This is a genomic window from Micrococcus sp. Mcc28 (assembly GCF_024519775.1).
GTDB classification, from domain to species: Bacteria; Actinomycetota; Actinomycetes; order Actinomycetales; family Micrococcaceae; genus Micrococcus; species Micrococcus luteus.
Map to the genome: position 1 here is coordinate 111927 of NZ_JALJRH010000005.1, position 54676 is coordinate 166602.

Genomic DNA, 54676 nt, shown 5'->3' on the forward strand with positions numbered 1-54676 from the left:
GCGGGGTGAAGGAGTCGAAGAAGCGCAGCCGCTGGCCGGCGATCTCGAGCTCGCCGTGCAGGACCTTGCCCGCCCATTCGGCGCCGCGCGGGGAGGAGTCGTCGAAGAGGTCCCGGCGGACCTCGGTGACCGGCAGGTGCTCCACGAACGCGGTGAGGTAGGCGTCCATGGCCGCACCGGCGTCACCCTCGAACAGGAGGAACGGGGTGACGGAGGGGTCTGAGGGATGCGGCAGGGAGTCCTCGAGGGCCTCGGGGGCGGGGGACGTGCCCGTGGGGGCGGTGCCCACGTCCTCGGGCGGGGCGGCGTCGATGCTCATGGGCCGAACCTACCCCCGGGCCCCGCCTCCGCGACAGGGCCACCCCGGGCAACGCGGGTTGGGTTGTCGCGGGTGTTCGACGGCGGGACCCGTGACAACTCAACCCGCGTTGCGGACGGACAGACGGACACGAGTTCTCAGTTCCGGAACCGAATGCCCGATGGGCTCGAGTAGAACCCCGCGGCCAGCAGCGCCTCGGCCAGCGGCGTGCCGAGCACGGGCCCGCCGTTGACCTTCTCCAGGCTCAGCCGCTCGGTGCGGCCGGTGCGCAGCGCCCACACGAGCGCCTCCGCCGCGGCCCGCAGCTCGCCCGGCTCCTCCGTGAACGCGAGCAGCGTGCGCCCGCCGCGCTCCATGTAGAGGGCCAGCCGCCCCGCGATCAGCACGACGACGGCGCCCGCCTTCCGGCCCGGGCGGTGGCCCGTGGGCACGACGCCGTCCGGCCCGGCCGGCACGGACGGCCAGTCCAGCGCGGCGCCGTAGGGGTTCGCCGGATCCGTCGCGGCCAGGGCGAGGGCGAGCGGGGCGGCGTCGACGGCGGCGTCCTCCTCGTCCCGCTGGAACCCGCGCAGCCGATCCACCACCGCGCCGGTGGAGAACTGCGCGCCGCCCAGCCCGTCGACGAAGTGGCCGCGGCGCACCTGGCCCGCGTCCTCCATCCGGGTGAGCAGCCGGTACTGCCCCGCGAACCCGCCGGGGACCTCCTCGGCCACCACGGAGCCGCGCGTGATCACGCCGTACCGGTCCAGCAGCAGCTCGGCGGTCGCGTGGGCGCGGATCGTGGGGTCCTGCTCGGCGGCGGGCAGCAGGGACCAGCGGCCGGCCGAGCGGGCCTGCTCGGCGGCCGAGAGCCCGACGGTCCCCGCCGTGAGGCCGGCCGAGCCCCGGGCGCCGCCCTCGGGCGAGGTGAGCCCCGCGTACCGGCCACGCCCGCGCACCCCGGCCAACCGCCCGCCGAGCCCGCGCCCGGCCGCCGCCCCCGCGGCCCCGCCCGTCCGCGCGGTGCGGGCCCGCGGCGTCTGCCGGCCGGTGCGGTGCGCGGTCTTGCCGAGCGAGAGCAGGCCGCGGACGGGGGCGAACGTGTCGTTGCCGACCCGGCCGTCCCACACCAGGCCCCACAGCGCGGCCAGCACCGCGGGGCCGCGGGCCAGGTCGGCCGGGTCGCGGTGCGGGTCGGGCCCGCCCGCCCCGCCTGCGCCACCCGCGTCGCCGTCGCCGGCCGCCGCCTGCGCCGCCCGCACCCGCTCCACGAGCTGGGGGAAGAACCAGGCCCCGCCGCCGGCGAGCACCTCGAGCACGGCCGCGCGCAGGGCGGCGTCGGCCGGTGTCTCCTCCGCGGGCTCGGGCAGGCGCAGCGTGAGGTCCACGGCGTCGGCGGGGTGCAGGGCCACCCAGCCGTCGTTGCCGGTGGCCTCCCCGACGCCCGACCACACGTACTCGCCCGTGGCCAGCAGCTCGTCGAGCAGGGCGGGGGCGTAGTCCCGCACACGGGCGGGCAGCACGAGGGACTCCCACGCGCTCGCGGGCAGGGGCGTGCCGGCCAGCTGGTCCAGGACGGTGGCCACCCCGTCCACGCCCTCGAGCGTGGCCGGCGGCCGCCAGGCCCCGTCGCGCCCCGTCCGCGGCCGCAGGTGCTGCCAGTCGGCGAGGAACCGGGCGTAGGCGGCCTGGTCCACCGGCTCGACCTCGGCGCGCAGCGCGGCGAGGGAGCGCATGCGGATCCGCCGCAGCACCTCGGCGTCGCACCACTCGGCGTCCAGGCCGGCGGCCCCGGGGGTGCCCTCCGGCCGGAACGCGCCCGTGCTCACGCGGCGCTCGGTGGCCAGACGCTGCAGCACCGAGAGCACGACGGCGCCGCCCAGTCCCAGCGCGGCCCCCGCCTCGGCGGCGGTGAAGGGGCCGTGGGTGCGGGCGTAGCGGCCCACGAGGTCCCCGAGCGGGTCGTCGACCGGGTCGAGGAATGCGGTGGGCACTCCGTGCGGGATCGGCGTGCCGAGCGCGTCCCGCAGGCGGGCGGCGTCCTCGACGGCGGCGAACCGCTCGACCCCGTCCTGGCGCAGGCGGAACGCGCGGCCGGCGCGCTCGAGCTCCGCCAGCATCCCGGCGACGGCGGCCTCGTCCGCGGCCTCCTCCGTCTCCCCTCCGGCCCGTGTGCGCCGCGCGGCCTCGGCCACGGACAGCGGCCCCAGCAGGCGCAGCAGGTCCGCCACGCCCTCGGCCCCGCGGGCGCGCCGGTCGGGTGCGAGCCGCTGCAGCTGGGCCTCGACCTCCGCGATGACCCCGGCGTCGAGCAGCTCGCGCAGCTCCTCCGTGCCCAGCAGCTCGGACAGCAGCGCCGGGTCGAGGGAGAGCGCGGCGGCGCGGCGCTCGGCCAGCGGGGAGTCGCCCTCGTAGATGAACTGGGCGATGTAGCCGAACAGGATGGACTGGCTGAACGGCGAGGGCGCCGTCGTCGTGACCTCCACGAGCCGGACGGCCCGCGAGGACACCCGCCCCGCGAGCTCCTTGAGCGCAGGGAGGTCGTAGACGTCCTGGAGCACCTCGCGCACGGTCTCCAGGATCACGGGGAACCGCGGGTGCTTCCGCGCCACGTCCAGCAGCTGCGCGGACCGCTGCCGCTGCTGCCACAGGGGGGTCCGCCGCCCGGGGTCACGGCGCGGCAGCAGCAGGGACCGGGCCGCGTTCTCCCGGAACCGGGCGGCGAACAGCGCGGACCCGCCGACCTCCGCCGTGACGATCTCGTCCAGCTCCTCGGCCGTGAACTCGAACAGCTCCGCGCCCGGCGGCTCCGCGTCCATCAGGGGGATGCGCAGCACGATCCCGTCGTCGGCCGCCATCGCCGCGCCCGAGCCGGTCTCCAGCCCGTACCGCTGCGCCAGCCGCGCCCCCACCGCGAGCGCCCACGGGGCGTGCACCGCCATGCCGTAGGGGGAGTGCAGCACCACGCGCCAGTCGCCGAGCTCGTCCGTGAACCGCTCCACCACGAGCGTCTGCTCGGTGGGCAGCACCCCGGTGGCCTCGCGCTGGTCCTTCAGGTAGGCCAGCAGGTTGTCCTGCGCCCACGGGTCCAGGCCCGCGGCGGCCAGGCGGGTGCGGCCGGCCTCGGGGTCCGCGTCCAGCTCGCGGCGGAAGCGCCCGACGGCGTCGCCCAGCTCCGCCGGCCGGCCCGCGGCGTCGCCCCGCCAGAACGGGAGCTTGCCGGGCTGCCCGTACGCGGGCAGCACCAGGACGCGGTCCGCGGTGATGTCCACGATGCGCCAGCTCGTGGCGCCCAGCAGGATGACGTCCCCCACGCGGGACTCGTAGACCATCTCCTCGTCGAGCTCGCCGACCCGGCGTCCGCCGGAGCGGGCCGAGCCCGCGGACGCGGTGCCCGCCGACTCGGCCGTGTCCCCGGCCGCCGCGCCGCCGGGGGTGCCGTCCGCGCCGCCGTCGGAGGCCAGGAACACCCCGAACAGGCCGCGGTCCGGGATGGTGCCGCCCGAGGTGACCGCGAGGCGCTGGGCGCCGGGGCGGGCGGCGAGCGTGCCGTTCTCCCGGTCCCACAGGATGCGCGGGCGCAGCTCGGCGAACTCGTCCGAGGGGTAGCGGCCGGCCAGCAGGTCGAGCACGGACTCGTAGGCGGAGAACGGCAGCGTGGCGAACGGCGCGGACCGGCGCACGAGGTCGAACCACTCCTGTGCGTCCAGGTCCGCGACGGCGACGGCGGCCACGGTCTGCTGGGCGAGGATGTCCAGCGGGTTGGCGGGGATCCGCAGCGACTCGATGCGCCCGGCCGTCATGCGCTCGGCCACGACGGCGGTGTCCACGAGGTCGCCCCGGTGCTTGGGGAAGAACACGCCCCGGGAGACCTCGCCCACCTGGTGCCCGGCGCGGCCCACGCGCTGCAGGCCCGAGGCCACCGAGGGCGGCGACTCCACCTGGATCACCTGGTCCACCGCGCCCATGTCGATGCCCAGCTCGAGCGAGCTCGTGGCCACGACGCAGCGGATCTGGCCGGTCTTCAGCGCCTCCTCGACGATGGCGCGCTGCTCCTTGGACACGGAGCCGTGGTGGGCGCGGGCGAAGTCGGAGACGGTGCCCGATCCGGTGCCGGTCTGCCCGGCCACCTGGGCGGGGCCGTGGAAGCCGGTCGGGTCCGGTGTGCGGAAGCCGGGGACGGCGTCCGGGTGCTCGGCCGCGGCGGCCGCCTCGGCGCGGGCCTCCCAGATCTCGTTGAGCCGGCCGGTGAGGCGCTCGGCCAGGCGCCGGGAGTTGGCGAACACGAGCGTGGAACGCCGCTCGGCCACCAGGTCCACGATCCGCTCCTCGACGTGCGGCCAGATGGACCCGCCCGTCACCGCGCCTTCGTCGCCGAGCCCGCCCGTCGAGGAGCCGGGTCCCAGGTCGTGGGCTGCGGCGGGGGAGGAGAGGTCCGTCAGGTCCGGCACCGGCACCGTGACCGTCAGGTCCCAGCGCTTGGCCGAGGCGGGCCGCACCACCGTCACCGGCTGCGTGCCGCCGAGGAACCGGGCCACCTCGGCGGCCGGCTCGACCGTGGCGGACAGGCCGATCCGCTGCACCGGCGTGTCCAGCAGGGCGTCCAGGCGCTCGAGGGAGACGGCCAGGTGGGCGCCGCGCTTGGTCCCGGCCACGGCGTGCACCTCGTCCACGATCACCGTGCGGACCCCGGCCAGCGCCGCGCGGGCCTGCGAGGTGAGCATGAGGTACAGCGACTCGGGCGTGGTGATGAGGATGTCCGGCGGATCCTGCTGCAGGCGCCGTCGCTCGGCCGCCGGGGTGTCTCCGGAGCGCACACCCACCCGGACGCGCGGCACGGGCCTGCCCTGGTGTGCGGCGGTCTGTGTGATGCCCACCAGCGGGGCCCGCAGGTTCCGCTCCACGTCCACGCCGAGCGCCTTCAGCGGCGAGACGTAGAGGACGCGGGTGGCCGCCGTCCCCTCGGCGGCGGGCTCGCGCACGAACGAGTCGAGCGCCCAGAGGAAGGAGGAGAGGGTCTTGCCTGAGCCGGTCGGCGCGATCACCAGTGCGTGCCGCCCGGAGGAGATCGCGTCCCACGCGCCGAGCTGGGCCGGCGTCGGGGCCTCGAACGCGCCCGTGAACCAGGCGCGCGTGGGCTCGGTGAACCGGCCCAGGACGACGTCGGCCGCGGGCGTGGCCGTGCCCGCTGCGGTCTCCGCGGGCCCGCTCATGCGTGGTGGTACGGTCGGCCGGCGGAGATCTCCTGGGCTCGGTAGACCTGCTCCGCCAGGATCAGCCGCACGAGCTGGTGCGGAAAGACGAGCGGGGACAGGGACCAGACGCGGTCCGCGCGGGCGTGGACCCGGGCGTCCACCCCGTACGCGCCTCCGATCACCATCGTCACCGGGGCGCCGACGTCGAACCGGCTCTGCAGGTGCCGCGCCAGACCCGGCGAGTCGAACGCCGTCCCCCGCTCGTCCAGCAGGATCAGGTGCTCGTCCGCGCCGACCGCGCCCAGGATCCGGTCCGACTCCTCCGTGCGCGCCGCCTTCTCCTGCCGCGCGGAGTGCGGCAGCAGACGCCACGAGAGGTCGTAGGGCTTCTTGAGGCGCCGCTCGTAGCGGTCGATCCCGTCGACGACCCACGCCTCATGCTTCTTGCCGATGGCCAGCACCCGAACAGACATGGCCCCATGATCGCACCGGCCGCGGACACGGTACGGGGGTCGGCCCCCGCCGCTCGGTTACGCTCGCCGGGGCGGGGTGCCTGGCTCCGCACCGGAAGGGGGCCCATGACGTCGACCGCACGGTCCCCGCGGGTGTCCCGCCGCGCCGCGCTCGGCCTCGGGGTCGGCGCCCTCGCGGTGGGCGGGGTGGCCGTCGTCACCGACCTGGCCGGCGCGCCCGCCGGGCCGCTGGGCGCCAACGCGACGGCCCTGTACGGCATGCGCAGCTCCACCGGGCACACGTACGCGGCCCTGCCCGGGCGCGCCGGACGCATCGACGTGTACCGGCCGCCGGGCCAGGGCCCGTTCCCGGTCCTCGTGTGGAACGCGGGCTCCGGCTGGCGCAGCGATCGCGGCTACAGCGACGGTGTCGACGTCGCCCGCGGCCTGGTCCCGCACGGCTACGCCGTCGCCGCGTTCTCGGTGCGCAGCTCCAAGCAGGGCACGTTCCCCGCCCAGGTGGAGGACGCGACGGCGGCGGTCCGCTGGGTGCGGCGCAACGCCCCGGGCCTGCAGCTGGACGCGGGGCGGGTGGCCGTGGCCGGCTCGTCGTCGGGCGGTTGGAACGCCCTCATGGCCGGCCTCACGGGCGGACAGGACCTGGACCGCGAGCAGGTGCCGCTGCCCGGCCGGGAGGTGCCCGACGGCGGCCACGCGATCCCGGAGGAGGACCGCGTCCAGGCGATCGTGGACTTCTTCGGCCCCACGGACTTCCTGACGATGAACCGCCAGATGCTCCCGGGCGCGTGCGCGGACTACAACCGCGCGAACCGGCTGGAGCACTGCCACCTCGACGACCGCAGCACCAAGTCGGACATGCTGGGGGTGCCGGTCCTGGCCTCGGGCGGCCTGACCCGGCTGGCCTCCCCGATCGCGCACCTGCGCCCGGACTCGCCGCCCCTGCTGGTCGTCCACGGGCGCAAGGACGTCACGGTGCCGTGGGGGCAGAGCCTCGAGCTGTACCGGGCCGCCGAGGCCGCCGGACTGCGCACCGCGTTCTACTCGGTGGCCGAGGGTGGCCACGACCTGGGCATGATGACCGCGAAGACCCGCAGCGCGGAGGTGCTCCGCAGCGGTGTGCCGGCCAGCGCCGTGCACGCCACCATCTCGTGGTCCGCGGTGGCCTCGTTCCTGGACGCCGTCCTGCCGCGCTGAGGCGGCGGCCGGCCCTGCCCCGGCATGGCGAAAGCCCGGGAGCACGAGGCTCCCGGGCTTCACATCTGGCGGTGACGGTGGGATTTGAACCCACGGTACGGGGTTACCGTACACAGCATTTCGAGTGCTGCACCTTCGGCCGCTCGGACACGTCACCAGACCAGGACACCCTACCCGAGCCGTGGCGGCGCGCCCAAACCGGCCGCCCGCCGTCGTCGGGCACGGGCGCGTTCAGTCGCGCTGGGCGGCGAAGAACCCCCGCAGCAGCGCCGCGCTCTCCTCGGCGCGGACGCCGGCGCGGACCTGCACCTGGTGGTTGAAGCGGGGGTCGCGGACCACATCCAGCACCGAGCCGCACGCGCCCGCCTTCGGGTCCCACGCCCCGAACACGACGCGCGGGATGCGGGCCAGCAGCAGCGCACCGGCGCACATGGGGCAGGGCTCGAGGGTCACCACGAGGGTGCAGTCCGTCAGGCGCCAGCCGTCGCCCGCCCCGGCGGCGGCCCGCAGCTCCGCCCCGCGGCGCAGCGCGAGGACCTCGGCGTGGGCGGTGGGGTCGTGGTGCTGCTCGCGCTCGTTCCCGACGACGGCCAGGACGGCCCCGTCGCCGGCCACGAGGGCGGCTCCGATCGGCACGTCGCCGGCCGCTCCGGCCACGCGGGCGGCCCGGAGTGCCAGGCCCATCCACGCGTGCTCCTGCTCGGCCGTGGGCGCGGGGGAGGGGACGGGGGCGGACACGCGGCCAGCCTAGCGGCGGTGTCGGCGCCCCCGCGGGCGCGGGGACGGGCGCAGGGGCGCGCGTGGGCGGTACCGTGGGCGCCATGCGCGTCCACATCGTCGACCACCCGCTCGTGGCCCACAAGCTCAGCGTCCTGCGGGACAAGAAGACCCCGTCCATGATCTTCCGGCAGCTCACGGAGGAGCTCGTGATGCTGCTCGCCTACGAGGCGACGCGCGACGTGGCCATGGAGGAGGTGCGGATCGAGACCCCGGTGACCGAGACCACCGGCTTCCGGCTGGCCCGGCCGCGTCCGCTGGTCGTGCCGATCCTGCGCGCGGGGCTCGGGATGCTGGAGGGGATGACCAAGATGGCGCCGTCCGCCGAGGTCGGGTTCCTCGGCATGGCCCGCAATGAGGAGACGCTGGACATCGTCACCTACGCGGAGCGGCTGCCGGCCGACCTGTCCGGGCGTCACGTGTTCGTCCTGGACCCCATGCTGGCCACGGGAGGCACGCTGATCGAGGCCATCCGCTTCCTCTACCAGCGCGGCGCGGCGCGGGTCACGTGCCTCTGCCTGCTCGGAGCGCCCGAGGGCATCGAGCGGCTGGAGGCCTCGCTGGGCGACGTCGAGGTGGACCTGTACCTGGCCGCCGTCGACGAGCGCCTGGACGAGCGGTCCTACATCGTCCCCGGCCTCGGTGACGCCGGCGACCGGCTCTACGGCCTGGCGGAATGACCTGATCGGACCTCCGCGTCCGCCGCGAGACGACCACGGTTCCCGCCCCCACCGGGCGGGGACCGTGGTCGTCTCACGGGAGCGTCTCCGGCGGGGACGTCAAGCGGAGCCGCGAATGTGTCGTCCATTTAGTGGACGTCATGGCCCGCTGTGACCCGTCATTATGGCGTCATATGGAATGCCTGGAAGTCGCCTGCATAAATATTCCGCATACGCACTGGTCCTGCGGTGCACTCTCCCCTGTCGAACAATGAAAAGAGTCCCGCGGGTGAGCCGAGTGGCGGCGCGACGCTATTCCGGCCCGCGAATAGTGACGTTGAACACATTCAGGACTCTTCTTCTCAAATAGTGAGACAAAAGCGCGAACGTTACTTGCCAGTCCCCTCGGTGAAGTCACATTCTTGTCATGTGACGCCTCGTCCGCCGCATCGACCGAGCGGTGGAGGGGCCATGAGCCGAAAGAGGAGTGGTGGCCATGGGTCAGTCCGCCGGATACGTGCACATCTCCGTCCGCAACGCGCAGCGCCGGGCCGACGGCATGTCCCGCCGAGGCCAGGCCCGCGCAGGCCTGCGGCTGGCAGGTGGCACCGACGCCCCCGACTCCCAGACGGCACCGACGCCGGTCCTGGCGCCGAACGGCATCCCGGGTCCCCAGGCGGTGGCCCGGGAGAACGAGGCCCGCGGGTTCGTCATCTACGTGGGCATGGACGAGCTGGCCGCCTCGGCCGCCGGCACCTCCCTCACGCGGCTGGCCAACGAGCTGCGCCACTACGTGGAGTCCCTCGTCCCCGGGGCGGAGTCGCACGCCGCCGTCGCCCTGGCCCCCGCCGGGGCCGAGGGCCGCGACCTCGAGGTCGTGCGCCAGGTGCTCGGCGATCCGACCGTGCAGGGCGGTGCCAGTCCCGACCTGGCACAGGCGCCGGCCCCCGTGTCCACGCGCCAGCCCGGTGTGCTGATCGACCTGTCCCGGCGCGAGGTGCAGCTGGACGGCGAGTCGCTGAACCTCACCTTCAAGGAGTTCGAGCTCCTGAACTACCTCGTGGAGAACGGTGAGCGCACCGTCGGCCGCGAGGAGCTGCTCGACGCCCTGTGGCGCAACGCCGACGAGGTGCCCAACGAGCGCACCATCGACGTGCACATCCGCCGACTGCGCGCCAAGCTCGGCCGCCTCGCGAACACCGTGCGCACCGTGCGCGGCCAGGGCTACCGCTTCTACCGCCACCCCGAGGTGGTCGTGTGGGCGGCGCCGGAGTACTGCATCTGACCCGCGCCCGCCCGTGTCCGGCGACGGCCCCCGCTCACCCGAGCGGGGGCCGTCGCCGTAGCCTGGCCGCATGAGCACCGCCGACGCGAAGACCCTGATCGTCCTCCGGCACGCCAAGGCCGGCTGGCCCGACGCGGCCGACGACCATGCCCGCCCGCTCGCCGAGCGAGGCCACGCCCAGGCGCCCGCCGCCGGCGACTGGCTCCGCGAGCACGACCTCGTCCCGGACGCCGTCGTGTGCTCCGATGCGCTGCGCACCCGTCAGACGTGCGTGTGGGTGTGCGAGCGCCTGGGCGAGCTGGCACCCACGCCCTACCTGGACCCGCGGCTCTACGGCGCCGACGCGGCGCGGGCCCTGGCCGTCGTCAACGAGACGGAGGAGACCACGCGACGGCTGCTGGTGGTGGGCCACATGCCGTGGGTGCAGGAGCTGGGCATGCGGCTGATGAGCCTGGACTCGGACCAGGACGCGGCGCTGCGCATGAGCGAGCACTACCCGACGCTCGGGATGCAGGTGTTCCGGGTGGAGAAGCCGTGGGCCGAGCTCGACGGCCGCGACGCCGCCCTGACGCACTTCGTGGTTCCGGGGCGCTGACCTCCGCGGCGGCGCGCGTGGGGGTAGGGCAGAGGCGCGCGTCGACATGACGAAGGCCCCGCTCCAGCAGGAGCGGGGCCTTCCGATCGTGCGCCCAAAGGGATTCGAACCCCTGACCTTCTGTTCCGTAGACAGACGCTCTATCCAGCTGAGCTATGGGCGCATCATCCGATCCGCCGGAGCGGCTCGAACTCGTAGAACTCTACAGGGCCTCTCCGGCGAAGTGCAAATCGACGGTCTGCGGCGGTCTGTGGCGGGGGCGCGGCGGGGACGCGGCGGGGACGCGGCCATGATAGCCGAGCTCGGGTACCATGGCAGGACCGTGCGGCCACAACGATGTGGTGCGCGCTTCGGCGGTGCACGTATCGGAGTGGACGGGACGGAACGGCCCCGGACCCCAATGGGAGGACTCTCCACCATGGCTGACAACGCCACCACCTCGTTCGCGGATCGCGCCCTGGCGGACGCGCCCACGGACTACGCCCAGCTGCGCGAGTGGGTTGCTCAGATCGCAGAGCTGACGCAGCCGGACTCCGTGCAGTGGGTCGACGGCTCCGAGGAGGAGCGCGACCGCCTCGCGGACGAGCTTGTGGCGGCGGGCACCCTGACCCGCCTGGCCGAGGACAAGTTCCCCCACTCCTTCGCCGCGTTCTCCGATCCCGCCGACGTCGCCCGCGTGGAGGACCGCACCTTCATCTGCTCCGAGAAGGAGGAGGACGCCGGCTTCACCAACAACTGGATGGACCCGGCGAAGATGCACGGCATCCTTGACGACGCGTTCTCCGGCGCCATGCGCGGCCGCACCATGTACGTGATCCCGTTCGTGATGGGCCACCTCGACGCCGAGGACCCGAAGTACGGCGTGGAGATCACCGACTCCGCCTACGTGGTCCTGTCGATGCGCATCATGGCCCGCATCGGCCAGGACGTGCTGGACAAGATGTCCCGCGAGCAGGCCTTCTACGTGCCGGCCGTGCACTCCGTGGGCGCCCCGCTGGAGCCGGGCGAACAGGACGTGCCGTGGCCGTGCAACGAGACCAAGTGGATCGTGCACTTCCCCGAGGAGCGCTCCATCTGGTCCTTCGGCTCCGGCTACGGCGGCAACGCCCTGCTCGGCAAGAAGTGCTACGCGCTGCGCATCGCCTCCGTGATGGCCCGGGACGAGGCCTGGCTCGCCGAGCACATGCTGATCCTCAAGCTGACCAACCCCGAGGGCCGGTCCTACCACATCACCGGCGCCTTCCCGTCGGCCTGCGGCAAGACCAACCTCGCCCTCATCGACCCCACCATCGAGGGCTGGAAGGCCGAGACCCTGGGCGACGACATCACCTGGATCCGCGCCGGCAAGGACGGCGAGTTCCGCGTGATCAACCCGGAGACCGGCTACTTCGGCGTCGCCCCCGGCACCGGCTGGTCCACCAACCCGAACGCCATGCGCGCGATCTCCAAGGGCAACTCCATCTTCACCAACGTCGCCCTCACCGACGACGGCGGCGTGTGGTGGGAGGGCATGACGGACGAGGTCCCCGAGCACCTCACCGACTGGCGCGGCAACGACTGGACGCCCGAGTCCGGCCGCCCGGCCGCCCACCCCAACTCCCGGTTCTGCACGCCCATCGAGCAGACGGACATGCTGGCCGACGAGTACCGCGACCCGCGGGGCGTGAAGCTGGACGCCATCCTGTTCGGCGGCCGCCGCAAGACCACCGTGCCGCTGGTGACCGAGGCCTTCGACTGGGAGGACGGCATCCTCAAGGGCGCCACCCTCTCCTCGGAGACCACCGCGGCCGCCGCCGGCGCCGTGGGCGTCGTGCGCCGCGACCCGATGGCCATGCTGCCGTTCCTCGGCTACGACGCCGGCGACTACCTGGCCCACTGGGTCAGGGAGTCCGGCAAGGCCGACCCGGAGAAGCTGCCGCGCATCTACCTGGTCAACTGGTTCCGCCGCAACCGTGACGGCGGCTTCGCCTGGCCCGGCTTCGGCGAGAACTCCCGCGTCCTGAAGTGGGTCGTGGAGCGCCTCGAGGGCAAGGCCGACGCCGTGGAGACCCCGATCGGCTTCACCCCCACCCCCGAGTCCCTCGACCTGACCGGCCTGGACGTGTCCGACGCGGACCTCGAGGACGCCCTCAAGGTGGACCGTGAGGAGTGGGCCGAGGAGAACGAGCTCATCGAGCAGTGGCTCGGCCGGTTCGGCGAGTCGCTGCCCGCCGTCGTGCGCGAGCGTTTCGAGGCGCAGAAGCGGCGGTTCGCCCAGGCCTGAGCCTCGCCGCACGCGGAACGGCCCGCACCCCGTGAGGGGTGCGGGCCGTTCCGCGTTCCAGGGCCGGATCAGGCGGCGAGCCAGAGGTCCGGGCCGAAGATCTCGTAGCGGATGGACGTCGCGGGCACGCCGGCGTCGATCAGCTTCGAGCGGGTGGACTGCATGAACGCGAGCGGGCCGCAGAGGATGACCTCGGCGCCGGAGGGGAGCTCGATCTCGGAGGGGTCCATGCGGCCCTCGTGGACGGTGATGCCCTCGGGCGCCTGCTCCGGGGCCACGCCGAGCCACAGGTGGGCCTGGGCGTTCGGCAGCGCGGAGAGCGACTCCGTGAGCTGCCCGAGCAGGGCCACGGACTCCAGGGAGGCATCGGCGTGCAGGACGACGACCTCACGGTCGGACCCCTGTTCGGCCAGCGAGCTCAGGATGGAGGCGGCCGGCGTGATGCCGATGCCCGCGGTGGCGAGCATGAGGGGCGCCGAGTCGTCCTTCGGGGTGATCTCGCCGTAGGGGTTGGACAGCTCGACGACGTCCCCGACCTCCACCGCGTTGATGAGCGTGGGGGAGACCTCGCCGGCCTCGTCCAGCTTCACAGTGATCACGCGCTCGGTGGTGGAGGCGGCGTGGTCCGAGAGCGAGTACTGCCGGGCCTGGCGCAGGCCGTCGGCCACCTTGACGCGCACCGAGACGAAGCCGCCGGCCTCGCCGGGGGTCTGCGGGGTGTCGTCGGCCGGCTCGAAGCGGAAGGTCACGGCGGCGTTGCCGGTGGGCTCCTTGGAGACGACCTTCCAGTCGAGCCACATCTTGTCGTTGGCCTGCTTGGCGTAGAGGCCCTTCTCGAGCTTGATCAGGGCGTCGGCCATGAGCCAGTACACCTCGGTCCAGGCCTCGGCGACCTCGGGGGTGACGGCGTCGCCGAGGACGTCGGCGATGGCCCAGAAGAGGTTCTCGTAGACGATCTGGTACTGGTCCTCGGTGATGCCGAGGGCGGTGTGCTTGTGCGCGATCCGCGCGAGCACGGCCTCGGGCAGGGTGCCTGGGTTCTCGAGCAGGTGCACCGCGAAGCGCACGATCGAGCCGGCCAGGGCCTGGGCCTGCTCGCCGTTGCGCTGGTTGGCGCGGGAGAACAGCCCGTCCAGCAGCTCCGGATGGGCCTCGAACATGTGGGCGTAGAACTTCGGCGTGATCTCCGGCATGTGCTCGGCGACGGCGGCGGCGGTGGCCTCGATGACGGGGCGGGACTTCTCGGACAGCATGGGGGTCTCCTCGGGAGCCTTATATGTGCATTGCCGATGCAAGATTACACCGTGGCCGCGTGGGATCCCATCGCGGGCAGGCCCAGGGAGACCGGCCCCGTGGCGCCCGCTCGGCCCGGACGCACGAGGTCACGGACCGTCAGGAGGTCGAGCTCGGCCATGAACGCCTCCCGGGCGCGCGCGAGGGCCTCCCGCAGTCGGCAGTCCGCCGCGAACGGGCACGGGACGCCCGTCTCGTGGCCGGCGCAGTCGAGGACCTCTGCGCGGGGGCTCAGGTCGCGCACGAGCTCTCCGACGCGCTGGTCCAGCCCCGCCTCCGTGATCCGGGCGCCGCCCAGCCGGCCGCGGGCCACCTGGATGGTCCCGCGGCGGCGCAGCTCGGCCACGGCCTTGATGACGTGGTTGTACGGCACGTGGATCTCGTCCGCGATCTGCTGGCTGGTGAGCCGTTCGCCCTCGGCGGCCGCGAGCGTCATCAGCACCCGCAGGCAGACGTCGGTGTAGGCGCTCAGCTTCATCCCCCCATCATCCCACCGGTGCACGGCCCCGCCGCGCCTGCGGTGTCCGGGCCGGTTGGCATACTGACGCCATGGACGCCATGGACGCCACCTCGCACCCCGACGCCGGCCCCCGCCTCCCCGAGACCTCCGCGCCGGGGGGCGACGCCGCGCTGCACGAGGAGGCCCTGGCCGTCCTGCGTCGGCTCGTGGACCGGCCGGACGCGCGATTCAAGGACGGGCAGTTCGAGGCGATCGAGGCGCTCGTGGCCCACCGCCGCCGCGCCCTGGTGGTGCAGCGCACCGGCTGGGGCAAGTCCGCCGTGTACTTCGTGGCCTCCCTGCTGCTGCGCGCCCGCGGCGCAGGGCCCACCCTGATCGTCTCCCCGCTGCTCGCGCTCATGCGGGACCAGGTCGCGGCCGCGGCCCGGGCGGGCGTGCGCGCGGTGTCCGTGAGCTCGGCGAACGCCACGGAGTGGGACGAGGTCCGCGCTCGGCTCGCGGCGGACGAGGTGGACGTGCTGCTGATCTCGCCCGAGCGCCTCACGAACCCCCGGTTCCGGGACGAGCAGCTGCCGGACCTCGTGGCGCGCATGGGCCTGCTCGTGGTGGACGAGGCCCACTGCATCTCCGACTGGGGCCACGACTTCCGGCCGGACTACCGCCGCATCCGGGACCTGATCGGGCTGCTTCCCGCCGAGGGGCCGCGCGCGGTGCCCGTGCTGGCCACCACCGCCACGGCCAACGCCCGTGTGGTGGCGGACGTGGTGGAGCAGCTCGGCGTCGCCTCCGAGCAGGACGTGTTCGTGCTCCGCGGCCCCCTGGCCCGCGCCTCGCTGCGCCTGGGCGTGCTGCGCATGCCCAGCCCGGCCGCGCGCCTGGCCTGGCTCCTCGACCACCTCGAGGACCTGCCGGGCTCCGGGATCGTCTACGCCCTCACCGTCTCCGCCGCCGAGGACACGGCGCGCGCCCTGCGCGAGGCGGGGCACGAGGTGGTCGCCTACACGGGCCGCACAGACCCGGAGCGTCGCGCCGAGATCGAGGAGGACCTCAAGGCCAACCGGGTGAAGGCCGTCGTGGCCACCTCGGCGCTCGGCATGGGCTTCGACAAGCCGGATCTGACGTTCGTGGTGCACCTCGGTGCGCCGGGCTCGCCCGTGGCGTACTACCAGCAGGTCGGCCGCGCCGGCCGTGGGACGGACCACGCGGACGTGCTCCTGCTGCCCGGGCCCGAGGACCGTCGCATCTGGGAGTACTTCGCCACCGCCTCCATGCCGGACGAGGAGCAGGCGCGCGCCGTGCTGGGGGCGCTCGCGGACCACGGCGGGGCCCTCTCCGTGGCGGCGCTCGAGCCGGACGTGCGGATCAAGCGCACCTCCCTGGAGCTGCTGCTCAAGGTCCTCGCCGTGGACGGGGCGGTCGAGCGGGTGGGCGGCGGCTGGCGCGCCACCGGGCGGGAGTGGACGTACGACGCCGAGCGGTACGCCCGCGTGGCCGAGGCCCGCCGGGCCGAGGAGCGGCTCATGCTCGACTACCAGACCACGGACCGGTGCCGCATGGAGTTCCTGGCCCGCACCCTGGACGACCCCACCGCCGCGCCGTGCGGCCGCTGCGACGTCTGCGCCGGCCCCTGGTACCCCACGGGATCGGACGGGGCGGCGCGTGAGCGCGCGGAGGCCGCCCTGCGCCGCACCGGTGTGCCGATCGAGCCCCGTCGCATGTGGCCCTCGGGCATGGACCGGCTGGGCGTGCCCGTCAAGGGGCGCATCGCGCCCGAGTCGCAGGCCGAGGAGGGTCGCGCGCTCGCCCGCCTGACGGACCTCGGGTGGGGCACCGTCCTGCGGGACCTGCTGGACCGGGAGGACGCCCCGGTGCCGGAGGAGGTCCTGCGGGGCGCCGTCGACGTCCTGGCCGGCTGGGGGTGGCGGACGCGGCCGATCGCCGTCGTCGCGATGCCCTCACGCACGCGCCCGCAGCTGGTGGGGTCGTTCGCCGAGGGGATCGCCCGGATCGGCCGGCTGCCGTTCCTCGGCTCGCTCGAGCACGCGCGCGGCGGCCCCACGGCCGGGCCGGGCGGCAACAGCGCCTACCGGCTCGGGTCCGTGTACGGCCGGTTCGCCGTCCCCGAGGCGATGGCGCAGATGCTGCGCACCGCCCCGGACGCCGGCCGCCACGGCCCCGTGCTGCTGGTCGACGACCTCGTCGACTCGCGGTGGTCGCTCGCCGAGGCCGCGCGGGTGCTGCGCGAGGCCGGCGCCCAGGGGGTGCTGCCGCTCGTCCTCGCCCAGGCCGGATGAGCCGCCGAGGTCAGCGCTCCGCGCGGACGATCGCCAGCACGGCGTCGCGGAGCGCCTCCATGGTGGCGGCCGTGCGGGCCTCGCCGTTGTAGCGCAGGAACGGCTCCGTGTTGGACGGGCGGAGGTTGAACCACCACGTGCCGTCCTGGGCGGCGACCGTGGTGCCGTCCATGCGGGTCACCGTGGTGGCCACCCCGGCGAAGTCCTCGTGTACGGCCCGGCCCTCGCCGACGCCCTCGCCCACGGCGGGGGCGAACTGCGCCACCACCGCGGCCACGGCGGCGTCCTTGTCCGCGACCTGCGAGTTGATCTCTCCGGAGGCCACGTACGGCTCGTACTCCTCGGCCAGCTCGGACAGCGGCTGCTCCTGGCCGCCCAGGGCCGCCAGCACGTGCATGGCCGCGAGCATGCCGGTGTCCGCGTTGAAGAAGTCGCGGAAGTAGTAGTGCGCGGAGTGCTCACCCCCGAAGACGGCGGACTCGGCGGCCATGACCGCCTTGATGAAGGAGTGGCCCACGCGGGTCTCCACGGCCCGGCCCCCGTCGGCCGCCACGAGCTCGGGGACGGCGCGGGAGGTGATCAGGTTGTGGATGACCACGGGGGTCTGCTCGCCGTCGGCCTTCGCGCGGGCGATCTCGCGGCGGGCCACCAGGGCGGTGACCGCGGAGGGGGAGACCGGGGCGCCCTGCTCGTCGATCACGAAGCAGCGGTCGGCGTCGCCGTCGAAGGCCAGGCCGATGTCCGCGCCGTGCTCCACGACGGCGGCCTGCAGGTCCCGCAGGTTCTCCGGCTCCAGAGGATTGGCCGGGTGGTTCGGGAAGGTGCCGTCCAGTTCGAAGTAGAGCGGCTCGATCTCCAGCGGCAGGGCGGCCAGCTCGGCGTCGCCGAGGACGGCCGGGGTGGTCTTGCCCGCCATGCCGTTGCCCGCGTCCACCACGACCTTCAGGCGGCGCACCCCCGTCAGGTCCACGAGCGAGCGCAGGTACGCGGCGTAGCCGGGGAGGATGTCCTCCTCCGTCACGGTGCCGGTGGTCTCGGCCGCGGGGATCTCACCGGCGTCGAGGTACGCCTGGGCCGCGTCGCGGATCTCGAACAGCCCGGTGTCCGAGGAGACCGGCACGGCGCCGGCCTGGGCCATCTTCATGCCGTTGTACTCGGCCGGGTTGTGCGAGGCGGTGAACACCACGCCCGCGGCCTGCTTCACGCCCGCCGCGTAGTAGAGCATGTCCGTGGAGATCAGCCCCAGGGTGACGACGTCGGCGCCGCGGCGCGTGGCGCCCTCGGCGAAGGCCGTCATGAACGCGGGCGAGGAGGGGCGCATGTCCCCGCCGACCAGCACGGTCTGACCGGCCAGGCCCAGCACGTCCACGAAGGCCGCGCCCACCGCGCGGACGCTCTCCGCCGTGATGGACTCGCCCACGATGCCGCGGACGTCGTACGCCTTGAAGGAGTCGTGCAGGTCGAGGGAGGGGGTCGAGGTAGTCACCCGACCGATCGTAGTGGACAGCCTGGATACAGTGAGGGCGTGCCCCCGACCACTCCGCCCCCGAGCGCGGGGCCCCCGGCCGTCCCGCCGTCGGGACCCGCGCCGGCCGCTCCCGGGGAGCCCGCGTACCGCAGGCTGCTGATCGGGCTGTTCCTGGCGGGGGTGGCCACGTTCGCCCAGCTCTACTCCCCGCAGGGCCTGCTGCCGCTGGTCAGCGACGACCTGGGCGTCCCCGCGGACCGTGCCGCCCTGCTCGTCTCCGCCAGCACACTCGGCCTCGCCCTGTCGGTGGTGCCGTGGTCCGTGGCCGGGGACCGGTGGGGCCGCCGACGCGCCATGGTGGTCTCGATGGTCTCCGCCAGTGCGTGCGCGCTCACGGGCGTCCTCGCACCCACGTTCGAGGCCATGCTGGGCCTGCGCCTGCTCGAGGGCATGGCGCACGGGGGTGTCGCGGGACTCGCCGTGGCGCTGCTGGCGGAGGAGGTGGTCCCGCACGCGGTCGCGGCGGCCGCCGGCACCTACATCGCCGGCACCACCCTCGGCGGGCTCTCCGGCCGGCTCCTCGCCCTGCCCGTCGCGGAGGCGTCCTCGTGGCGCGGCGGGATGCTGGCCGTCACCGTGGTCGGGGTGCTGTGCACGGTCGGCTTCCTGGCGATCACGCCGCGTGCCCGACGTTTCACGCCGTCGCCCACCTCCCCGGCGACGCTCGTGCGCATCGTGCGCGGTCACCTGCGCTCGCCGGAGCTCGTCGCCGTCTACCTGCAGGGGGCGCTGCTGATGGGCGGGTTCGTGGCGCTGTACAACTTCGTGGGGTACCGCCTGCTCGACCCGCCGTTCTCCTGGACGCCGACGGCGGCCGGCCTCGTCTTCCTCGCCTATCTCGCGGGCACGTGGTCGTCGCCGCGCGCGGGTCGGCTGGCCGCGCGGGTGGGCCGGCTGCCCGTCCTGGCCGGCGCGACGGCGGCCATGGCGGCGGGCGTCGCCCTCACGTCGGTCCCGCATCCGGCGGTGCTGGTGCCCGCCCTCGTGCTCGTGACGGGCGCGTTCTTCGCCGCCCACGCCGTGGCCTCCGCGTGGTCTGGGACGGCCGCCCCCACGGGCCGCGCCCAGTCGACCTCCCTGTACAACTTCGCGTACTACGCCGGCTCGAGCCTCTTCGGCTGGCTGGGCGGCGTGTTCCACGAATCCCATGGGTGGCCGGGGACGGTGCTGATGGTCCTGGCCCTGGTGCTGACCGCCCTGGCGAGCGCCGTCGTCGTGCTGCGCGGGCGCGGGACGGCCCCGGCGCGCTGAGCCGGGGCCGTCGTGGGGGCGGGTGTCAGCGGGCCGACCCGCGGGTCACCAGCCGAGGGCCTCGGCATCCGTGCCGGTGGCGGACCGGGCCTGGTCGCGCCAGGCGGCGAGGACCTCCGGGTCCTGCAGCTCGAGCCACGCGATCATCTGCTGGTAGGTCACGCAGTAGGTGTCCTCCTCGACGCAGACCTCGCGCATGACCTTCTCCACAGCCGGGTTGAACGCGTTGAGACCCCAGTCGTTGAAGTGGTTGCCGAAGACCAGCGGGGCGCGGTTGCCCGCGAACGCCGAGTCGTACATGTAGCGGTAGGTGCGGTACTGGAAGTCGGTGAGTCGGGCGACGTCCTCCGGGATGTCCTTGCCGCCGTTGCCGGAGATCCAGAAGTTGTAGTCCATCGCCATCACGAACGGGCTGGCCGCGTCCTTCTCGGCGAGCACGGGGGACCAGGTCATCGGCATCTCGAACTCCCAGATCCCGTCCTCCTGGTAGGGCCAGGCGACGCCGGAGGCGGCCGCGGCACGCGACGTGTCGTACTCGAGTCCGTTGTCCTTCCACATCGGGACGAGCTGGTCCCACTCCCCGTCGAGGCAGGGCAGACGTCCGCCCTTGACGTCGTCGGGGGTGACCTCCAGCGCCGGCAGGGAGCTGCCCGGGTTGTAGGCGCCGGGGTCGGAGAGGATGTCCGTGAACGAGCCGTACTCCTGCTTCCATTCGGCCGTGGACCAGTGGTCTGCGCCGTACCTCGTGGGCGCGCACAGGTGACCCGCGTAGTGGGTGCCGATCTCGTGGCCGGCGGCGTGGGCCGTGTTGATGTTCTCGATGCGCTGCGCCACCTCGGCCTCGTCGCCGCCGAACTCCGTGCCCACGTAGCCGGGCTCGTTGCCGGGCGCCGTGTAGTTCTCCCGGTTGGCGGTCTCGATGAGGTTGATCGCGGACTGGAACACCGTGAACTTCGCGTCGGAGTCCGCCGCCGCGTCCAGGAAGGTCTTCCAGCGAGCATCCTGACGGCCGCCGTCGAAGGAGAAGAGGACGAACTGCGGCGGGCGCTCCTCCGCCGTGAAGGCCCGCATCGGCACGCCCTCGTGGGAGCGGGCGGCCAGGGCGAGCGCGGGGTCCGCGGGGTCTGCGGCGGCCGACGGCGAGCCCCCACCGGACGACGCCGCAGCCGGCGAGGAGGCCGCATCCGAGGACCGTCCCTGTGACGACGAGGCCTCGGATCCGTCCGCAGATGCGGGCGACGAGACGGCCGCGTCCGTGGCGCCGGAGGACCCGGCCGCCGTCCCCTCGTCCCCCTGCGGGGCGGCACAGCCGGCCAGCACGAGGGCCAGGGCCACCGACGTCCCCCACCAGCGGCGTCGCCGGGGCGAGGGGGTGTCGACGGTGCGGGCGGACCGGCGGGGGAAGGACATGCGGTCTCCTGGCTCGGTCGAGTGGCGGGCGGAGTGTCTCCTCCATGGCCGCCGTGACCAGACACGGAGGACTCCACGTTCCACCGTAGGGGAGGCCCTCGGTGACTCTGGAGCCCCGGCAGAACTGTGACCAGGTTGTGATGTGGCGCCGCGGCTGCCGACATGGCCCTCGCGGGCCACATCTAGACTGGAGGCATGGAATATCTCGTCCCTGTCCTCGCGGTGGTCGTCATCGGCGCCCTCGCGTTCGCCGCCGCCCGGTGGATGTCGGCCGGTCGAGCGCGTCAGGCGGCGGACCAGCGCACGCCGTCCGGTCGCGGGCTGGACATCGGACCGGAGCGGGCGCGTCTGGCAGCGGGGCTGCTGGACGAGGACGCCCATCGGCGCGTGTACGGGCACATCGCCCAGAGCCGCGTGATGGAGGCCGTGCGCGACTACCGCGCCCACACGGGACGCGGCCTGAAGGACGCCGTCATGGACGTGCAGTCCCTCGCCGTGCATCCGCAGGTCTACTCCGAGCCGGTGCAGGAACCGGACGCCACGTCCGCCGGAGTCGCGGGGCCCGTTCCCGGCGGCCATGGGGAGCCCCATCGGGACGACGCGGCCCCGGCCGACACCCCCGGGCCGAAGCGGCCCGGACAGGATTCGAGCGGGCGGGGGGAGCCGGACGCCCAGACGCCCGATCGCGAGACCTCTGACGCCGTGGCCGAGGACGACGCCCGGCAGGACAGCGACCACGCCTCGGCCGCGCCGCGTCCGACGGCGCCGTCCGCCGACGAGTTGACGACCCTGACCGTCCCGGCCGAGTGGACCGCCGCCCCCGCTGAGGAGGAGCTCCCCTTCGAGGTCGAGGTGATGCGGGGGACGGAGTCCGTCCGGCTCTCCTCGCGGGACCTGCCGCCGTGGCTGCGCGACCAGCTCGCCGCCATGGTGCGGGACGGCAACCTCGAGTCCGCCGCCGTCCAGCTGTCCAGCCACTCGGAGCTCTCCGTGCCGGAGGCGTACGAGCTGCTGCGCCGCATGCGCGAGCGTCGCGGGGAGGGCTAGTTGTTGCGGGTCATGAGGTTCTTGGCACGAGGGCCGGACTGAGATGAGACGAGTGGGCCTCTCCCGCAGGATGGAAGTTCCTACACCACCCACCTGCCAGAAGAGACCCACTCATGACTCACGCTAACGCACCCCTGACCCCCACCGGCCGTCTCAGGATGGTCCACCGCCACCTGCACGACGGCATCCCGCAAGCCCATGTCGCCGCCGAGTTCCGGGTGAGCCGGCCCACGGTGGCCACCTGGGTCGCCCGCTACCGCGCCCAGGGAGAAGCCGGCCTTCAGGACCTGCCCAGCCGGCCGCACCGTTCACCTGCCCAGCTCGATCCGGTCTTGGTCGCCCGGATCCACGCCCTGCGGCGGGAGCGCAAGTGGTCGGCACGGCGCATCCATCACCACCTCGTCTCCGAGGGCCACCGGGTGTGTCTTCGTACCGTGGGACGGTGGCTGCACCGACTCGGGATCTCCCGGTTACGGGACCTGACCCCGGCCGGAGAAGACCTGCGCCAACGACCCCAGAAGATCACCGCCCGCGGCCCGGGGCACATGGTGCACCTGGATGTGAAGAAGATCGGGAAGATCCCAGACGGGGGCGGCTGGCGTGCTCACGGACGTGACAGTGAAGCAGGCCGTGCTTCCAAGCGTGGTGCAGGCCGGCGGGTCGGCTACACCTACCTGCACTCGGCGATCGACGGGTACACCCGCCTGGCCTACACCGAGGCGTTGGAGGACGAGAAGGCGGTGACCACGATCGGGTTCTTCTGCCGGGCCCGCGCGTTCTTCGCCGCCCACGGCATCACCGTGGACCGGGTGGTCACGGACAACGGGAACAACTACCGGGCCGTGGACTTCACCGCCAAGGTGGTCTCGCTCGGGGGCCGGCACCACCGGATCCGCCCCTACACCCCGCGCCATAACGGGAAGGTCGAACGGTACAACCGGCTGATGGTCGATGAGGTCCTCTACGCCCGCCCGTATACCTCAGAGACAGCTCGGCGTGAGGCGCTGGCCGTGTGGGTGAACCACTACAACTACCATCGGCCTCATACCTCCTGCGGGGACGCCCCTCCGGCCTCGTTGGCCCCGGCCCGAGTCAACAACGTCATGCCCTCTTACAACTAGTCACCAGCCGGTCGGTATGTCAGGTCCCCGCGTACAGACGCGAAGAGGGCCGGAATCGCGTGGATTCCGGCCCTCTCTGGCGGAGACGGGGGGATTTGAACCCCCGGCCCGACTTTCGCCGAGCCCTTCATTAGCAGTGAAGTCCATTCGGCCGCTCTGGCACGTCTCCTCCGTCCGGCGCGCCTCGCACGGGGCGACGCGCGGTCAGACCGGTCCAGCTTAGCGCGCCAGGCCAGGGCAGGGCAAAGGAGCGCCGTGCTCACGGTCGGACCACCATCGCGCACGAGCGGGCCCCGGATCGATCGATCCGGGGCCCCGCGTGATCTGTCAGCCGTCCGGCCTGAGGCCGACGCGTCCGTTCAGATCAGATGCGATCCTTGCGGTCGTTGCGGCCGTCGAGGTCGCGATCGGTGGCGTCGCCGTCGACCTTGACGTCCTCGTGGCGGACCTCCTCGGTCACCGTCTCGGTGTCCTGCACCTGGCGCTTGCCCAGAGAGACCTTCTCGGCGTCCACGGTCTTGTTGACGACCGGGGTCTCCTCGTAGGTGGTCACCTCGACGTCGCCGTCGCGGCCGGCGGTGCGGGCCTCGGCGGAGTTCGGGTCGACGGACTCGCGCTCCACCACGACCTCCTCGCGGGTGACGGGCACCTCGACGGTCTCGGTGGTGGTGTAGGCCTGCTTGCGCAGACGGACGCGGCCGGAGGCGCGGCGCTCGGTGCCGACGTTCAGGTGCTCGTCCTTGACGACGACGGAGTCGGCGTCGGTCACGTCGCGGCGATCGCGGTCGGTCACGTCGCGGCGGTCGCCGTCCACGACGGCCTCGTCGCGGCGGTCGGCCACGCCGGCCACACCCGCGGTGCCGGCCACGCCAGCGGCGCCGGCGTCGGTGCGCACGTCGTCACGACGCACGTCGCCGTCGTGATCCGCGGCGGAGTACTCCATGGAGTAGTACTCGTAGATGCGCTGCTCCTCCTCGGGGGTCAGCGAGCCGTCCGCGTCCACGTTCGGGGCGTCCTTCACGAAGGACTTCTCGAAGGGCACCGTGATGCCGTCGGCGGTGATCTGGGCCTGCTGCAGCGGGACGAAGGTCTCGCGGGCGCCGAACAGGCCGGTCTTCACCGTGATGAAGGTGGGCTCGTTGGTGACGTCGTCGAGGTAAACCTGACCGACAGAGCCGATCTTGTCGCCGTCGGTGGCGAAGACGGTGGAGTTCTGCAGCTGGTCGAGAGCGTTGCGGTCCATGAGGAATTCTCCTTCTGAATTGGTGTTTTGTTGCCTTACGCTCATTCACAATTCCCCATGGGCCCGAGTGGCGTCAACCATCGGCCCCCCAGATTCCAAATTCCAAGACTTCTCCCAGAATCTCGGTGTGATCCGCGTGATTCCGCGGATTCTTCGTCCGGGCCCGCTCCGGACCCTGGGGGATCGGTGGGAGTGTGGCGCATGCGGTCCGCGACCCTTGACGGCCACCGATAATGTGTGGAATACGCGCGCCGCAGGCGTGAAAACGATCCCGAGGAGAGTGGAGGCCCCATGTCCGAGCCCCTGGTGGCCGATCGCCGCCTCGCAGTGGTGGGAGCCGGCCCCCGCGGCGTCATGCTGCTGGAGCGGATCCTCGCCCGACTCGAGGGCGCGGCCCCGGACGCGCACCCCCGGCGGCTGCGCATCGACGTCGTGGACCCCTATCCCCCCGGGCCGGGGCGGGTGTGGCGCACGGACCAGTCCGAGCTGTACCTCATGAACACCCCCGCGTTCTTCCCGACCGCGTGCGCCGCCGACAACCCCGGTCTGCGCCCCTCCACCGCCGCCCAGACCTTCGACCAGTGGCGACGCGTGCACCCGGAGGCCAGCCTCGGCGTGCGCCGCCACCAGTACCCGGCCCGTGCGGTCTACGGGCGCTACCTCCGGCATCTGTACAAGGACGTCGTCGCCGGGCTGCGCGCCCGTCCCGAAGTCGCCGAGGTCATCGAGCACCGCGCGGAGGCCACCGCCCTGCACCCCCGGCCCGACGGCGGCGCCCGCCTGGAGCTGCGGGACGCCGACGGCTCGGTCTCCGTGCTCGACGCGGACGCCGTCGTGCTCTGCCTGGGCCATCAGCCTGCGGAGCTCAGCCCCGGCCAGATGCGGATGGCCGCCGCCGCGCGGGGCCGGGACGAGCTGCACTACCAGGGCCCGCAGATCCCCTCGGACGTGGACTGGGAGACCGTGGAGGCTGGGGCGGACGTCCTCGTGCGGGGCATGGGCCTGAACGCGTTCGACCTGCTGGCCCAGCTCACCCAGGGCCGGGGCGGGGTGTACCGCCGCACCGGCGACGGACCCGGCCGGGCCCTGCGGTACGAGCCGACGGGGGACGAGCCGCGCCTGCACCTGATGTCCCGCCGCGGCATCCCGTACCTGCCCAAGGCCGAGGTGGACGCCTTCGTGCCCCGCGGCGTCACCCTCAGCTACCTCTCCGACGCCGCCGTGGACGCCCTCACCGCCCGGCACGGGGCCCTGGACCTCGCCGAGCACCTCTGGCCGCTGCTGCACCGCGACGTGGTCCGGCACTACTACGCCACGCTCGTCCGGGCCCAGCCCGAGATCCTTGGCGGGCCCGTCGAGGCGCGCCGGTTCCTCGGGGAGCTCGTCGGCCAGCTCGAGGAGGCCGGCCGCGGCGCCCCCGTGACCTCCGCGCACGCCGAGGAGCTCCTCCAGCGGTACGCCCCCGGGCGCCGCTTCCTCGACATCCTGGCCTATGGGTCCCCGTTCGAGGACGCCGTGTTCGCCTCCCATGAGGACTATCAGCGGGCCGTCGCGGACCTCATGGAGCAGGCCTGCGTGGAGGCCGCCCTCGGGGAGGAGTCCCCGTTCATGATGGCCGTCGGCGCGCTCCATGCCGGCCGACTGCGGATCAAGGCGTGGATCGCCGAGGGCCGGATCGCCGAGGCCTCCCGCATCCGGGACGTCCAGGGCTGGTTCGAGCCGCTGGTCGAGGGCCTCGCCTCCGGCCCGCCCCTGTGGCGCGTCGAGCAGATGCTCGCGGTGCACCGGGCCGGCCTGCTCACCTGGGCCGGCCCCGCGCCCGTGGTCGAGGCCGAGGACCACGGCTTCACGGCCCGCAGCCCCCAGGTAGGAGCGCAGGACTCGCTGGAGCCCGCCGTCGTCGAGGGGGCCTGGCTGGTGGAGGCCATGATGCCGCCCAACCGCGTGCAGGCCGCCGCCTCCCCGCTGGTCCGTCAGATGCTGGCGGACGGTGTCGCCGCGGCCGGGACGTGGGAGGACGAGGAGGGTGTGCGCGTGCCCGCCACCGGCTTCGACGTCACGGCCCGCCCGTACCGGCTGCGGGCCGCGGACGGCACGGTCCACGCGCACGTGTTCGTGCTGGGCCTGCAGCTCTCGGGCGTGCAGTGGGGCACCGCGATCGCGGCCGAGGCCGGGGCCGATCCGGCCGGACGTGCCCTCTTCCTCGCCGACGCCGACGCCGCCGCGGCGGCCGTGCTCGCCGGCTGAACCCCACGACGACGGCGGGGCCGCCCGGGTGGATCCCGGACGGCCCCGCCGTCGTCATGCCGGGTGCGGCGCCCCGCGCCCCGTCAGGGACGGACCGGCCCGCGGCCCTTGCCCGGGTGGTCACCGCCGTGGCCCTTGCCCGGGTGGTCGCCGCCGTGGCCCGGGGTCGCGCCGATGCAGCGCAGCCACTCGCGCACGGAGTTCGCGGGCTTGCCGGGCACGCCGCGCGGATCGGTCACACCGTCGCAGGTCTCACCCGGGGTGGGTTCCGGCTCCGGCTCCGGGGTCGGCTCGGTCACGGGCGCGTCGAGCTGGAGGCCCACCAGGATCGGGTTGTGGTCCGAGGACCGCCACTGGTCCGCGGAGTACAGGTCCTCGGCCACGTAGTTGTGGCGCGAGTACTCCAGGGCCACGGATTCGTTCGCGTTGATCATCCAGATGTCCTGGCCGGTGATCGCCGCGGCCGCGGACGGCGAGGCGTAGATCCCGTCCAGGCTGCCGACGGCGCCGCCGAACGCGTAGGAGTACTCGCCCGTGAGCGCACCCTGGGAGACGTACCCGGCCGCCTCGAGCACGCGGATCGGGTCCTCCTTCTCGTAGGCGTTGAAGTCGCCCATGAGCAGGACGCGGTCGGTGCCGGTCTCGGCCTTCATGCGCTCGGCGAAGGCCACGAGGGCCTCGGCCTGGCCCACGCGGTCCGCGTTGTACGCGCCCTGGCCATCGCCGGAGTCCACGTTGTCCCCGGTCGCACCGGAGCCGCCCTTGGACTTGAAGTGGTTGGTGATCGCCACGAACTCGGTGCCGGCCGCCCCCTCGGCCGTGCCGTCGGCGGCGCGGAACAGCTGCGCCATCGGCTCGCGGGCGTTGTCGAAGTTCGTCTGGTCGTCCAGGATCACCGACTCGCCCAGCGGGGTGACCTCGGCCGGCTGGTAGATGAACGCGGAGCGGATGACGTCCTCGTCCGCGAGCGCGGGACGGGCGGACGGGGAGGCCACGTAGGCCCAGCGCTGCTCGCCCGCCTGCGCGTTGAGGGCCTCCACGAGGTGGGCCAGCGCGTGGTCCCGGTCGAGGCCGAACTTCTCGGAGTTCTCGATCTCCTCGAGCGCGACCACCGAGGTGCCGAGGCCGTTGATCGCGGCCGCGATCTTCTCCTGCTGGCGGGCGAACGCCTCGGGGGTGTAGGCGCCGCGCGGCAGGCAGCCGTTCGTGGTGACGGGGGTGCCGGCGCGGTCGCGGTAGGCGCCGCAGCCGGCCACGTCCTGGCCCAGGGTCGTGAAGTAGTTGAGCACGTTGAAGCTGCCGACGGTGACGTTGCCGCCGACCGCCTCGGGGGCGGCCTCGGCCGGGCGGGTGTCCTCGATCGTCACGGGCTGGACGGCGGCCGCCGTGGCATCGGTGAGGTGGCCCAGCGGCTGGAAGGACCACGCGTCGAAGCGCCAGTCGAGGATGACTCCGGTGCTGAACTCCAGGCCCGCGCCCACGCGCACCGGCTGGTCCGCGTCCAGGTACGGCAGCGGGTTCTGGTTGCCCGGCGAGCGCATGAAGTTCGTGGAGGCCCCGTCGTCGAGCACGATCAGCTGCTGCGCGTTGGCGGCCGCGACGGCCTGCGCCTCGGCGCCGGGCCGGGCCACCGACGTCGGATTGTCCAGCGGCTTCGTGCCGGGGACGACGCCGAGGGAGCCGTACTGGTTGAGGGAGTAGTTGTCCGTGACCGTCCAGTCGCCCTGCGGGGCGAGGACCATGCCCTCGAGCGCCTCACGGTCGGCCTCCTCCAGCGGGAACTCCACCGGCGTGGGGGCCACGGCGCCGGGCTCGGCGACCGGCAGCACGCCGTCGGCGGCGACCTTGATCTGCGTGAGGCCGTAGTGCTCGGCCGCTTCGCCCGTGACCTGGACGTGGTCGCCGAGCGTCACGGAGCCGACCGTGTCCGGCGAGTACACGAACACGCCGTCGGAGGCGCCCGGGGTGGCGTCGGGGGTGTCGCCGCCGGTGCCGGCGGTCTGGATGTAGTAGCCGTCGTAGCCGCCCGTGGAGTACACGGCGGTGACGACGCCGGTGGTGGTCACCTGGCGCCCGGCGTACGGGGTGGCCGTGCCGGTGCCCTGGAGCTGGGCGATGGTGATCCGCTCGGACGGGGTCGGCTGCGGCTCGGGCTCCGGGGTCGGCTCGCCGCCGGTGGCGGCGGCGTTGGTCGGGGTGACCTGGCCGGTGACGGTGAAGTCGGCGCTGTTGTCGTCCGTGTCCACGCCGTTCGTGCGGGTGAGGGACTTCGGGTCCGAGTTGGCCGAGGGGGCGCCGGCAGCCGCTGTTTCGAAGGTGTTCGTGGCTCCGTAGCCGAGCACGTCCGCGACGCCCGGCACCTGGCCGGTCACCACGGAGCCGACCGGCAGGTCCGTCACGGTGCCCGCCTGGCGCGCGAGCACGATCGTGCCCTTGGTGCCCGCGGGGTTGAACGCCCCGCCGGCCACGAGGTCCGCCTGCGGCAGGGCCGCGCCCGCGGTGCCGTTGGAGCCGCCGGAGACCAGGAAGTGGCCCTTCGCGGGCACCGTGCCGGACAGCGCGACCGTGCCCTGGGTCGCGGCCGTGCCGGCGGCGGAGCGGTACTGCAAGGACCAGCCGTCGAGGTTGATCGGCTGGTCGGTGGGGTTGTAGAGCTCCACGAACTTGTGGGTGTACACGGCGTTCGCGGAGCCGCCGTTGGTGTACGCCTCGTTGATGACGAGGGAGTCGCCGGCCGGGCTGGCCTGGGAGGGCAGGGCCACGGCGGGGGCGAGCAGGGCCAGGGCGGCGGTGGTCACCGCGGTGCGCGCGGCGAAGCGGGGCAGGGGGGTCATGTCGTCCTCGTCTCGATCTCTCTCGATGGGTCAGCGCGGCAGGCCCGCGGCGGTCAGCCAGGCATGGGCGGAGAAGACGGGGTGCGTGGCGGCGCCGCGCTGCACGCCGCGGCCCTTGCCCGGGTGGTCCTCGCCCTTCACGCGGCCCTTGCCCGGGTGGTCGGCGCCCTTGTCATGGCCCTTGCCATGACCCTTGCCCGGGTGGGTCGGGGCGGGCTGCTCCGGCTCGGTGGGGGTCGGGGCCGCGGTGACCTCGAGGGCATGGCGCACCACGGTCGTGCTGCCGTCGGCGTAGCGCACGGTCATCACGAGCTCGCCCGTGCCCGCGGCGGCGGGGGCGGTGATCCCGGAGAGCGTGACGGTCTCGGAACCCGCGGGGACGGCCACGGTGCCCAGGGCGGTCTCGACGCCGTCGGCCGTGCGGAAGGCGACGTCGACCGCGGTCGCCGCGGGGGCGCCGTCGGAGTCCACCACGAGGTCCCCGAGGGTCAGGCCGACGGCCTGCCCGGCCTCGACCGAGGCGGGGGCGTCGGTGACCGGCACGCCGTTCTTGCCGAAGTCCGGGGCGACGGCGCCGTGGGCCGCGTCCTGGGCGCGGGCGTAGTCCGTGATCGCCTGGGAGTCCAGCAGGCCCATGTTCACGAAGTTCTGGCGGCCGGTCGCGAAGGCGGTGTAGCCGTCGGGGGCCTTGGTCGGGTCCCCGAGCGTCGTCCAGGTGTCGTCGGCCAGGAACGACTGGCTGGCCACCGTGTACATGCGGTCCGCCTGGAGCGGCTCGCCGTCGATCCACACGCCGGTCACCTTGTCCCCCTGCGGGCGGGACTCGTCGTAGGTCCAGGTCAGCTCCTCGGACCAGCCGAGGGTGAACTTGCGCACGTCGTTCCGCCAGTTCTCCTCGAGGGCCAGCTTGATGGAGGAGCCCGGGATGTCGAAGTAGGTGATGGCGTTGCCGAACGGCGCCATGTCGAGCAGCTCGCCCAGGGTGAGGCGACCGACGAGGTCGGCCGGCTTGGCCGGGAACGCGCCGCCGTCGGTGAAGCGGTCCGTCAGCAGCTCGGAGCGCAGGCCGCCGGGGTTGGTCACGCCGAGGTCCACCTCGGGGTTCGCCTGCTCGGCGGCGTGCTTGACGGCGTCGCCCACCCAGGTGCCCAGGGTGGTCTCGGCGGCGCGCGTGCCGCCGGCCTTCCAGGACCCGCCGGCGTCGATCAGCTTCTGGTAGTCGGTGGTGATGGAGGCGGACAGGTCGGCCACGACCTCGCCCTGCAGGTCCTCGAAGACCGCGACGGCCTCCTGCTCGATCGCGTACACCTGGGCGGTGACGGGGGATTCCGCGGCGGCCTCGGCGGGGGCCTGCGTGGACCGGGTCAGCAGGCGCGGGGTGAGCCCGGTGACCTCGCCGTCGGCGCCCACGGTCAACTCGACGGCGGCCAGGTGGCTGCCGGAGGCGCCCGCCTGGATCACGGGGCGGTGGGCGCCGCCGGCCGTGGTGTCGTACTGGTAGAGCTGGTGGGTGTGGGCGTTGAATATGAGGTCCACGGCGGAGGAGGTCTCGCCGACGATGCGGTCGAACTCGGCCCGGGCCGCCCGCTCGGCGGCCAGCTCACCCGCGCCGGCGGCGCCGTCGTGGTACGAGGCCACGATCACGTCGGCGGCGTCTGTGGCCTCCAGCTCGTCGGCGACCGCGTTCACGGCGGCGACCTCGTCGAGGACCTCGTTGCCCTTCAGACCCGCGCCGGTGGTGGTCGCGTACAGCTCGTTGGGGGAGGCGCCGATGACGGCGACGCGCACGCCGTCGACGTCGAAGACGGCGTGCGAGGTGAGGACGGGCTCCTTGCTCGTCGGGTCCACCAGGTTGGCGGAGAGCACCGGGAACTGGGCCCGGGACTCCACGCGGCCCTGCAGGTCGTCCAGGCCCTTGTCGAACTCGTGGTTGCCGGCGGTCAGCGAGGCCAGGCCGAGCGCGTTCATCACGTCGATCGTCGGGTTGTCCTGCTGCACGTTGGACACGGACTTCGAGCCGCCGATCAGGTCGCCGGCGCTGGTCAGCAGCGTGGAGCCGGCGCCGTGCTCGGCCTCGAACGCGGTGCGGTAGTCCTCCACGGTGTCCGCGAACTGCGTGCCGACGTAGTCCGCGGACAGCGCGCCGTGGAAGTCGTTGAAGGACAGGATCGAGATGGTGGTCTCGTCCGCGGCGGCCGTCTCGACGGCCAGGGCGGGCGCCGCACTCGCGGGCGCGAGGACGAGGACGGTGCAGGCGGCCGTGGTGACGGCACGGCGGCGGAACAGGCTGGGCATGGCTCTCCCCGGGATGCGTGATGACAGAGGTGCGCCGCCGGTGGACGGCGGGGTGACGCGGGGAGTCCATCACATCCAGGTGGCCTCCAGGTGAACGAGAGGCGGCGGGCCGTCCGGCCCGCCGCCTCTCGTCGTGTGCACGCGGATGGTGAGGGATTCGAACCCTCGGCACGGGGTCACCGCGCACCGGTTTTCAAGACCGGCTCCTTCGGCCGCTCGGACAACCATCCCGGGCCTGACCGCGACGGTGTGGGCCGCCGCGTCGAGGACCCACTCTAGCCCGTGGCCCGGCGGGCGGCCGGTGGCGAGTCCGGCCCCCGCGCGCGAGGATGGACCCTCGACCCCCGACCAGAGGAGGAGACCCCCATGGACGTCCCCGCACAGATGCGCGCCGTGCGATTCACCGGTGCCGGCGACAACGGCGTCGTCCGCGTGGGCCACGAGCCCGTGCCGGACCCCGGCCCGGGCGAGGTGCTGGTGCACGTGGCCGCCGCGGGTCTCAACCGCGCGGACATCGCGCAGCGCGAGGGCCGCTATCCGCCGCCGCGCGGCGCCTCCGAGATCCCCGGGCTCGAGGTCTCCGGCACCGTGGCGGCGCTGGGACCCGAGGCCGGGATGCCGGGGGAGGGGCGCTTCGCCGTCGGTGACCGGGTGTGCGCTCTCCTGGCCGGCGGGGGCTTCGCCGAGTACGTCGCCGTGCCGGCGGGCCAGCTCATGGCCGTCCCCGACGGCGTCGGCCTCGTCGAGGCGGCGGCCCTGCCGGAGGTCGCCTGCACGGTGCACTCGGCGCTCGTGGGCCGTGCGGGCGTGCAGGCCGGGGACCGGGTGCTCGTGCACGGCGCCACCGGCGGCATCGGCTCCTTCGCCGTCCAGTTCCTCGCCGCGCTCGGTGCACGGGTGCTGGGCACCGCCGGCGGCCCGGAGAAGGTGGCGCTCGGTCGGCGGCTGGGCGCCGAGCACATGTTCGACCACCGCGCCGCCGAGTCCGGTGCCTTCGCCCCGTGGGTCAAGGAGGTCACGGACGGCCACGGCGCGGACGTCATCCTCGACGTCGTCGGCGCCCCGTACCTGGCGCCCAACGTGTCCGCGCTCGCCCCCGAGGGACGCATCGTGACGCTCGCGGTCCAGGGCGGCGCCGTCCCGGAGGACTTCAACATCATGAAGCTGGTGGTCAAGCGCGGCTGGCTCACGGGGGCGACGCTCCGCTCCCGCTCGGTCGTGGACAAGGCCGGGATCGTGGCCGCGGCCGAACGTGCCGTGTGGCCCCTGGTGGCGGCGGGCCGCATCGACGCGAGCGTCGGGGCGTGCTTCCCGCTCGCCGAGGCCGCCGAGGCGTTCGACTGGTTCGACTCCGCCACCCGCACGGGCAAGGTCGTGCTCGTCACCGACCCCGCCGACGCGCGCCGGCCGTCCGGCGACCGCGCATGAGGGGGCCCTTCGCACGCTTCCGTCAGGAGCGTGCCGACGACCGCGAGCTCGGCACAGGGCTGTGGCGCCGTGCCCACGACCGCCTCGGCCGGGCCCTGGACCGCTACTGGCAGGTGCTGGAGGGCCAGCGGGGCACGGACGTGCTGAGCCCCGAGGAGCGCAACGGCGTGGTCCACGCCGGTAACGTCCTCACGGAACGGCTCCCCGCGGTCCGCGCCCTGTGCGTCCGCCTGCACCGGGACCACGAGGGCGACGGCGAGCACATCCCGGCCGAGGCCGCCGACGTCCACCGTGAGCTCTCCCGCGCCGCGCACGAGCTGGCCGCCACCGCCCAGGCCCTCGCCCTGTACCGGCTCGGTCAGGGTTCGGCGGAGTCGGTCGGCCGGCACGCCGAACGCACCCTCGGCCACCTGGACCGGGCGGAGGAGCTGGGAGCCGGGCTCTGACGGCGGCGCGCCCCGGAGGGCCGGCCCGGAGACGAGAGGACCCCGCCGCGTGATCACGCGGCGGGGCCCGGGGGAGCCCCCTGCCGGATTCGAACCGGCGACCTGCTCTTTACGAGGGAGCTGCTCTGGCCAGCTGAGCTAAGGAGGCACGTGACCGTGAACGGCCACGGCTGTCGAGCATACCGGTTTCGCGGCCCCGATTCCACCGCGCGGCCGGGTGCGCGGGCCACCGGGTGTGGCCCGCCCCTTCCGCGGGTGTTCACCCCCAGGCCATGCCGCGGCCAGACGAGGACGGTTCCCTGGTGGGCACACACCGTCGACGGGAGACGCATGAGCCTGCCCCACGCCCCTCGCACCCCGGCACCCCCCGCCGCGGCCTCGTCAGCCGCGCCCCTCCGCCTGGCCGTGGTGGACATGTCCGGCACGTCCATCGTGGAGCACGGGCTCCAGGACACGGCGTTCGCCCGCACGTTGGACCAGCACGGCGTCCCGGCGGGCACGCCGGATCACGACGACGCCGCTCGGCGGTTCCGCGCGCTCCGGCCCACCTCGCGCACGGCCGTGTTCCCCCGCGTGTTCGCCGACCGGGCGGTGGCCGCGGCGGCGACCCGCACGTTCGAGGCGGCCTTCGACGCGCTGCTGGCCGAGCACGGCGTCCAGGCCGTCCCGGGCGCGGAGGAGGCGCTCGTCCGCCTGCGCGCCCTCGGCCTCCACGTGTGCCTCTGCACCGGCTACGCCCGCCACACCCAGAACATGATCCTCGAGTCGCTGGGGTGGATGGGCCTGGCGGATCTGAGCCTCTCCCCGGACGACGCCGGCCGCGGCGTCCCCTACCCGGACATGATCCTCACCGCCCTGCTCGGTCTCGACCTCGACGACGTCCGCAGCGTCCTGGTGGTCGGGGACACCGCGGAGGACATGACGGCCGGGCGCCGCGCGGGGGCCGGACTCGTGGTCGGCGTGCGCACGGGTCGCGACGCGGACGACGTCCTGCTGGCGGCGGGCGCGGACCGGGTGGTGCCGGGCCTGGCCGACGTGCCGGACCTGGTGGTCCGCACCCGCTGAGCCGGCGCCGGTCCACCCGGCGCGGCCGCTCAGCGACGTCGCGGGGTGCGCACCCGGCGGGGCAGCAGGGCCAGCATCATGGCTTCGAGGGCCAGCTGCTCCGGCACGTTGGCGGCGATGCGCTCGCGGGCCGTGGTGACGGCGTCGATCCGGGCGAGCACCTCGGCCGAGTCGCCGGCGGTGCCGCGGGCGTACGCCTCGATCTCGTCCCGACGGTGCTCGTTGATGAGCTCGCCGTCGGCCCCCAGCTGCACGCGCAGCACGTCCCGGAACAGGCCCATGACGTCGATCATGGCCCGGTCCAGCGAGTCCCGGACGGCGCGGCGCCGCCGGCGGGTCTGGTCCTCCTCGAGCCGTTTGACGTGGTGGCGGAGCTTGGGCGGGACGGGCTCGCCGGGCTCGAGGCCCAGGGAGCGGCGCAGCGCCTCGAGCTCCTCGGCGTCCCGGGCTTCGGCGGCGGACTCGGCCTCGGCCTTGGACACCTCGGCCAACGTGGCGGCCAGGGCCATCGCGTCGGAGACGGCGGTGGCCTGGAGCGGCAGGGAGAGGATGCGCTCGCGGCGTTCGAGGGCCTCCGGGTCCCGCGCGAGGCGGCGGGCCATGCCCACGTGCGACTGGGAGATCCGGGCGGTGGTGAGCGCCGTCTCGCGGTCCAGCCCGTCGCGGCGGTGCAGCAGCTCCGCCACCTGCTCCACGGCGGGGATGCTCAGCGTGATCAGCCGGCAGCGGGAGCGGACGGTGGGGAGCACGTCCGCGGGGGACGGGGCGCACAGCATCCAGATCGTGCGGGCCGGCGGCTCCTCGATGGCCTTGAGCAGCACGTTCGTGGCGCGCTCCGTCATGCGGTCCGCGTCCTCCATGAGGAAGATCCGCCAGCGCCCGGTGGCGGGGGTGGACTGGCCGGCCTCCACGAGGGCGCGGACGTCCTCGATCCGATAGCTCACCGCCTCGGTGGCCAGCACGGTCACGTCCGGGTGGGTGCCGCCGAGGACGGTGCGGCACGCGTGGCACTCGCCGCAGCCGCGCGCCGCCGGGTCTGCGACCTCGCACTGCAGGGCCGCGGCGAACGCACGCGCCGCCGTCGACCGGCCGGAGCCGGGCGGGCCCGTGAACATCCAGGCGTGGGTGGGACGGTCCTCGGCCGCGGCGCGGCGCAGCTGGGCCACCGCGGCCTCCTGGCCCGCGAGGTCCGCGAACACGGCGGGGGCGGGGGCCGTCATCGGTCGGCCGCCTGGGCGGTGACGCGGGCCAGCGCGCGGGCGGTGAGCTCCTGCGGCGGCAGCGCGCCGTCGAGCACGAGGTACCGCTCGGGCGCGGCCGCCGCGCGCGCGAGGAAGGCGGCGCGCAGGGCCTCGTGCCGGTCCGCCGTCTCCCGCTCCATGCGGTCGGGGGTGCCCTCGCCCTCCGCCGCGCGGCGGTCACGCCGGTCCGCGGCGGTGGCCGCGTCCACGTCGATCAGCACCGTCAGATCGGGGACGAGGCCGTCCGTGGCCCACTCGTTCAGGGCGGCGATCCGCGCCTCGCCCAGCCCGCGCGCCGCGCCCTGGTAGGCCACGGACGAGTCCACATACCGGTCCGTGACGACGACGGCGCCCCGGGCCAGCGCGGGGCGCAGCGTGCGGACGGCATGGGCGGACCGGGCCGCGGCGAACAGCAGCGCCTCGGTGCGGGGGTCCACGGGGGCGTGCCCGGGGTCCAGCAGCAGCTCCCGCAGCGTCTCGCCCAGGTCCGAGCCGCCGGGCTCGCGCGTGAGCACCACCTCGTGGCCCGCGGCGCGCAGGGCCTCGGTCAGGGCGCGGGCCTGGGTGGACTTGCCGGATCCGTCCGGTCCCTCGACGGCGACGAACAGGCCGCGATGCTCGGTCTGGGTGCTCACGCCTCGAGCCTAGACGCCGCCCCGGACGGGGAGGGAACCCGTCCGGGCCGACCGCCTAGACTGACCGGCATGAGCGCCCCCATGCACTTCGCCCTGCTCGTCGACCACTGGCTGTTCCGCGTCCTGGCGATCGCCGCGCTCGGGCTCGAGGTCTGGGCGCTGGTGGACGTCGTCCGGCGCCGCCCCGACGACTTCGCCCGCATCGGGGGCCGGGACAGGAGCTTCTGGCTGATCCTCACCGGCGTCGCCGCCGTCGTCGGGCTCCTCGGCGTGCTCGCGGGCGGCGGGATGGGCATGTTCGGCCTCGTGGCCGCGTGCGTGGCGTGCGTCTACCTCGCCGGCCCCCGCCAGGACATGGGCCCGGCCCTGCGCCGCTGAGGACCCCGCGCCGTCGGCGCGGCCCTCATGACGACGGCGCCACCGCCGCCCAGCGCACGCTCAGCTCCCCGCGCCGCCACTGGTGCGGGCCGCCCAGCACGGGCCAGCCCGCCGCGCGGAGCGTGCCGACCGTCGCCAGCCACCGCTGCCGCGTCCCGTAGGCCGCGAGCGGGGCGTGCGCGGCCCACGCGGCGTCGGCCTCCGCCAGGAGCCGATGGACGGGCTCGCCGGGTACGTGCCGGTGGATGAGGACCTTCGGCAGGCGCGCCGCCACGTCCGAGGGGCGGGCGAAGGACCCCAGCCTGAGGGCCACGGTCAGGCTCGCGGGCCCGTCCCGACGCAGGTCCACCCAGGCCGCCCGCCGGCCGTCCTCGGAGCAGGTGCCCTCCACGAGGACGCCGTCGTCGGCGAGCCCCGCGCACAGCAGGGACCAGATCGCGGGCACGTCCTCCTCCCGGTACTGGCGCAGCACGTTGAACGCGCGCACCACGGTGGGCGGCCGCGGCACGGGCAGCTCGAAGCCGCCGACCGCCCAGGTGACCCCCGGCAGGTCGCCGGCCCGCTCCCGCGCCCGGGCCACCCGAGCGGGGTCGATCTCGAGGCCCACCAGCTCGAGGGCCGGGTTCTGCACGCGCAGCCGCTGGGCCATCTCGACGGCGGTCACCGGCTCCGCGCCGAAGCCCAGGTCCACGGCCAGTGGGCGGGGAGTGCGCCGCAGCAGGGGGCCGTGCACGTCCGTGAGCCAGCGGTCCACCCGGCGCATCCGCTGCGCCGCCGTCGTGCCGCGGGTGATGTGGCCCTGCGGTCCCCGTGCCGGGCCTGGGCCGGGCGTCGTGCGCGCGCGCAGCCGCCGGGCCTTCTCCACCATGGGCTCCAGCGTAGGGGAGCGGCGGGACGGGTCCGCCTAGGATGGTGACATGGCGAACACCACGTACACGCTGGTCCTGCTGCGGCACGGTCAGAGCGAATGGAACGAGAAGAACCTGTTCACCGGCTGGGTGGACGTCCCGCTGACCGAGAAGGGGCGCGCCGAGGCCGCCCGCGGCGGTGAGCTGCTGGAGGCGGAGGGCATCCGCCCGGACGTGGTCCACACGTCCCTGCTCAAGCGTGCCATCACCACGGCCAACCTGGCCCTCGAGGCCGCGGACCGCCAGTGGATCCCGGTCAAGCGCAGCTGGCGCCTGAACGAACGCCACTACGGCGCCCTCCAGGGCAAGGACAAGGCCCAGGTGAAGGAGGAGTTCGGCGAGGAGCAGTTCATGGTCTGGCGCCGGTCCTTCGACACCCCGCCGCCCGCCCTGGACGACGACTCCGAGTTCTCCCAGGTCGGCGACGAGCGCTACGCGGACCTGGGCAAGGACGCCCCCCGCACCGAGGCCCTCAAGCAGGTCATCGACCGCCTGCTGCCTTACTGGGAGGAGCAGGTCCTGCCCGACCTCAAGGCCGGCAAGACCGTGCTGATCGCCGCGCACGGCAACTCGCTGCGCGCCCTGGTCAAGCACCTGGACGGCATCTCGGACGAGGACATCGCGGGCCTGAACATCCCGACGGGCATCCCGCTGGTCTACGAGCTGGACCAGAACTTCAAGCCGATCACCGCGAACGGCCGCTACCTCGACCCGGAGGCCGCCGCGGCCGGCGCCGCCGCCGTGGCCGCGCAGGGCTCCGCGCACTGACGCTCCCGACGACGACGGGCCGGGACCCCCGCTGGGGACCCGGCCCGTGGCGTCGGGACGGTCAGGAGCCGGTGGCGTCCGGACGGTGGGTCGCCCACTCGCCCGTGACGAGGTAGCGCACCTTGGCGGCCACGGACAGGCCGTGGTCCGTGAACCGCTCGAGGTAGCGCGAGGCCAGCGTGACGTCCGTGGTGGTGGCCGGCGTCGCGCTCCAGTCCGGGGCGGCGATCGCGCGGAAGACGGACACGTGCAGCGCGTTGACGTCCTCGTTGAGGACGTCGATCCGGTCCCCGTGCGCCAGGTCCTGGGTCTCGAGCAGCAGGACGACCTCCTCGGCCACCTCCACGGCGGCGTCGCACATCGCGGTGATCACGGTACGGACCTGCTCCGGGATGACGTGCTCGGGGTAGCGCAGCCGGGTCAGCTGGGCCACGTGGCGGGCGAGGTCGCCCATGCGCTCGAGCGAGGAGCTCATCCGCAGCGTGGCGACGACGGTGCGCAGGTCCGTGGCCACGGGCGCCTGGAGCGCCAGGATGCGCACGGCCTGCTCGTCGAGGGACTCCTGCAGCTGGTCGATCCGCGCGTCCTCCGAGATGACCCGTTCGGCGCCGTGCACGTCGGCCGCCTCGAGGGCGGCCTGCGCGTCCATCATGGCGCGGTGCACGAGGCGGGCGATCTCGGTCAGGTCGCGGCCCAGCCGCTCGAGGTCGGCCCGGTAGAGCTCGCGCATGGTCTCCTCTCCCCGGCGACGCCCGTGCGCCGCCGCCCCTGACTCCCCGGGGCAACGGTCCATCCTGGCAGGGCAAGATGAACGGCCCATGAACGCCGATCGTCCGGCGTCTGGCGACGCCGGGCCAGCCCGTCTCCGGGCCGCCAGAGGCTAGTCTGGTGCCGTGGATCCCGTCATCATCGGCCTGCTGTGCGGAGCGGTCGGACTGTTCACCGGAGTGGCCTCCATGCTGGCCTTCCGGGCGTCCGAGCGCTCGCGGACGGTGGACCTGACGGTCGGCGAACCCACCCTGGCGCCGGGCGCCGCCGAGGTCCTCTCCGTGGTCGGCCGCGCGTACGCGGTGGTGGACGACGTCGACGGCGTGGTGCGCGCGAACCCCGCGGCCTACGCCCTCGGCCTCGTGCGGGGGCACTCGCTCGTCCAGGACCAGCTGCGGGAGCTCACGCGGACCGTGCGGGCCGACGGCGTCATCGTCGAGCGCCGCATGGAGCTGCCCCGAGGACCCCTCGGGCAGTCGAGCCTCGTCGTCGAGCTGCGCGTGGCCCCGCTGGACGAGGAGTACATCCTGATCCTCGCCGACGACCGCACGGACGTGACCCGCACCGAGGCCATGCGCCACGACTTCGTCGTCAACGTCTCGCACGAGCTCAAGACGCCGGTGGGCGCCATCTCCCTGCTCTCCGAGGCCATCGGCGACGCCGCGGAGGACGACGAGGCGGTGCGTCGCTTCGCCGCACGCCTGGGCGTCGAGTCCCGCCGGCTCTCGGCCCTCGTGCAGGACATCATCGAGTTCTCCCGGCTGCAGGCCAAGGACGTGGTCCAGGACGGGGGGCCCGTGGACCTCAACGCCGTCGTCGCCGACGCCGTGGACCGCCTGCGCCTGACCGCCGAGGACCGCGGCATCGCGCTGCGCGTGGGCGGCCGCGTGGACGCGGTGGTGCACGGGGACCAGGACCAGCTGATGACCGCGGTGCGCAACCTGGTGGACAACGCGGTGCGCTACTCCCCGGAGGGCACCACGGTGGGCATCGGCCTGAGCTCCGTGGACGGGCTCGCGCAGGTCACCGTCACAGACCAGGGCATCGGCATCAGCCCGGAGGAGCAGGAGCGGGTCTTCGAACGCTTCTACCGCGTGGACGCGGCGCGGTCGCGTCAGACGGGCGGCACGGGCCTGGGGCTGAGCATCGTCAAGCACGTCGTCATCAACCACGGAGGGGAGGTCACCCTCTGGTCCCAGCCGGGCCGCGGGTCGACCTTCACCATCCGCCTGCCCGAGTGGGGGGACGGTGTCGCCGTCGACGGCGCGCCGGGTGCCGCCCACGTCACCGAGCGGCGCGGTCACCGGGTGACCGCCTCGGCCGCACCCCCGACCCGGAAGGAGACGAGCGCATGAGCCGCATTCTGATCGTGGAGGACGAGGAGTCGTTCAGCGACCCCCTGTCCTACCTCCTGGAGAAGGAGGGGTTCGAGGTCACCGTCGCCGCCGACGGCAACGAGGCGCTGAGCGTCTTCGAGCGCGACAGCGCGGACCTGATCCTCCTGGACCTGATGCTCCCGGGGATGTCCGGCACCGAGGTGTGCCGTCAGGTGCGCCAGCGTTCCAACGTCCCCGTGATCATGCTGACCGCGAAGGACACGGAGATCGACAAGGTCGTCGGCCTCGAGCTCGGCGCGGACGACTACGTGACCAAGCCGTACTCCTCGCGCGAGCTGGTGGCCCGCGTCCGCGCGGTGCTGCGCCGCCAGGGGGAGCAGGAGGAGCCGATGTCGGCGACCATCAGCGCCGGCCCCGTGCGCATGGACGTCGAGCGGCACGTCGTCTCCGTGGACGGCGAGCAGGTGTCCCTGCCGCTCAAGGAGTTCGAGCTGCTGGAGATGCTGCTGCGCAACGCCGGGCGCGTGCTCACCCGCGGCCAGCTGATCGACCGCGTGTGGGGCTCCGACTACGTGGGGGACACCAAGACCCTCGACGTGCACGTGAAGCGCCTGCGCTCCAAGATCGAGCCCGATCCCTCGAGCCCCCGCTACCTCGTCACGGTGCGCGGCCTGGGCTACAAGTTCGAGGCCTGACCGGCGCGCTCCGCCCGGGACGACGACGGCCCCGGCTCCACCTCACGGTGGGGCCGGGGCCGTGGCGTGCCGGGCGCAGGCCCGGCGGAGGTCAGTGCTCCTCGCCGTAGTGGTGGGTCTCCTCGTGGAGGTGCCCGACGAGATCCTCCTCCGAGGGCTCGACTCCCTCGGGGAGCAGGTCACGGTAATGCTCCTGGGTGGCGCTCAGCAGCGGGACGGCCAGGTCGGCGGTGCCGCCGTTGCCGGAGACGGTCACGGGCAGGTTCTCGCCGACCCACACGCCCTCGCGCTCCAGGACGGTCGTGTTCGCGTCGTCCTCGAGCTTGCGGCTCTCGCCGGCGGGGACCTTCAGGGTCGCGGAGCTGCCGCCCTCGGCCTGGAAGGTGTAGGTCTGATCCTGGCCGGAGGTGTTCTCCACGGTGCCGATCAGGCGGGCGGGACCCGACTCGCCGTCGCCGACGAGGGCGAGGTTGCGGTAGCTCAGGAAGTCCTGCTCCTGGCCGTTGATGCCGTCCGAGGCGGAGTACTGGATGGCGGTGGCGATCGGGCTCACGGCGGAGCAGCCGGTGGCGCCCAGCAGGGCGACCGCGGCCAGCGCACCTGCGGCGAGGTGGCGCCGGGCGGGCCGGGATGCGTTCTTCACAGAGGTCTCCTCAGGTGCGATGACGTGCTCAGGAGCCCCGAGGCAGGGGTCCTGCCAGGTCAGGCTACCGCATCCCGGGACGCCGACAGGCGTGTGGCGCGGGGTCCTCCACTATCACATCCGGAGGCCGAAGATGTGACGGCACGCGCGGCATGACGAGGCCGCATGATAGAATGAGACGACTGAAAGGGGCACAACAACATGGTTTTTGAGGTCGGAGAGACCGTCGTCTACCCCCACCACGGTGCTGCGCGGATCGAGGAGATCAAGATGCGCACCATCAAGGGGGAGGAGAAGATGTACCTCAAGCTCAAGGTGGCACAGGGAGACCTGACCATCGAGGTCCCTGCGGAGAACGTCGACCTCGTCGGCGTGCGTGACGTCGTGGATGCGGAGGGGCTCGAGCACGTCATGGAGGTCCTGCGGGCCGAGCACGTGGAGGAGCCGACCAACTGGTCCCGCCGCTACAAGGCCAACCTGGAGAAGCTCGCCAGCGGCGACGTCAACAAGGTGGCCGAGGTCGTCCGTGACCTGTGGCGCCGCGACCAGGACCGCGGCCTGTCCGCCGGCGAGAAGCGCATGCTCTCGAAGGCCCGCCAGGTGCTCGTGTCCGAGCTGGCGCTGGCCAAGAAGGTCACCGAGGAGGAGGCCGAAGGCCGCCTGGACAAGGTGCTCGAGGGCTGACGAGCAGCACACGGCAGGGGAGGGGCCCGCGTCCACGACGCGGGCCCCGCCCCTGTCTCGCCCCCGGCCACGGCCGTCGCCGTCGGGGGTCCCGGGCCACGGACACCGGCGCGCTCCCTAGGATGAGGCCATGCCCACCGCCCTCGTGATCGCCGCCGCCGGCGCCGGCACCCGCCTCGGCGCCGGGCTGCCCAAGGCCCTCGCCCCCCTCGCGGACGGCCGCACCCTCCTGCACCACTGCCTGGCGTCCGTCGCCGCCGCACGCGCCGCCGGGCTCGCCCTCGACGCCGTCGTGGTGCTCACCCCGCCGGCGGAGGCCGACGCCGGCCGCGTGGCCGCCGAGGTCGACGCCGGCCCGCGCCTGGACGTGCCCGTGCACTGCGTGCCCGGCGGCGCCGAGCGCGCGGACTCGGTCCGCGCCGGACTCGCCGCGGCCTCCCGCGCTCTGGCCGACCTCGCCCCGGCGGGGGCGCCCCGCCGCGTCCTCGTCCACGACGCGGCCCGCGCACTGACCCCGCCGAGCGTGTTCGGGGCCGTCACGGCGGCGCTCGAGACCGGCGCGGTCGCCGCGGTCCCGGGCCTGCCGCTGACGGACACCGTCAAGCAGGTCACCCCCGGACGGGGCGGCGTCGACGTCGTCGCGGCCACGCCGGCCCGCGCCGGACTGCGCGCGATCCAGACGCCGCAGGGCTTCGACCTGGACACCCTGCTGGCGGCCCACGAGGCCGTGCGCACGGACCCCACGCTCGACGCCGCGGCGCTCACCGACGACGCGATGGTCATGGAGGCCGCGGGGCAGGAGGTCGTGGTGGTGCCCGGCGACCCGGCCGCGTTCAAGGTCACCGCCCCCGCCGACCTCGACCTCGCCCGCCTCGAGCTCGCCCGCCGCGCCCCCCAGGAGGCCTCCATGAGCCAGCCCACCCGCCCCGCCGTCGCGGCCGCCCCCCTTCCGCGCGTGGGGATCGGCACCGACGTGCACGCGTGGGCACCCGAGGATGCCCCCCGGCCCCTGTGGCTCGGCGGGATCCACTGGCCCGGCGAGCGGGGCGTGGCCGCGACCTCGGACGGGGACGTGGCCGCCCACGCGGCGTGCAACGCCCTGCTCTCCGCCGCCGGCCTCGGTGACCTCGGGGCCGTGTTCGGCGTCGACCGGCCCGAGATGGCGGACGCCTCCGGCGCGGACATGCTCCGCGAGGTGCTGCGCCTGCTGACGGAGGCGGGCGTCGCCGTCGGGAACGTGGCGGTCCAGGTGGTCGCCCCCCGGCCCAAGGTGGGCACGCGCCGCGCGGAGATGGAGGCCGCCCTGTCCACCGCCCTCGGCGGGGCCCCCGTGTCCGTCTCCGCCGCCACCACGGACCGGCTGGGGTTCATCGGGCGCAAGGAGGGGCTGGTCGGGATCGCGACCGCGCTCGTCATCCCTGCGGCCTGAGCCCGCACCGGCGCACCGACTAGGCTGGCAGAGCCCCGTCAGGACCCCGCCCCTCCGGAAGGACCGCGCCCCCATGGCCCAGCGCTTCTACGACACCCGCACCGCGCAGATCCGGGACTTCGAGCCCCTCGTGCCCGGCGAGGCGTCGGTGTACTACTGCGGGGCCACGGTGCAGGGCATGCCGCACGTGGGCCACGTGCGCAGCGCGATCGTGTTCGACATCCTCATCCGCTGGCTCGAGGCCACGGGGCTGCGCGTCACCTCGGTGCGGAACGTGACGGACATCGACGACAAGATCCTCGACCGCTCGGCCGCCTCCCACGAGGCCGGCTTCGAGGCCTCGGACCTCTACCCGGCCCGCGAGCCGTGGTGGGCCCTGGCCTACCGGTTCGAGAAGGCGTTCGACGCCGCCTACCTCGCCCTCGGCGTCCGCCGTCCCACCTACGAGCCGCGCGCCACCGGCCACGTGCCCGAGATGTTCGCGCTCATCGAGCGCCTGATGGAGCGCGGCCACGCCTACCCCGCGCAGGACGGCTCGGGCGACGTCTACTTCGACGTCCGGTCGTGGGAGCGCTACGGCGAGCTCACCCGCCAGCGCGTGGAGGACATGCAGGACGCGCCCGACGCCGACCCGCGCGGCAAGCGCGACCCCCGCGACTTCGCCCTGTGGAAGGGCGCCAAGCCCGGCGAGCCCGCCACCGCCGTGTGGGAGTCGCCCTGGGGGGCCGGCCGCCCCGGATGGCACCTGGAGTGCTCGGCCATGTCCACGAAGTACCTCGGCGCCGAGTTCGACATCCACGGCGGCGGCCTGGACCTGCGGTTCCCGCACCACGAGAATGAGCTGGCCCAGTCGACGGCCGCCGGTGACGGCTTCGCCCGCTTCTGGCTGCACAATGGGCTCGTCACCTACGGCGGGGAGAAGATGTCCAAGTCCGTGGGCAACACGATCTCCCCCGAGGAGATGCTCGGCATGGCCCGCCCGACGGCGGTGCGCTACTTCCTGGGGCAGGCCCACTACCGCTCCCAGCTCGACTACCGGCCCGGCGCCCTCGACGAGGCCGAGGCCGCCGTCGAGCGCATCGAGGGCTTCACGGCCCGCGCCCGCGCCGCGGGTGCCGTCCCGCCCGCCCCCGACGGGGCGCTCGCGGACCGCGTGCCCGCCGCCTTCCGCACCGCCATGGAGGACGACCTGAACGTGCCCCAGGCGCTCGCGGCCCTGCACGAGGCCGTGCGTGCCGGCAACTCGGCGCTGGCCGGGCAGGACCTCGACGCCGCGGCCGCCCGCCTGGCCGAGGTGGAGGCCATGACCGCGGTGCTGGGCCTGGACGACGTGCCCGAGGGTGACGACGCCGCGGCCGGCCCGGTGTCGGACGCCCTCGACTCGCTCGTCCGCTCGCAGATCGAGGCGCGGGCGCAGGCCCGCGCGGACAAGGACTGGGCCACCGCGGACCGCATCCGGGACGCGCTGGCCGCGGCCGGCGTCGTGCTGGAGGACGGTGCCGACGGCGCCACATGGCGCCTGGCGGACTGACACCTAGACTGGAGGGCGATCCGGCGGCGCCCCGCGTGCCGCCGCCCCCGTCCCCGGCACGCAGGAGTCCCGCCATGTCCACCGCACCCCGCTCCGGCGGATCCCGCAAGCCCAAGGGCAAGAAGGGCCCCATGAAGGGCACCGGCGGCCACGGTCGCAAGGCGCTCGAGGGCCGCGGACCCACCCCCAAGGCCGAGGACCGGGTCTACCACAAGGCGCACCGTGCCAAGCAGCTGGCCGAGCGCTCGGCCGCCAAGCGCGGCCCCGTGACGGACCAGGTCCGCGGCCGCGTGAAGCTCACGGACGAGACCGTCTCCGGCCGCAACCCCGTGCTCGAGGCGCTGCGCGCGGGCATCCCCGCCAAGGCGCTGCACGTGGCCGTGCGCATCGAGATGGACGACCGCGTCAAGGAGGCCCTGCGCCTCTGCCTCGAGCAGGGCGTGCCGGTCCTGGAGAACACCAAGCCGGAGCTGGACCGCCTCTCCGGCGAGGCCGTGCACCAGGGCATCGTGCTGCAGATCCCGCCCTATGAGTACGCCGACGCCACGGCCCTGGCCCTCGACGCGCTCGCGAAGCACGAGAAGGGGCACCTGCGGACCCCGCCGCTGCTGATCGCGCTCGACGGCATCACCGACCCCCGCAACCTCGGCGCCATCATCCGGGCCGGCTCCGCGTTCGACGCGGACGGCGTGATCGTGCCCGAGCGCCGCTCCGTCGGCGTGACCGCCACCGCCTGGCGCACCTCGGCCGGCGCGGCCGCGCGGGTGCCCGTGGCCCAGGCCGGCAACCTGAACACCACCCTCGTCGACCTGCACAAGGCTGGCTACTTCGTGCTGGGCCTCGACGGCGGCGGGGACGTCTCCCTGCCCGGGCTCGCCCTGGCCACGGAGCCGCTCGTGCTCGTGGTGGGGGCCGAGGGCAAGGGTCTGTCCCGCATGGTGCGGGAGCACTGCCAGCAGATCGTGTCCATCCCGATCGACTCGACGATGGAGTCCCTCAACGCCTCGATGGCGGTGGGCATCTCCCTGTACGAGATCTCGGTGCAGCGCGCCGGCGGGCGCTGACCTCCACGGCGTCCCGCCCGGGATGACGGCCGGGCGGGGACGCGGGTGTGGCGCACGGCGCCGACGGGCGCAGAGTGTCCACGGTGACGCCGATCACATGGCAGGATGTCGCGTGGATGCGCGCACGTCTTGCCCGTGATGCGTGTCACCGCGCACAGTGTCTGCACTGTGTCCGACGGGCCCCCGTCGGCGAGCGCATCCCGCACCGCACCATCAGAACGAGGTCCGTCTCATGAAGCACCGCTCCCTCCCCCTCACCGCCGCCCTCGCCGTCGCCGCCCTCGGGCTCACGGCGTGCGGCGACTCCGGCTCCGGCGGTTCCGGCTCCTACACCGTGGGCATCAACCAGCTCGTCTCCCACCCGGCGCTCGACGGCGCGGCCGAGGGCTTCAAGGAGGCGTTCACGGACGCCGGCCTGGACGTGACGTTCGAGGAGCAGAACGCCCAGGGCGAGCAGGCCACCGTCACCTCCATCGCCTCCACCTTCGCCAACGACGGGGACGTGGACCTCGTGGCCGCGATCGCGACCCCCGCCGCGCAGGGCACCGCCTCGGCCGTGAAGGACAAGCCGGTCGTGTTCATGGCGGTCACCGATCCGAAGGGCGCTGAGCTCGTGGCCTCGGACGAGGCCCCGGGCGGCAACGTCACCGGCGTCTCGGACCGCAACCCGGTCAAGGAGCAGCTGCAGCTGCTCAAGGACGTGAAGCCGGACGCCACGACCGTCGGCATCGTCTACAACTCCGGCGAGGCCAACTCCAAGGTCCAGGTGGACCAGGCCAAGGAGGCCGGCAAGGAGCTGGGCCTCGAGGTCAAGGAGGCCACCATCACCAACTCGTCCGAGGTCCAGCAGGGCGTGCAGTCCCTGTCCGGCGTGGACGGCATCTACGTGCCCACGGACAACGCCGTCGTCTCGGCGCTGGAGACCGTGGTGGGCTACGGCAAGGAGCAGCGCGTCCCCGTCATCTCGGCGGACATCGACTCCGTCGAGCGCGGCGCCCTGGGCACGTACGGCATCGACTACAAGGCGCACGGCAAGCAGGCCGGCGAGATGGCCGTGAAGATCCTCAAGGACGGCGCGAAGCCGGCCGAGCTGCCCGTGGGCTACGCCGACCCGGCCAACCTGCAGCTCGTGCTGAACCCGACGGCCGCCGAGGCCTACGGCGTCGAGATCCCCGCCGAGCTCAAGGACAGGGCCGACCAGCTCGTCGAGGGCTGATCCCGCGCCTGCCCGCCTCCGCGGCGGCCCGGACCACGGGGTCCGGGCCGCCGCGGAGCACGTCGACGGCCGGCCCACCCCGTCCCGCCGTCGTCCGTCCCCCTCGCACCGCCCGAAAGGCACCCACCCCATGCTGACCGCAGTGGAACTGGGTCTGATCTACGCCGTCGTCGCGCTCGGCGTGTACCTGACCTTCCGCATCCTCGACTTCCCCGACCTCACGGTGGACGGCTCGTTCACCACCGGCGCCGCCACGGCCGCCGTGCTCATCACGGGCGGCACGCCGGTGCCCCTGGCCATGCTCGCCGCCTTCGTGGCGGGCGCGCTCGCGGGCCTCGTCACCGGCCTGCTGCACACCAAGGGCCGGATCGACGGCCTGCTCGCCGGCATCCTCACGATGATCGCGCTCTACTCGATCAACCTGCGGATCATGGGCAAGGCCAACATCCCCCTGCTCGGCCAGGACACCCTGTTCACGTGGCTCGGCGATCTGGGCCTGGCCCGGAACTGGGGTTCGATCCTCGTCCTCTTCCTCGGCGTGTTCGTGGTGAAGCTGATCCTCGACTGGTTCCTGCACACGGACCTGGGCCTCGCCCTGCAGGCGACCGGTGACAACGAGGAGATGATCCGCTCGTACGGCGTCTCCACGGACCGGATGAAGATCCTCGGCCTCATGATCTCCAACGGCCTCGTGGCCCTCGGCGGCTCCCTGCTGGCCATGTACCAGGGCTTCGCGGACATCTCCATGGGCATCGGCCTCATCCTCGTGGGCCTGGCGTCCGTGATCGTGGGCCAGGCCGTGTTCGGCCAGCGCACGGTCTTCTGGGCGACGCTCGCCGTGATCGTCGGCGCCGTGCTCTACCGCCTGATCATCCAGTTCGCCCTCAACGCGGGCCTGAGCCCGAACGACATGAAGCTGATCTCCGCGGCTCTCGTCGTCGTGGCCCTGCTGCTGCCGCGTTTCGGCTTCGCCAAGCGCCTGAGCCTGCGCACTCGGGGCACGGCCGCGACCCCGGGGCCGGCCGCCGCCGCACCGGCCACCGCCGGCATGCCCCTGACCGGCGAGCCGGGCGGCGCCACCCCCGCCGCATCCGTCCCCGAGGAGGCCCCCCGTGCTTGAGATCTCGCAGGTCTCCAAGACCTTCTTCCCGAACACCGTCAACGAGCGGCGCGCCCTGCAGGGCATCGACCTGCACCTGGCCGAGGGCGACTTCGTCACCGTGATCGGCTCCAACGGCGCCGGCAAGTCCACGATCCTGAACACGATCGCCGGCAAGCTGCTCCCGGACACCGGCACCGTGGCCGTGAGCGGCAAGGACGTCACCCGCATGCCGGACCACCGCCGCGCGGCCTCGATCGGCCGGGTGTTCCAGGACCCGACGGCGGGCACGGCACCGAACCTCACGATCGAGGAGAACATGGCCCTGGCCTGGCGACGTGGGCACGCCCGCGGGCTCTCGCGGGGCGTCTCCCGCGCCCGGCGCGCCACGTTCCGCGACGAGCTCACGAAGCTCGAGCTCGGCCTGGAGAACCGCCTCACCGCCAAGGTGGGGCTGCTCTCCGGCGGCCAGCGTCAGGCGCTGAGCCTGCTCATGGCCACGTTCTCGGGCCCGAAGATCCTGCTGCTGGACGAGCACACCGCCGCCCTGGACCCGTCCCGGGCGGAGCTGGTGACCCGTCTGACCCGGCAGGTGGTGGCCGAGCACCGGCTCACCACGCTGATGGTCACGCACAACATGTCCCAGGCCCTCGAGGTCGGCAACCGGCTGATCATGATGCACGACGGCCGGATCATCCTCGAGCTGGACGAGCAGGAGAAGGCCGGGCGCACCCCGGCGGACCTGTTGGCCGAGTTCGCCAAGATCAAGGGTGCCGTCGTGGACGACAAGACCATGCTGTCCTGAGCGCTCCGTCCGGCGCCCCCGTCCCCGGCCCGCCCCTCCGCCCCACGGCGGGCGGGCGGGCCGGCCGTTCTCACCGGCGCGGCCGCGGGGTAGCGTCGTGGCGTGAGCACCGTGAAGCCCGACACCCAGAGCGCCACCGCAGCCGATGTCCGCCTCCAGACCGTCACGGGGCGTATCCCGGTGACGGACGTGCAGCCCGTCGTGCTGGACGGCCGGTTCCCGGCGAAGGCCGTGGTCGGCGAGGACATCCCCGTCCGCGCCACCGTGTTCCGCGAGGGCCACGACTCCGTGCGCGCCACCGTCCGTCTGCTCGACCCGGCCGGCGCCGAGGTGCAGCGCGTGCAGATGCGTCCGGGCCGGCCCGGGCTGGACGAGGTCGTGGCCACGCTGCGGCCCGCCGAGCCGGGCCTGCACCAGTTCGTGGTCGAGGGCTGGGACGACCCGGTGGGCACGTGGAAGCACGCGGCCACCGTCAAGATCGCCGCCGGCATCGACGTGGAGCTGATGCTCGCCGAGGGCGCCGCCCTGTTCCGCCGGGCCGCCGAGGACGCGGAGCGCTCGGCCGAGGACCGCGCCGTGTTCGAGGAGGTCGTCCGCGGCCTCGAGGACGAGTCCCTCATCCCGGTCCAGCGCCTGGCCTCCGCCGAGTCGGCGGAGGTGTCCGCCGTCCTCCACGCCCGCCCCGTGCGGGAGCACCTCACAAGCTCCGAGCTCTACCCGCTGGACGTGCAGCGTGAGCTCGCCGGCCGCGGCGCCTGGTACGAGTTCTTCCCCCGCTCCGAGGGCGCCCGCTTCGACGAGGCCTCCGGCACGTGGTCCTCCGGCACCTTCGCGACGGCGGCCCGCCGGCTCCCGGCGGTCGCCCGGATGGGCTTCCAGGTCGCCTACCTGCCGCCGATCCACCCGATCGGCACCTCGCACCGCAAGGGTCCGAACAACACGCTGACGGCCGGTCCGCAGGACCCGGGCTCGCCGTGGGCGATCGGGGCGCCCGAGGGCGGACACGACGCCGTGCACCCGGACCTGGGCACCGTCGAGGACTTCGAGGCGTTCGTGGCCACGGCCGCGGACGAGGGCCTCGAAGTGGCCCTGGACCTGGCCCTGCAGTGCTCCCCGGACCACCCGTGGGTCGCCGCGCACCCGGAGTGGTTCACCACCCGCGTGGACGGCACCATCGCGTACGCGGAGAACCCGCCGAAGAAGTACCAGGACATCTACCCGCTGAACTTCGACAACGACCCGGACGGCCTCGCCCAGGCGGTGCTGGACGTGGTGCGGGGCTGGGTGGCCCGCGGCGTGCACATCTTCCGCGTGGACAACCCCCACACCAAGCCCCTGTGGTTCTGGGAGTGGCTGATCGCCAAGGTCCGCGCCGAGGAGCCGCGCGTCGTGTTCCTCGCCGAGGCCTTCACCCGTCCCGCGATGATGCACGCCCTGGGCAAGGTCGGGTTCCAGCAGTCCTACGGGTACTTCACCTGGCGGAACACCGCCGAGGAGCTCGCGGAGTACCTCCAGGAGATCTCGCACGAGACGCCGGCGTTCTACCGCCCCAACCTCTTCGTCAACACGCCGGACATCCTCACGGAGTACCTGCAGCACGGCGGCCCGGGCGCGTTCCGGATCCGCGCCGTCGTCGCCGCCACGGCCAGCCCGCTGTGGGGCGTCTACGCCGGGTTCGAGCTGTTCGAGCACGTGGCCCGGCCCGGCGCGGAGGAGTACATCGACAACGAGAAGTACGAGTACCGGCCCCGGGACTGGGAGGGCGCGGAGGCCGCGGGTGCCTCGCTCGCCCCGTACCTCACCCGGCTCAATGAGATCCGCGCTGCGCACCCGGCGCTGGGCGACCTGCAGAACCTGACCCTGCACGCCTCGACGCACCCGGACCTGCTCGTGTTCTCGAAGACGCGCTCGGCCCGGCCCGAGGGCGCGCACCGGGACGCCGAGGCGGTCACCGACGCCGGTCCCGCGGAGGACACCCTGATCGTCGTCGTCACCACGAACCCGCACGACGTCGTCGAGGCGACCCTGGACCTGGACCTCGAGGCGCTGCGTCTGCGCCCCGAGGACCGCGACGCGTCCGGGGCCGTCGAGGTGGAGGACCTGCTCACCGGCCAGCGCTGGCAGTGGGGCCGCACCCCGTACGTCCGCCTGGACCCGAACGTCGAGCCCGCCCACGTCCTGCGGGTCGTCCGGAACGGCTGAACCGCTCCCGACGCCTGCCGTCCCCAGAACAGGAACCGCCATGACCCCGTCCGCCGCCCCCCGTCCCGCCGCCGCCCCGCTCGCCGTGGACCCGGAGGTGCTGGCCGCCGTCGCGCAGGGCCGGCACCACGATCCGCACACCGTGCTGGGCGCCCATCCGCATCCCGACGGCGCCGCGGTCACCTACCGCGTGCTGCGCCCGCTGGCGCGCACGGTCACGGTGGTCCGCGCCGGCGACGGGCAGCGGGTGGAGCTGACGCACGAGCACGACGGCGTGTTCGCGGGCGTGGCCCCGACGCCCCGCGTGGCCGGGGCCGCCGCGGGCGACTACCGCGTCGAGGTGGCGTATGAGACCGAGGACGGCACGACCGGCCCCGTCCAGGAGCAGGACGACGCGTACCGGCACCTGCCCACGCTCGGCGAGCTGGACCTGCACCTGATCGGGGAGGGCCGGCACGAACGGCTGTGGGAGGTGCTCGGCGCCCGCGTGGTCCGCACCTCTGCCGACGAGGCCGTCGGCACGGCCTTCGCGGTCTGGGCGCCGAACGCGCGGGCCGTGCGCGTGGTGGGCGACCACAACGGCTGGGACGGCCGGACCCACGCCATGCGGTCCCTCGGCTCCTCCGGCGTGTGGGAGCTGCTGGCGCCCGGCATCGGTCACGGCGACCGCTACAAGTTCGAGATCCTCGGCCGGGACGGGCTCTGGCGGCAGAAGGCGGACCCGCTGGCCCGCTGGACGGAGGTCCCCCCGGCCACGGCCTCGCGTGTGCTGGAGTCCGACTACGCCTTCGGGGACCGCACCTGGATGGAGCGCCGCCGCGTCACGGACCCGCACGAGCGTCCGCTGAGCATCTACGAGGTGCACCTGGGCTCATGGCGGCCCGGGCTCGACTACCGCGAGCTGGCCGAGCAGCTCGTGGAGTACGTGCAGTGGCTCGGGTTCACGCACGTGGAGTTCCTGCCGGTCGCGGAGCATCCGTTCGGCGGGTCCTGGGGCTATCAGGTGACCGGCTACTACGCCCCCACCTCCCGGTTCGGCTCCCCGGACGAGTTCAAGCACCTGGTGGACGCGCTCCACCGGGCGGGGATCGGCGTCATCGTGGACTGGGTGCCGGCGCACTTCCCGAAGGACGAGTGGGCGCTCGCGCGCTTCGACGGGACCGCCCTGTACGAGCACCCGGACCCGCGGCGGGGCGAGCATCCGGACTGGGGCACCCTCGTGTTCGACTTCGGCCGCACCGAGGTCCGCAACTTCCTCGTGGCCAACGCGCTCTACTGGCTCGGCGAGTTCCACATCGACGGGCTGCGCGTGGACGCCGTCGCCTCGATGCTCTACCTGGACTACTCGCGCGAGGACGGGCAGTGGGAGCCCAACGTGCACGGCGGCAACCACAACCTCGAGGCCATCGACTTCCTGCGCGAGGTCAACGCGACCGTGTACCGCCTGCACCCCGGCGTCCACATGATCGCGGAGGAGTCCACGGCCTTCTCCGGGGTGAGCGCTCCCGTGGACGCGGGCGGTCTCGGCTTCGGCAAGAAGTGGAACATGGGCTGGATGCACGACACCCTGGCCTACCTGTCCCAGGACCCGGTCAACCGCCGGTGGCACCACGGGCAGTGGACGTTCTCCATGGTGTACGCCTACTCGGAGAACTACGTGCTGCCGCTGTCCCACGACGAGGTCGTCCACGGCAAGGGCTCCCTGCTGGGCCGCATCCCGGGCGACCGCCGGCAGCAGCTGGCCACCCTGCGCGCCTACTACGGCTACATGTGGGCGCACCCCGGCAAGCAACTGCTGTTCATGGGCGGGGAGTACGCGCAGCCGAGCGAGTGGTCCGAGGGCGAGGGCCTGGACTGGCCCGTCTCGTGGGACGAGGCGCACCGCGGGGTCCAGCTGACGATCCGGGAGCTCAACGCGCTCTACCGCAGCAAGCCGGCGCTGTGGTCGCTGGACCACAGCCCGGAGGGATTCGCGTGGGTGGACGGCGGCGACGCCGACGGCAACACGCTCGTGTTCCTCCGCATGCCCGCTGCGCAGGTGGTGCCGGAGCAGCGGATCGACGACGGCGACGCGGTCCCGGCCGCCGAACCGGGCGGCGCCCCGCTGCTGTGCATCACCAACCTCTCGGGGTCGCCGCGTCAGGGGCTCCGGGTGGGGGTGCCGTCCGCAGGGGAGTGGACGGTGGTGCTGGACACCGACGCGATCGACTTCCACGGTGACGGCTGGCGGGAGCAGACCGGCCAGTCCGAGGTGATCGCCGCCCATGAGGGCCAGTGGCAGGGCCAGCCTGCCCACGTCACGGTGAACGTGCCGGCGCTGACCACCCTGTGGCTCCAGCCGCATCCGGACTCGACGGTCACGCCCTGACGTGTGGTGCACGTCACGATCGACGGTCTCGGCGCGGGAGTGCCGAACCGAGTCGGACGGCATCGAGGAATCCGCGAGAACACGCGGAAGTCGACCGTCCGCCCGGGACTGCACGCCGGGTGTCACCCCTGATTTTGTGTTCGGTGGGGTTCGTGTGTAGAGTTCCATCTCGTGCTCAAGACGCCGACCGGGTGACCGGGAGGC

General features: G+C 73.8%; 42 protein-coding genes and 5 tRNA genes (1 of these 47 running past the window's edge). 26 read left to right on the plus strand and 21 right to left on the minus strand.

Going from position 1 to position 54676, the window contains the following annotated elements; all coding sequences use genetic code 11:
- From NR073_RS04015 to NR073_RS04025, 3 genes are all read right to left on the minus strand, one after another.
- On the minus strand, window positions 1-319 hold the 5' portion of the coding sequence (locus NR073_RS04015; RefSeq protein WP_061867523.1) for a VOC family protein. 194 nt of this gene lie to the left of the window's left edge; only the first 319 of its 513 coding nucleotides appear in the window; it begins with the start codon at window positions 317-319; its stop codon lies off the left edge, out of view.
- A gap of 137 nt (window positions 320-456) precedes the next feature.
- Window positions 457-5511, minus strand: coding sequence for an ATP-dependent helicase (locus NR073_RS04020; RefSeq protein WP_256748641.1), 5055 nt, complete (start codon window positions 5509-5511; stop codon window positions 457-459).
- Window positions 5508-5966: a 23S rRNA (pseudouridine(1915)-N(3))-methyltransferase RlmH gene (locus NR073_RS04025; protein WP_256748642.1), complete on the minus strand. Its 459-nt coding sequence runs from the start codon at window positions 5964-5966 to the stop codon at window positions 5508-5510. The genes NR073_RS04020 and NR073_RS04025 overlap by 4 nt, the downstream gene beginning before the upstream one ends.
- A 105-nt stretch (window positions 5967-6071) precedes the next feature.
- Between NR073_RS04025 and NR073_RS04030 the strand changes: the two genes are divergently transcribed.
- On the plus strand, window positions 6072-7160 hold the full coding sequence (locus tag NR073_RS04030; protein ID WP_256748643.1) for an alpha/beta hydrolase: 1089 nt from the start codon (window positions 6072-6074) through the stop codon (window positions 7158-7160).
- A 66-nt stretch (window positions 7161-7226) separates the two neighbouring features.
- On the opposite strand, the gene NR073_RS04035 is transcribed toward NR073_RS04030, so the two are convergent.
- Both NR073_RS04035 and NR073_RS04040 read right to left on the minus strand, forming a co-directional pair.
- Window positions 7227-7317, minus strand: a tRNA-Ser gene (locus tag NR073_RS04035).
- Between the two features lie 74 nt (window positions 7318-7391).
- Window positions 7392-7898, minus strand: a complete 507-nt coding sequence (locus NR073_RS04040; protein WP_206481588.1) for a nucleoside deaminase — start codon at window positions 7896-7898, stop codon at window positions 7392-7394.
- An 83-nt stretch (window positions 7899-7981) separates the two neighbouring features.
- Between NR073_RS04040 and upp the strand changes: the two genes are divergently transcribed.
- From upp to NR073_RS04055, 3 genes are all read left to right on the plus strand, one after another.
- Window positions 7982-8617, plus strand: a complete 636-nt coding sequence (upp, locus tag NR073_RS04045; protein WP_010079486.1) for a uracil phosphoribosyltransferase — start codon at window positions 7982-7984, stop codon at window positions 8615-8617.
- A 475-nt stretch (window positions 8618-9092) separates the two neighbouring features.
- Window positions 9093-9881 (plus strand): winged helix-turn-helix domain-containing protein, encoded by a 789-nt coding sequence (locus NR073_RS04050; protein WP_036341497.1) that lies wholly within the window; start codon window positions 9093-9095, stop codon window positions 9879-9881.
- Between the two features lie 70 nt (window positions 9882-9951).
- A complete protein-coding gene (locus NR073_RS04055) occupies window positions 9952-10476 on the plus strand; it encodes a histidine phosphatase family protein (RefSeq protein ID WP_002854135.1) in 525 nt (174 codons plus the stop codon).
- Window positions 10477-10565: 89 nt separating this feature from the next.
- Here the strand turns inward: NR073_RS04055 and NR073_RS04060 are convergent.
- Window positions 10566-10639: transfer RNA gene (locus tag NR073_RS04060), tRNA-Arg, on the minus strand.
- A 255-nt stretch (window positions 10640-10894) separates the two neighbouring features.
- Here NR073_RS04060 and NR073_RS04065 point away from each other — a divergent pair.
- On the plus strand, window positions 10895-12739 hold the full coding sequence (locus NR073_RS04065; RefSeq protein WP_256748644.1) for a phosphoenolpyruvate carboxykinase (GTP): 1845 nt from the start codon (window positions 10895-10897) through the stop codon (window positions 12737-12739).
- A 68-nt stretch (window positions 12740-12807) separates the two neighbouring features.
- Here the strand turns inward: NR073_RS04065 and NR073_RS04070 are convergent, their stop codons facing one another.
- Together NR073_RS04070 and NR073_RS04075 are read right to left on the minus strand one after the other, a co-directional pair.
- Window positions 12808-13992, minus strand: a complete 1185-nt coding sequence (locus NR073_RS04070; RefSeq protein WP_115261766.1) for a globin domain-containing protein — start codon at window positions 13990-13992, stop codon at window positions 12808-12810.
- A 44-nt stretch (window positions 13993-14036) separates the two neighbouring features.
- Window positions 14037-14510 carry an Rrf2 family transcriptional regulator gene (locus NR073_RS04075; RefSeq protein WP_115261765.1) on the minus strand — a complete coding sequence of 158 codons (474 nt, stop codon included), beginning with the start codon at window positions 14508-14510 and terminating at the stop codon, window positions 14037-14039.
- A 71-nt stretch (window positions 14511-14581) separates the two neighbouring features.
- Here NR073_RS04075 and NR073_RS04080 point away from each other — a divergent pair, with 71 nt between their 5' ends.
- Window positions 14582-16786 carry a RecQ family ATP-dependent DNA helicase gene (locus NR073_RS04080; RefSeq protein ID WP_256748645.1) on the plus strand — a complete coding sequence of 735 codons (2205 nt, stop codon included), beginning with the start codon at window positions 14582-14584 and terminating at the stop codon, window positions 16784-16786.
- Window positions 16787-16796: 10 nt separating this feature from the next.
- Here the strand turns inward: NR073_RS04080 and NR073_RS04085 are convergent, their stop codons facing one another.
- Window positions 16797-18272 (minus strand): phosphomannomutase/phosphoglucomutase, encoded by a 1476-nt coding sequence (locus tag NR073_RS04085; protein WP_170748172.1) that lies wholly within the window; start codon window positions 18270-18272, stop codon window positions 16797-16799.
- Between the two features lie 141 nt (window positions 18273-18413).
- On the opposite strand from NR073_RS04085, the gene NR073_RS04090 reads away from it, so the two are divergent.
- Complete coding sequence (locus tag NR073_RS04090) at window positions 18414-19565, plus strand: MFS transporter (protein WP_256748653.1); 1152 nt, start codon at window positions 18414-18416, stop codon at window positions 19563-19565.
- A 45-nt stretch (window positions 19566-19610) separates the two neighbouring features.
- Here the strand turns inward: NR073_RS04090 and NR073_RS04095 are convergent, their stop codons facing one another.
- Window positions 19611-20975 carry a hypothetical protein gene (locus NR073_RS04095; protein WP_217564868.1) on the minus strand — a complete coding sequence of 455 codons (1365 nt, stop codon included), beginning with the start codon at window positions 20973-20975 and terminating at the stop codon, window positions 19611-19613.
- A 195-nt stretch (window positions 20976-21170) separates the two neighbouring features.
- On the opposite strand from NR073_RS04095, the gene NR073_RS04100 reads away from it, so the two are divergent.
- Together NR073_RS04100 and NR073_RS04105 are read left to right on the plus strand one after the other, a co-directional pair.
- Window positions 21171-22022, plus strand: coding sequence for a hypothetical protein (locus tag NR073_RS04100; RefSeq protein WP_036316053.1), 852 nt, complete (start codon window positions 21171-21173; stop codon window positions 22020-22022).
- Window positions 22023-22135: 113 nt separating this feature from the next.
- Window positions 22136-23143, plus strand: coding sequence for an IS481 family transposase (locus NR073_RS04105; protein WP_256748646.1), 1008 nt, complete (start codon window positions 22136-22138; stop codon window positions 23141-23143).
- Window positions 23144-23220: 77 nt separating this feature from the next.
- Here NR073_RS04105 and NR073_RS04110 read toward each other — a convergent pair.
- A tRNA-Ser gene (locus tag NR073_RS04110) sits at window positions 23221-23312 on the minus strand.
- Between the two features lie 195 nt (window positions 23313-23507).
- Window positions 23508-24386, minus strand: coding sequence for a PRC and DUF2382 domain-containing protein (locus tag NR073_RS04115; protein WP_101967260.1), 879 nt, complete (start codon window positions 24384-24386; stop codon window positions 23508-23510).
- A 291-nt stretch (window positions 24387-24677) separates the two neighbouring features.
- On the opposite strand from NR073_RS04115, the gene NR073_RS04120 reads away from it, so the two are divergent.
- Complete coding sequence (locus NR073_RS04120) at window positions 24678-26633, plus strand: FAD/NAD(P)-binding domain-containing protein (RefSeq protein ID WP_101967261.1); 1956 nt, start codon at window positions 24678-24680, stop codon at window positions 26631-26633.
- An 83-nt stretch (window positions 26634-26716) separates the two neighbouring features.
- Here the strand turns inward: NR073_RS04120 and NR073_RS04125 are convergent, their stop codons facing one another.
- The 3 genes from NR073_RS04125 to NR073_RS04135 form a co-directional block, all read right to left on the minus strand.
- Window positions 26717-29467, minus strand: coding sequence for an ExeM/NucH family extracellular endonuclease (locus NR073_RS04125; RefSeq protein ID WP_170748208.1), 2751 nt, complete (start codon window positions 29465-29467; stop codon window positions 26717-26719).
- Window positions 29468-29497: 30 nt separating this feature from the next.
- A complete protein-coding gene (locus tag NR073_RS04130) occupies window positions 29498-31762 on the minus strand; it encodes a bifunctional UDP-sugar hydrolase/5'-nucleotidase (RefSeq protein WP_256748647.1) in 2265 nt (754 codons plus the stop codon).
- 142 nt (window positions 31763-31904) lie between these two features.
- Window positions 31905-31992: transfer RNA gene (locus NR073_RS04135), tRNA-Ser, on the minus strand.
- A gap of 136 nt (window positions 31993-32128) precedes the next feature.
- Between NR073_RS04135 and NR073_RS04140 the strand changes: the two genes are divergently transcribed.
- On the plus strand, window positions 32129-33190 hold the full coding sequence (locus tag NR073_RS04140) for an NAD(P)H-quinone oxidoreductase (RefSeq protein ID WP_081097720.1): 1062 nt from the start codon (window positions 32129-32131) through the stop codon (window positions 33188-33190).
- Window positions 33187-33636: a hypothetical protein gene (locus tag NR073_RS04145; protein ID WP_002858061.1), complete on the plus strand. Its 450-nt coding sequence runs from the start codon at window positions 33187-33189 to the stop codon at window positions 33634-33636. Before NR073_RS04140 ends, NR073_RS04145 begins: the two co-directional genes overlap by 4 nt.
- A 74-nt stretch (window positions 33637-33710) precedes the next feature.
- Here the strand turns inward: NR073_RS04145 and NR073_RS04150 are convergent.
- A tRNA-Thr gene (locus tag NR073_RS04150) sits at window positions 33711-33784 on the minus strand.
- Between the two features lie 182 nt (window positions 33785-33966).
- Here NR073_RS04150 and NR073_RS04155 point away from each other — a divergent pair.
- Complete coding sequence (locus tag NR073_RS04155) at window positions 33967-34701, plus strand: HAD family hydrolase (protein WP_061873262.1); 735 nt, start codon at window positions 33967-33969, stop codon at window positions 34699-34701.
- Window positions 34702-34730: 29 nt separating this feature from the next.
- Here the strand turns inward: NR073_RS04155 and NR073_RS04160 are convergent, their stop codons facing one another.
- Window positions 34731-35921 carry a DNA polymerase III subunit delta' gene (locus NR073_RS04160; RefSeq protein ID WP_036316045.1) on the minus strand — a complete coding sequence of 397 codons (1191 nt, stop codon included), beginning with the start codon at window positions 35919-35921 and terminating at the stop codon, window positions 34731-34733.
- Entirely contained in the window at window positions 35918-36577 is a 660-nt protein-coding gene (gene tmk, locus NR073_RS04165; RefSeq protein WP_036316043.1) for a dTMP kinase, read from the minus strand. Before tmk ends, NR073_RS04160 begins: the two co-directional genes overlap by 4 nt.
- Before the next feature lie 81 nt (window positions 36578-36658).
- Here tmk and NR073_RS04170 point away from each other — a divergent pair, with 81 nt between their 5' ends.
- Complete coding sequence (locus NR073_RS04170) at window positions 36659-36955, plus strand: DUF2516 family protein (protein ID WP_036384680.1); 297 nt, start codon at window positions 36659-36661, stop codon at window positions 36953-36955.
- Between the two features lie 25 nt (window positions 36956-36980).
- On the opposite strand, the gene NR073_RS04175 is transcribed toward NR073_RS04170, so the two are convergent.
- Window positions 36981-37823 carry a hypothetical protein gene (locus tag NR073_RS04175; RefSeq protein WP_044658509.1) on the minus strand — a complete coding sequence of 281 codons (843 nt, stop codon included), beginning with the start codon at window positions 37821-37823 and terminating at the stop codon, window positions 36981-36983.
- Between the two features lie 49 nt (window positions 37824-37872).
- Between NR073_RS04175 and NR073_RS04180 the strand changes: the two genes are divergently transcribed.
- Window positions 37873-38631 carry a phosphoglyceromutase gene (locus NR073_RS04180; protein WP_041104716.1) on the plus strand — a complete coding sequence of 253 codons (759 nt, stop codon included), beginning with the start codon at window positions 37873-37875 and terminating at the stop codon, window positions 38629-38631.
- Window positions 38632-38692: 61 nt separating this feature from the next.
- Here NR073_RS04180 and phoU read toward each other — a convergent pair whose 3' ends face one another.
- Window positions 38693-39361: a phosphate signaling complex protein PhoU gene (phoU, locus tag NR073_RS04185; protein WP_256748648.1), complete on the minus strand. Its 669-nt coding sequence runs from the start codon at window positions 39359-39361 to the stop codon at window positions 38693-38695.
- 163 nt (window positions 39362-39524) lie between these two features.
- Here phoU and NR073_RS04190 point away from each other — a divergent pair, with 163 nt between their 5' ends.
- Together NR073_RS04190 and NR073_RS04195 are read left to right on the plus strand one after the other, a co-directional pair.
- Window positions 39525-40754 carry an ATP-binding protein gene (locus NR073_RS04190; protein ID WP_256748649.1) on the plus strand — a complete coding sequence of 410 codons (1230 nt, stop codon included), beginning with the start codon at window positions 39525-39527 and terminating at the stop codon, window positions 40752-40754.
- Window positions 40751-41431 carry a response regulator transcription factor gene (locus NR073_RS04195; protein ID WP_101963184.1) on the plus strand — a complete coding sequence of 227 codons (681 nt, stop codon included), beginning with the start codon at window positions 40751-40753 and terminating at the stop codon, window positions 41429-41431. Before NR073_RS04190 ends, NR073_RS04195 begins: the two co-directional genes overlap by 4 nt.
- 91 nt (window positions 41432-41522) lie before the next feature.
- On the opposite strand, the gene NR073_RS04200 is transcribed toward NR073_RS04195, so the two are convergent.
- Entirely contained in the window at window positions 41523-42074 is a 552-nt protein-coding gene (locus NR073_RS04200) for a hypothetical protein (RefSeq protein WP_256748650.1), read from the minus strand.
- 201 nt (window positions 42075-42275) lie between these two features.
- Here NR073_RS04200 and NR073_RS04205 point away from each other — a divergent pair, with 201 nt between their 5' ends.
- The 9 genes from NR073_RS04205 (at window position 42276) to glgB (ending at window position 54472) form a co-directional block, all read left to right on the plus strand.
- Window positions 42276-42758, plus strand: coding sequence for a CarD family transcriptional regulator (locus tag NR073_RS04205; protein WP_002858073.1), 483 nt, complete (start codon window positions 42276-42278; stop codon window positions 42756-42758).
- A gap of 130 nt (window positions 42759-42888) precedes the next feature.
- Window positions 42889-44187, plus strand: coding sequence for a 2-C-methyl-D-erythritol 2,4-cyclodiphosphate synthase (gene ispF / locus NR073_RS04210; RefSeq protein WP_256748651.1), 1299 nt, complete (start codon window positions 42889-42891; stop codon window positions 44185-44187).
- A 73-nt stretch (window positions 44188-44260) separates the two neighbouring features.
- Window positions 44261-45718 carry a cysteine--tRNA ligase gene (cysS, locus tag NR073_RS04215; protein WP_002856488.1) on the plus strand — a complete coding sequence of 486 codons (1458 nt, stop codon included), beginning with the start codon at window positions 44261-44263 and terminating at the stop codon, window positions 45716-45718.
- 74 nt (window positions 45719-45792) lie between these two features.
- The gene (gene rlmB / locus NR073_RS04220) at window positions 45793-46782 is read left to right on the plus strand and encodes a 23S rRNA (guanosine(2251)-2'-O)-methyltransferase RlmB (protein WP_002856490.1); all 990 of its coding nucleotides are present in this window, start codon (window positions 45793-45795) and stop codon (window positions 46780-46782) included.
- Between the two features lie 232 nt (window positions 46783-47014).
- Window positions 47015-47998 carry an ABC transporter substrate-binding protein gene (locus NR073_RS04225; protein ID WP_002856492.1) on the plus strand — a complete coding sequence of 328 codons (984 nt, stop codon included), beginning with the start codon at window positions 47015-47017 and terminating at the stop codon, window positions 47996-47998.
- A 130-nt stretch (window positions 47999-48128) separates the two neighbouring features.
- Window positions 48129-49118, plus strand: coding sequence for an ABC transporter permease (locus tag NR073_RS04230; protein ID WP_002855118.1), 990 nt, complete (start codon window positions 48129-48131; stop codon window positions 49116-49118).
- A complete protein-coding gene (locus NR073_RS04235) occupies window positions 49111-49902 on the plus strand; it encodes an ABC transporter ATP-binding protein (RefSeq protein WP_002855120.1) in 792 nt (263 codons plus the stop codon). Before NR073_RS04230 ends, NR073_RS04235 begins: the two co-directional genes overlap by 8 nt.
- A gap of 102 nt (window positions 49903-50004) precedes the next feature.
- Window positions 50005-52104 (plus strand): alpha-1,4-glucan--maltose-1-phosphate maltosyltransferase, encoded by a 2100-nt coding sequence (locus tag NR073_RS04240; RefSeq protein ID WP_145032415.1) that lies wholly within the window; start codon window positions 50005-50007, stop codon window positions 52102-52104.
- 40 nt (window positions 52105-52144) lie between these two features.
- Window positions 52145-54472, plus strand: a complete 2328-nt coding sequence (gene glgB / locus NR073_RS04245) for a 1,4-alpha-glucan branching protein GlgB (RefSeq protein WP_002855123.1) — start codon at window positions 52145-52147, stop codon at window positions 54470-54472.
- Window positions 54473-54676 lie beyond the last annotated feature (204 nt).

What these genes read in the sequence shown, in the direction of transcription:
- NR073_RS04020 (WP_256748641.1), bottom strand. Translation starts at nt 5,511, where the DNA reads ATGAGCGGGCCCGCGGAGACCGCAGCGGGCACGGCCACGCCCGCGGCC.
- NR073_RS04025 (WP_256748642.1), bottom strand. Translation starts at nt 5,966, where the DNA reads ATGTCTGTTCGGGTGCTGGCCATCGGCAAGAAGCATGAGGCGTGGGTC.
- NR073_RS04030 (WP_256748643.1), top strand. Translation starts at nt 6,072, where the DNA reads ATGACGTCGACCGCACGGTCCCCGCGGGTGTCCCGCCGCGCCGCGCTC.
- upp (WP_010079486.1), top strand. Translation starts at nt 7,982, where the DNA reads ATGCGCGTCCACATCGTCGACCACCCGCTCGTGGCCCACAAGCTCAGC.
- NR073_RS04050 (WP_036341497.1), top strand. Translation starts at nt 9,093, where the DNA reads ATGGGTCAGTCCGCCGGATACGTGCACATCTCCGTCCGCAACGCGCAG.
- NR073_RS04055 (WP_002854135.1), top strand. Translation starts at nt 9,952, where the DNA reads ATGAGCACCGCCGACGCGAAGACCCTGATCGTCCTCCGGCACGCCAAG.
- NR073_RS04065 (WP_256748644.1), top strand. Translation starts at nt 10,895, where the DNA reads ATGGCTGACAACGCCACCACCTCGTTCGCGGATCGCGCCCTGGCGGAC.
- NR073_RS04070 (WP_115261766.1), bottom strand. Translation starts at nt 13,992, where the DNA reads ATGCTGTCCGAGAAGTCCCGCCCCGTCATCGAGGCCACCGCCGCCGCC.
- NR073_RS04075 (WP_115261765.1), bottom strand. Translation starts at nt 14,510, where the DNA reads ATGAAGCTGAGCGCCTACACCGACGTCTGCCTGCGGGTGCTGATGACG.
- NR073_RS04080 (WP_256748645.1), top strand. Translation starts at nt 14,582, where the DNA reads ATGGACGCCATGGACGCCACCTCGCACCCCGACGCCGGCCCCCGCCTC.
- NR073_RS04095 (WP_217564868.1), bottom strand. Translation starts at nt 20,975, where the DNA reads ATGTCCTTCCCCCGCCGGTCCGCCCGCACCGTCGACACCCCCTCGCCC.
- NR073_RS04100 (WP_036316053.1), top strand. Translation starts at nt 21,171, where the DNA reads ATGGAATATCTCGTCCCTGTCCTCGCGGTGGTCGTCATCGGCGCCCTC.
- NR073_RS04105 (WP_256748646.1), top strand. Translation starts at nt 22,136, where the DNA reads ATGACTCACGCTAACGCACCCCTGACCCCCACCGGCCGTCTCAGGATG.
- NR073_RS04115 (WP_101967260.1), bottom strand. Translation starts at nt 24,386, where the DNA reads ATGGACCGCAACGCTCTCGACCAGCTGCAGAACTCCACCGTCTTCGCC.
- NR073_RS04120 (WP_101967261.1), top strand. Translation starts at nt 24,678, where the DNA reads ATGTCCGAGCCCCTGGTGGCCGATCGCCGCCTCGCAGTGGTGGGAGCC.
- NR073_RS04125 (WP_170748208.1), bottom strand. Translation starts at nt 29,467, where the DNA reads ATGACCCCCCTGCCCCGCTTCGCCGCGCGCACCGCGGTGACCACCGCC.
- NR073_RS04130 (WP_256748647.1), bottom strand. Translation starts at nt 31,762, where the DNA reads ATGCCCAGCCTGTTCCGCCGCCGTGCCGTCACCACGGCCGCCTGCACC.
- NR073_RS04140 (WP_081097720.1), top strand. Translation starts at nt 32,129, where the DNA reads ATGGACGTCCCCGCACAGATGCGCGCCGTGCGATTCACCGGTGCCGGC.
- NR073_RS04145 (WP_002858061.1), top strand. Translation starts at nt 33,187, where the DNA reads ATGAGGGGGCCCTTCGCACGCTTCCGTCAGGAGCGTGCCGACGACCGC.
- NR073_RS04155 (WP_061873262.1), top strand. Translation starts at nt 33,967, where the DNA reads ATGAGCCTGCCCCACGCCCCTCGCACCCCGGCACCCCCCGCCGCGGCC.
- NR073_RS04160 (WP_036316045.1), bottom strand. Translation starts at nt 35,921, where the DNA reads ATGACGGCCCCCGCCCCCGCCGTGTTCGCGGACCTCGCGGGCCAGGAG.
- NR073_RS04170 (WP_036384680.1), top strand. Translation starts at nt 36,659, where the DNA reads ATGCACTTCGCCCTGCTCGTCGACCACTGGCTGTTCCGCGTCCTGGCG.
- NR073_RS04175 (WP_044658509.1), bottom strand. Translation starts at nt 37,823, where the DNA reads ATGGTGGAGAAGGCCCGGCGGCTGCGCGCGCGCACGACGCCCGGCCCA.
- NR073_RS04180 (WP_041104716.1), top strand. Translation starts at nt 37,873, where the DNA reads ATGGCGAACACCACGTACACGCTGGTCCTGCTGCGGCACGGTCAGAGC.
- phoU (WP_256748648.1), bottom strand. Translation starts at nt 39,361, where the DNA reads ATGCGCGAGCTCTACCGGGCCGACCTCGAGCGGCTGGGCCGCGACCTG.
- NR073_RS04195 (WP_101963184.1), top strand. Translation starts at nt 40,751, where the DNA reads ATGAGCCGCATTCTGATCGTGGAGGACGAGGAGTCGTTCAGCGACCCC.
- NR073_RS04205 (WP_002858073.1), top strand. Translation starts at nt 42,276, where the DNA reads ATGGTTTTTGAGGTCGGAGAGACCGTCGTCTACCCCCACCACGGTGCT.
- ispF (WP_256748651.1), top strand. Translation starts at nt 42,889, where the DNA reads ATGCCCACCGCCCTCGTGATCGCCGCCGCCGGCGCCGGCACCCGCCTC.
- cysS (WP_002856488.1), top strand. Translation starts at nt 44,261, where the DNA reads ATGGCCCAGCGCTTCTACGACACCCGCACCGCGCAGATCCGGGACTTC.
- rlmB (WP_002856490.1), top strand. Translation starts at nt 45,793, where the DNA reads ATGTCCACCGCACCCCGCTCCGGCGGATCCCGCAAGCCCAAGGGCAAG.
- NR073_RS04225 (WP_002856492.1), top strand. Translation starts at nt 47,015, where the DNA reads ATGAAGCACCGCTCCCTCCCCCTCACCGCCGCCCTCGCCGTCGCCGCC.
- NR073_RS04230 (WP_002855118.1), top strand. Translation starts at nt 48,129, where the DNA reads ATGCTGACCGCAGTGGAACTGGGTCTGATCTACGCCGTCGTCGCGCTC.
- glgB (WP_002855123.1), top strand. Translation starts at nt 52,145, where the DNA reads ATGACCCCGTCCGCCGCCCCCCGTCCCGCCGCCGCCCCGCTCGCCGTG.